This is a genomic window from Citrobacter sp. RHB20-C16, from assembly GCF_013890155.1.
In the GTDB taxonomy this organism is placed as follows: domain Bacteria; phylum Pseudomonadota; class Gammaproteobacteria; order Enterobacterales; family Enterobacteriaceae; genus Citrobacter_A; species Citrobacter_A amalonaticus.
In genome coordinates this window covers 688507-742855 of sequence record NZ_CP057630.1, presented here as the reverse complement: position 1 = coordinate 742855, position 54349 = coordinate 688507, and the positions used below count along the sequence as shown (strand labels likewise).

Annotated in this window: 68 protein-coding genes and 2 pseudogenes (2 of these 70 running past the window's edge); 12 read left to right on the top strand and 58 right to left on the bottom strand. The window is 48.7% G+C overall.

From position 1 onward, the window contains the following. Positions 1 to 457: the final stretch of an SAVED domain-containing protein gene (locus HVX64_RS03670; protein WP_181825279.1), read on the top strand. The gene continues 617 nt to the left of window position 1, outside the view; 457 of the gene's 1074 nt are visible here — the last part of the coding sequence; the start codon falls outside the window, past its left edge; the stop codon is at positions 455 to 457. A gap of 355 nt (positions 458 to 812) precedes the next feature. On the opposite strand, the gene HVX64_RS03665 is transcribed toward HVX64_RS03670, so the two are convergent. From HVX64_RS03665 to HVX64_RS03655, 3 genes are all read right to left on the bottom strand, one after another. Then, entirely contained in the window at positions 813 to 1439 is a 627-nt protein-coding gene (locus tag HVX64_RS03665; protein WP_015063058.1) for an inovirus-type Gp2 protein, read from the bottom strand. A gap of 125 nt (positions 1440 to 1564) precedes the next feature. Next, complete coding sequence (locus tag HVX64_RS03660; protein ID WP_181825278.1) at positions 1565 to 2986, bottom strand: YfjI family protein; 1422 nt, start codon at positions 2984 to 2986, stop codon at positions 1565 to 1567. 134 nt (positions 2987 to 3120) lie between these two features. Further along, positions 3121 to 3357: an AlpA family phage regulatory protein gene (locus HVX64_RS03655; RefSeq protein WP_015063060.1), complete on the bottom strand. Its 237-nt coding sequence runs from the start codon at positions 3355 to 3357 to the stop codon at positions 3121 to 3123. A gap of 132 nt (positions 3358 to 3489) precedes the next feature. Here HVX64_RS03655 and HVX64_RS24050 point away from each other — a divergent pair. Continuing rightward, a pseudogene (locus HVX64_RS24050) lies at positions 3490 to 3813 on the top strand (IS5/IS1182 family transposase); the annotation flags it as partial. 93 nt (positions 3814 to 3906) lie between these two features. On the opposite strand, the gene HVX64_RS03650 reads toward HVX64_RS24050, so the two are convergent. After that, entirely contained in the window at positions 3907 to 4779 is an 873-nt protein-coding gene (locus HVX64_RS03650) for a hypothetical protein (protein ID WP_249418892.1), read from the bottom strand. 129 nt (positions 4780 to 4908) lie between these two features. Between HVX64_RS03650 and HVX64_RS03645 the strand changes: the two genes are divergently transcribed. Then, on the top strand, positions 4909 to 5067 hold the full coding sequence (locus tag HVX64_RS03645; protein WP_105608933.1) for a hypothetical protein: 159 nt from the start codon (positions 4909 to 4911) through the stop codon (positions 5065 to 5067). Here the strand turns inward: HVX64_RS03645 and HVX64_RS03640 are convergent. From HVX64_RS03640 to HVX64_RS03505, 28 genes are all read right to left on the bottom strand, one after another. Next, the gene (locus HVX64_RS03640; protein WP_181825277.1) at positions 5064 to 5678 is read right to left on the bottom strand and encodes a Fic family protein; all 615 of its coding nucleotides are present in this window, start codon (positions 5676 to 5678) and stop codon (positions 5064 to 5066) included. The two genes, HVX64_RS03645 and HVX64_RS03640, sit on opposite strands and share 4 nt — an antisense overlap. Before the next feature lie 4 nt (positions 5679 to 5682). Beyond that, positions 5683 to 6999, bottom strand: coding sequence for a site-specific integrase (locus HVX64_RS03635; RefSeq protein WP_112035150.1), 1317 nt, complete (start codon positions 6997 to 6999; stop codon positions 5683 to 5685). Positions 7000 to 7387: 388 nt separating this feature from the next. Further along, entirely contained in the window at positions 7388 to 8107 is a 720-nt protein-coding gene (locus HVX64_RS03630) for a hypothetical protein (RefSeq protein ID WP_181825451.1), read from the bottom strand. Between the two features lie 63 nt (positions 8108 to 8170). After that, positions 8171 to 8653: an ImmA/IrrE family metallo-endopeptidase gene (locus tag HVX64_RS03625; protein ID WP_181825276.1), complete on the bottom strand. Its 483-nt coding sequence runs from the start codon at positions 8651 to 8653 to the stop codon at positions 8171 to 8173. Between the two features lie 556 nt (positions 8654 to 9209). Beyond that, on the bottom strand, positions 9210 to 9467 hold the full coding sequence (locus tag HVX64_RS03620) for a hypothetical protein (RefSeq protein WP_181825275.1): 258 nt from the start codon (positions 9465 to 9467) through the stop codon (positions 9210 to 9212). A gap of 148 nt (positions 9468 to 9615) precedes the next feature. After that, on the bottom strand, positions 9616 to 9948 hold the full coding sequence (locus HVX64_RS03615; protein ID WP_181825274.1) for a hypothetical protein: 333 nt from the start codon (positions 9946 to 9948) through the stop codon (positions 9616 to 9618). A 105-nt stretch (positions 9949 to 10053) separates the two neighbouring features. Beyond that, positions 10054 to 11757 carry a hypothetical protein gene (locus HVX64_RS03610; RefSeq protein ID WP_181825273.1) on the bottom strand — a complete coding sequence of 568 codons (1704 nt, stop codon included), beginning with the start codon at positions 11755 to 11757 and terminating at the stop codon, positions 10054 to 10056. After that, complete coding sequence (locus HVX64_RS03605) at positions 11757 to 12302, bottom strand: hypothetical protein (protein ID WP_181825272.1); 546 nt, start codon at positions 12300 to 12302, stop codon at positions 11757 to 11759. The genes HVX64_RS03610 and HVX64_RS03605 overlap by 1 nt, the downstream gene beginning before the upstream one ends. Then, positions 12274 to 12999, bottom strand: coding sequence for a hypothetical protein (locus HVX64_RS03600; protein WP_181825271.1), 726 nt, complete (start codon positions 12997 to 12999; stop codon positions 12274 to 12276). The genes HVX64_RS03605 and HVX64_RS03600 overlap by 29 nt, the downstream gene beginning before the upstream one ends. Further along, positions 12989 to 13576, bottom strand: coding sequence for a tail fiber assembly protein (locus tag HVX64_RS03595; RefSeq protein ID WP_181825270.1), 588 nt, complete (start codon positions 13574 to 13576; stop codon positions 12989 to 12991). The genes HVX64_RS03600 and HVX64_RS03595 overlap by 11 nt, the downstream gene beginning before the upstream one ends. Further along, on the bottom strand, positions 13576 to 15150 hold the full coding sequence (locus tag HVX64_RS03590; protein WP_181825269.1) for a phage tail protein: 1575 nt from the start codon (positions 15148 to 15150) through the stop codon (positions 13576 to 13578). The genes HVX64_RS03595 and HVX64_RS03590 overlap by 1 nt, the downstream gene beginning before the upstream one ends. A 10-nt stretch (positions 15151 to 15160) precedes the next feature. Beyond that, entirely contained in the window at positions 15161 to 15748 is a 588-nt protein-coding gene (locus tag HVX64_RS03585) for a hypothetical protein (RefSeq protein WP_181825268.1), read from the bottom strand. Next, the gene (locus HVX64_RS03580; protein ID WP_181825267.1) at positions 15741 to 16925 is read right to left on the bottom strand and encodes a baseplate J/gp47 family protein; all 1185 of its coding nucleotides are present in this window, start codon (positions 16923 to 16925) and stop codon (positions 15741 to 15743) included. The genes HVX64_RS03585 and HVX64_RS03580 overlap by 8 nt, the downstream gene beginning before the upstream one ends. Continuing rightward, positions 16922 to 17251, bottom strand: coding sequence for a DUF2590 family protein (locus tag HVX64_RS03575; RefSeq protein ID WP_181825266.1), 330 nt, complete (start codon positions 17249 to 17251; stop codon positions 16922 to 16924). The genes HVX64_RS03580 and HVX64_RS03575 overlap by 4 nt, the downstream gene beginning before the upstream one ends. Beyond that, entirely contained in the window at positions 17248 to 19215 is a 1968-nt protein-coding gene (locus HVX64_RS03570) for a phage tail tape measure protein (protein ID WP_181825265.1), read from the bottom strand. Before HVX64_RS03570 ends, HVX64_RS03575 begins: the two co-directional genes overlap by 4 nt. A gap of 187 nt (positions 19216 to 19402) precedes the next feature. Beyond that, positions 19403 to 19660 (bottom strand): putative phage tail assembly chaperone, encoded by a 258-nt coding sequence (locus HVX64_RS03565; RefSeq protein WP_000435058.1) that lies wholly within the window; start codon positions 19658 to 19660, stop codon positions 19403 to 19405. Next, positions 19647 to 19835, bottom strand: a complete 189-nt coding sequence (locus tag HVX64_RS03560) for a hypothetical protein (protein WP_181825264.1) — start codon at positions 19833 to 19835, stop codon at positions 19647 to 19649. Before HVX64_RS03560 ends, HVX64_RS03565 begins: the two co-directional genes overlap by 14 nt. Further along, positions 19807 to 20145, bottom strand: a complete 339-nt coding sequence (locus tag HVX64_RS03555) for a hypothetical protein (protein ID WP_181825263.1) — start codon at positions 20143 to 20145, stop codon at positions 19807 to 19809. Before HVX64_RS03555 ends, HVX64_RS03560 begins: the two co-directional genes overlap by 29 nt. Further along, positions 20145 to 20486 carry a M15 family metallopeptidase gene (locus HVX64_RS03550; RefSeq protein WP_181825262.1) on the bottom strand — a complete coding sequence of 114 codons (342 nt, stop codon included), beginning with the start codon at positions 20484 to 20486 and terminating at the stop codon, positions 20145 to 20147. The genes HVX64_RS03555 and HVX64_RS03550 overlap by 1 nt, the downstream gene beginning before the upstream one ends. After that, positions 20473 to 20775: a phage holin family protein gene (locus tag HVX64_RS03545; RefSeq protein ID WP_181825261.1), complete on the bottom strand. Its 303-nt coding sequence runs from the start codon at positions 20773 to 20775 to the stop codon at positions 20473 to 20475. Before HVX64_RS03545 ends, HVX64_RS03550 begins: the two co-directional genes overlap by 14 nt. 9 nt (positions 20776 to 20784) lie before the next feature. Beyond that, positions 20785 to 21240: a phage protein gene (locus HVX64_RS03540; RefSeq protein WP_000166744.1), complete on the bottom strand. Its 456-nt coding sequence runs from the start codon at positions 21238 to 21240 to the stop codon at positions 20785 to 20787. Beyond that, positions 21237 to 22364, bottom strand: coding sequence for a DUF2586 domain-containing protein (locus HVX64_RS03535; protein WP_044267909.1), 1128 nt, complete (start codon positions 22362 to 22364; stop codon positions 21237 to 21239). Before HVX64_RS03535 ends, HVX64_RS03540 begins: the two co-directional genes overlap by 4 nt. After that, positions 22361 to 23068 carry a hypothetical protein gene (locus HVX64_RS03530; RefSeq protein WP_181825260.1) on the bottom strand — a complete coding sequence of 236 codons (708 nt, stop codon included), beginning with the start codon at positions 23066 to 23068 and terminating at the stop codon, positions 22361 to 22363. The genes HVX64_RS03535 and HVX64_RS03530 overlap by 4 nt, the downstream gene beginning before the upstream one ends. After that, positions 23065 to 23571, bottom strand: coding sequence for a phage tail protein (locus HVX64_RS03525; protein ID WP_047657760.1), 507 nt, complete (start codon positions 23569 to 23571; stop codon positions 23065 to 23067). Before HVX64_RS03525 ends, HVX64_RS03530 begins: the two co-directional genes overlap by 4 nt. Beyond that, complete coding sequence (locus tag HVX64_RS03520) at positions 23568 to 24020, bottom strand: head completion/stabilization protein (RefSeq protein WP_181825259.1); 453 nt, start codon at positions 24018 to 24020, stop codon at positions 23568 to 23570. The genes HVX64_RS03525 and HVX64_RS03520 overlap by 4 nt, the downstream gene beginning before the upstream one ends. Before the next feature lie 96 nt (positions 24021 to 24116). Next, positions 24117 to 24818 (bottom strand): phage terminase small subunit, encoded by a 702-nt coding sequence (gpM, locus tag HVX64_RS03515; RefSeq protein ID WP_163426108.1) that lies wholly within the window; start codon positions 24816 to 24818, stop codon positions 24117 to 24119. A gap of 3 nt (positions 24819 to 24821) precedes the next feature. Continuing rightward, positions 24822 to 25844 carry a phage major capsid protein, P2 family gene (locus tag HVX64_RS03510; RefSeq protein ID WP_032084293.1) on the bottom strand — a complete coding sequence of 341 codons (1023 nt, stop codon included), beginning with the start codon at positions 25842 to 25844 and terminating at the stop codon, positions 24822 to 24824. A 62-nt stretch (positions 25845 to 25906) separates the two neighbouring features. Beyond that, positions 25907 to 26710, bottom strand: a complete 804-nt coding sequence (locus HVX64_RS03505; RefSeq protein WP_181825258.1) for a GPO family capsid scaffolding protein — start codon at positions 26708 to 26710, stop codon at positions 25907 to 25909. 161 nt (positions 26711 to 26871) lie between these two features. On the opposite strand from HVX64_RS03505, the gene HVX64_RS03500 reads away from it, so the two are divergent. The 3 genes from HVX64_RS03500 to HVX64_RS03490 are packed head-to-tail and all read left to right on the top strand — an operon-like array spanning position 26872 to position 30025. Further along, on the top strand, positions 26872 to 28647 hold the full coding sequence (locus tag HVX64_RS03500; RefSeq protein WP_181825257.1) for a terminase family protein: 1776 nt from the start codon (positions 26872 to 26874) through the stop codon (positions 28645 to 28647). After that, positions 28644 to 29705, top strand: a complete 1062-nt coding sequence (locus tag HVX64_RS03495; protein ID WP_000038357.1) for a phage portal protein — start codon at positions 28644 to 28646, stop codon at positions 29703 to 29705. Before HVX64_RS03500 ends, HVX64_RS03495 begins: the two co-directional genes overlap by 4 nt. Further along, entirely contained in the window at positions 29702 to 30025 is a 324-nt protein-coding gene (locus HVX64_RS03490) for an ogr/Delta-like zinc finger family protein (RefSeq protein WP_044267931.1), read from the top strand. The genes HVX64_RS03495 and HVX64_RS03490 overlap by 4 nt, the downstream gene beginning before the upstream one ends. Here the strand turns inward: HVX64_RS03490 and HVX64_RS03485 are convergent. From HVX64_RS03485 to HVX64_RS03445, 9 genes are all read right to left on the bottom strand, one after another. Beyond that, positions 29999 to 30205, bottom strand: coding sequence for a hypothetical protein (locus HVX64_RS03485; protein WP_000364824.1), 207 nt, complete (start codon positions 30203 to 30205; stop codon positions 29999 to 30001). The genes HVX64_RS03490 and HVX64_RS03485 overlap by 27 nt on opposite strands. A 119-nt stretch (positions 30206 to 30324) precedes the next feature. Beyond that, a complete protein-coding gene (locus HVX64_RS03480) occupies positions 30325 to 32346 on the bottom strand; it encodes a replication endonuclease (protein ID WP_181825256.1) in 2022 nt (673 codons plus the stop codon). Next, a complete protein-coding gene (locus HVX64_RS03475) occupies positions 32343 to 33203 on the bottom strand; it encodes a Dam family site-specific DNA-(adenine-N6)-methyltransferase (RefSeq protein WP_181825255.1) in 861 nt (286 codons plus the stop codon). Before HVX64_RS03475 ends, HVX64_RS03480 begins: the two co-directional genes overlap by 4 nt. Next, positions 33194 to 33427 carry a DUF2732 family protein gene (locus HVX64_RS03470; protein ID WP_181825254.1) on the bottom strand — a complete coding sequence of 78 codons (234 nt, stop codon included), beginning with the start codon at positions 33425 to 33427 and terminating at the stop codon, positions 33194 to 33196. The genes HVX64_RS03475 and HVX64_RS03470 overlap by 10 nt, the downstream gene beginning before the upstream one ends. A gap of 67 nt (positions 33428 to 33494) precedes the next feature. Then, on the bottom strand, positions 33495 to 33896 hold the full coding sequence (locus HVX64_RS03465; RefSeq protein ID WP_181825253.1) for a hypothetical protein: 402 nt from the start codon (positions 33894 to 33896) through the stop codon (positions 33495 to 33497). Further along, the gene (locus tag HVX64_RS03460; RefSeq protein ID WP_181825252.1) at positions 33896 to 34324 is read right to left on the bottom strand and encodes a hypothetical protein; all 429 of its coding nucleotides are present in this window, start codon (positions 34322 to 34324) and stop codon (positions 33896 to 33898) included. The genes HVX64_RS03465 and HVX64_RS03460 overlap by 1 nt, the downstream gene beginning before the upstream one ends. Next, positions 34314 to 34541 carry a phage filamentation protein Fil family protein gene (locus HVX64_RS03455; RefSeq protein ID WP_044328540.1) on the bottom strand — a complete coding sequence of 76 codons (228 nt, stop codon included), beginning with the start codon at positions 34539 to 34541 and terminating at the stop codon, positions 34314 to 34316. Before HVX64_RS03455 ends, HVX64_RS03460 begins: the two co-directional genes overlap by 11 nt. 9 nt (positions 34542 to 34550) lie before the next feature. Continuing rightward, entirely contained in the window at positions 34551 to 35054 is a 504-nt protein-coding gene (locus tag HVX64_RS03450) for a phage regulatory CII family protein (RefSeq protein WP_181825251.1), read from the bottom strand. A 30-nt stretch (positions 35055 to 35084) separates the two neighbouring features. After that, on the bottom strand, positions 35085 to 35306 hold the full coding sequence (locus HVX64_RS03445) for a regulator (protein ID WP_181825250.1): 222 nt from the start codon (positions 35304 to 35306) through the stop codon (positions 35085 to 35087). Between the two features lie 107 nt (positions 35307 to 35413). Here HVX64_RS03445 and HVX64_RS03440 point away from each other — a divergent pair, with 107 nt between their 5' ends. The 3 genes from HVX64_RS03440 to HVX64_RS03430 are packed head-to-tail and all read left to right on the top strand — an operon-like array spanning position 35414 to position 38266. Continuing rightward, positions 35414 to 36007 (top strand): phage repressor protein CI, encoded by a 594-nt coding sequence (locus tag HVX64_RS03440; RefSeq protein WP_181825249.1) that lies wholly within the window; start codon positions 35414 to 35416, stop codon positions 36005 to 36007. Further along, a complete protein-coding gene (locus tag HVX64_RS03435; RefSeq protein ID WP_181825248.1) occupies positions 36007 to 37038 on the top strand; it encodes a tyrosine-type recombinase/integrase in 1032 nt (343 codons plus the stop codon). The genes HVX64_RS03440 and HVX64_RS03435 overlap by 1 nt, the downstream gene beginning before the upstream one ends. Position 37039: 1 nt before the next feature. Further along, complete coding sequence (locus HVX64_RS03430; protein ID WP_181825247.1) at positions 37040 to 38266, top strand: hypothetical protein; 1227 nt, start codon at positions 37040 to 37042, stop codon at positions 38264 to 38266. 333 nt (positions 38267 to 38599) lie between these two features. On the opposite strand, the gene HVX64_RS03425 is transcribed toward HVX64_RS03430, so the two are convergent. The 12 genes from HVX64_RS03425 to HVX64_RS03370 all read right to left on the bottom strand — a co-directional run bounded on the left by HVX64_RS03425 (position 38600) and on the right by HVX64_RS03370 (position 44997). Continuing rightward, on the bottom strand, positions 38600 to 38941 hold the full coding sequence (locus tag HVX64_RS03425) for a TA system toxin CbtA family protein (RefSeq protein WP_181825246.1): 342 nt from the start codon (positions 38939 to 38941) through the stop codon (positions 38600 to 38602). A gap of 20 nt (positions 38942 to 38961) precedes the next feature. Beyond that, entirely contained in the window at positions 38962 to 39279 is a 318-nt protein-coding gene (locus HVX64_RS03420; protein ID WP_181825245.1) for a type IV toxin-antitoxin system YeeU family antitoxin, read from the bottom strand. 17 nt (positions 39280 to 39296) lie between these two features. After that, positions 39297 to 39518, bottom strand: a complete 222-nt coding sequence (locus tag HVX64_RS03415) for a DUF987 domain-containing protein (protein ID WP_181825244.1) — start codon at positions 39516 to 39518, stop codon at positions 39297 to 39299. Positions 39519 to 39526: 8 nt separating this feature from the next. Beyond that, a complete protein-coding gene (locus HVX64_RS03410) occupies positions 39527 to 40009 on the bottom strand; it encodes a RadC family protein (RefSeq protein WP_181825243.1) in 483 nt (160 codons plus the stop codon). An 8-nt stretch (positions 40010 to 40017) separates the two neighbouring features. Beyond that, positions 40018 to 40461: an antirestriction protein gene (locus HVX64_RS03405; protein ID WP_181825242.1), complete on the bottom strand. Its 444-nt coding sequence runs from the start codon at positions 40459 to 40461 to the stop codon at positions 40018 to 40020. 30 nt (positions 40462 to 40491) lie between these two features. Then, on the bottom strand, positions 40492 to 41313 hold the full coding sequence (locus tag HVX64_RS03400) for a DUF932 domain-containing protein (protein ID WP_181825241.1): 822 nt from the start codon (positions 41311 to 41313) through the stop codon (positions 40492 to 40494). Between the two features lie 97 nt (positions 41314 to 41410). Further along, complete coding sequence (locus tag HVX64_RS03395; RefSeq protein ID WP_181825240.1) at positions 41411 to 41641, bottom strand: DUF905 domain-containing protein; 231 nt, start codon at positions 41639 to 41641, stop codon at positions 41411 to 41413. 71 nt (positions 41642 to 41712) lie between these two features. After that, positions 41713 to 42162 (bottom strand): IrmA family protein, encoded by a 450-nt coding sequence (locus HVX64_RS03390; protein ID WP_181825239.1) that lies wholly within the window; start codon positions 42160 to 42162, stop codon positions 41713 to 41715. Next, positions 42159 to 42611 (bottom strand): YfjS/YafY family lipoprotein, encoded by a 453-nt coding sequence (locus HVX64_RS03385; protein ID WP_181825238.1) that lies wholly within the window; start codon positions 42609 to 42611, stop codon positions 42159 to 42161. Before HVX64_RS03385 ends, HVX64_RS03390 begins: the two co-directional genes overlap by 4 nt. Before the next feature lie 36 nt (positions 42612 to 42647). Continuing rightward, positions 42648 to 43217 (bottom strand): hypothetical protein, encoded by a 570-nt coding sequence (locus tag HVX64_RS03380; RefSeq protein WP_181825418.1) that lies wholly within the window; start codon positions 43215 to 43217, stop codon positions 42648 to 42650. Continuing rightward, the gene (locus tag HVX64_RS03375) at positions 43217 to 43921 is read right to left on the bottom strand and encodes a WYL domain-containing protein (protein ID WP_047666967.1); all 705 of its coding nucleotides are present in this window, start codon (positions 43919 to 43921) and stop codon (positions 43217 to 43219) included. The genes HVX64_RS03380 and HVX64_RS03375 overlap by 1 nt, the downstream gene beginning before the upstream one ends. 200 nt (positions 43922 to 44121) lie before the next feature. Beyond that, positions 44122 to 44997: a GTPase family protein gene (locus tag HVX64_RS03370; protein WP_181825237.1), complete on the bottom strand. Its 876-nt coding sequence runs from the start codon at positions 44995 to 44997 to the stop codon at positions 44122 to 44124. Positions 44998 to 45491: 494 nt separating this feature from the next. Between HVX64_RS03370 and HVX64_RS03365 the strand changes: the two genes are divergently transcribed. Then, positions 45492 to 48806 (top strand): NERD domain-containing protein, encoded by a 3315-nt coding sequence (locus HVX64_RS03365; protein ID WP_181825236.1) that lies wholly within the window; start codon positions 45492 to 45494, stop codon positions 48804 to 48806. Positions 48807 to 49011: 205 nt separating this feature from the next. Here the strand turns inward: HVX64_RS03365 and HVX64_RS03360 are convergent, their stop codons facing one another. From HVX64_RS03360 to HVX64_RS03345, 4 genes are all read right to left on the bottom strand, one after another. Further along, positions 49012 to 49638: an inovirus Gp2 family protein gene (locus HVX64_RS03360; protein WP_057950970.1), complete on the bottom strand. Its 627-nt coding sequence runs from the start codon at positions 49636 to 49638 to the stop codon at positions 49012 to 49014. A gap of 303 nt (positions 49639 to 49941) precedes the next feature. Then, complete coding sequence (locus HVX64_RS03355) at positions 49942 to 51357, bottom strand: YfjI family protein (protein ID WP_181825235.1); 1416 nt, start codon at positions 51355 to 51357, stop codon at positions 49942 to 49944. 120 nt (positions 51358 to 51477) lie between these two features. Next, positions 51478 to 51714, bottom strand: a complete 237-nt coding sequence (locus HVX64_RS03350) for an AlpA family phage regulatory protein (RefSeq protein ID WP_065696798.1) — start codon at positions 51712 to 51714, stop codon at positions 51478 to 51480. Between the two features lie 126 nt (positions 51715 to 51840). Then, complete coding sequence (locus tag HVX64_RS03345) at positions 51841 to 52839, bottom strand: hypothetical protein (RefSeq protein ID WP_181825234.1); 999 nt, start codon at positions 52837 to 52839, stop codon at positions 51841 to 51843. A gap of 255 nt (positions 52840 to 53094) precedes the next feature. Between HVX64_RS03345 and HVX64_RS03340 the strand changes: the two genes are divergently transcribed. Further along, positions 53095 to 53253 carry a hypothetical protein gene (locus tag HVX64_RS03340; protein WP_100154784.1) on the top strand — a complete coding sequence of 53 codons (159 nt, stop codon included), beginning with the start codon at positions 53095 to 53097 and terminating at the stop codon, positions 53251 to 53253. Here HVX64_RS03340 and HVX64_RS24045 read toward each other — a convergent pair. After that, positions 53250 to 53451, bottom strand: a pseudogene (locus HVX64_RS24045) (cell filamentation protein Fic); the annotation flags it as partial. The gene HVX64_RS03340 and the pseudogene HVX64_RS24045 overlap by 4 nt on opposite strands. 495 nt (positions 53452 to 53946) lie before the next feature. Between HVX64_RS24045 and HVX64_RS03335 the strand changes: the two are divergent. Then, positions 53947 to 54349 carry the beginning of a retron St85 family RNA-directed DNA polymerase gene (locus tag HVX64_RS03335; RefSeq protein ID WP_057950972.1) on the top strand. Its footprint extends 530 nt past the window's final position, so only the first 403 of its 933 coding nucleotides appear in the window; its start codon is at positions 53947 to 53949; its stop codon lies beyond the right edge, outside the window.

Below are 54349 nucleotides of genomic sequence, written 5' to 3'. Positions count from 1 at the left end.
TTGCTTTCATCTTCTAGATGCCCCTCCAACCGGTGCTAAGTTACTTAGGAAATTTAGAGGGGAGATAACAGAGAATAGTTCCGTTGTTGGTCCGAATGCTAGCAACAAGATAGGGCTCGCTATTTCATTTACAATGAATATACAACCATCGGACCTTCCAGTAGACCTTATCGATCATACGCTACATATCCAGCTTGATACAGGATTCAAATTTGATAATCTTCCTTCTGAGGAAGAGCAGGAAAGTATTACTAAAGAAGTAAGTTTCATAATATCAGAATTGAATAAAAAAGCTGATGAAGTACATATATTTATTTCAGCTCAGGCATCTTTTGTTGTTCGTCTTGGCTCTCTTTACCAAGAGGGGTTACACGGTATGATCTATGTCTGGCATTGGAACTCAATCAAAAATGAATATGAATGGAACTTGAGAATTTCAGGTAAAGAGTTGAGCTGAAATATGGTAAAAGCCACCGAGCCTATGAAGGTAATACAGTTGAAATGCTTGGCGTGTTGGAGCTATTAGCTGACAGATTGCTAAAAAATAACTTCGACAACATTAGATTAAAAATTTCATGATTATATTAACCGGCCGCATATCCCGCAGAAGGCCGGTTATTTTATCAATTTAAAAGTGTTTCTAGGGAATTAAGCTTGCATGAGTATTAGCGAGTTTGTTATCAATCATGATTGTTTACCCTGCCTGTAATAACAGTAAATCACAATGTGGAGGTGCAAACTTTCCGAGCATATGATTACCTACCCGGCTATAATGCTCAATATAATCCATAAGAAAGGATGCTGTTTAAATATTATCCTCGGCTACATCCGAAGTTACGGTCTCCATCACCCAATATTTTAGTTCTTACTTTTGTCATGTAATCCACTCTATTCATCAAGTCGTTATAATTTTGCTCGAAGCTGTCCCTTTTACGATTGAGGAGATATTTCCCATTTGATGGGTAGTTAACTAACTTCCCTGAACCATCTATCGGGATACCAAGCGCACTGTACCAGGCTGTTGTTATCATTGTGCGTAGCGTATTTCGGTTCAAGTCGTAATCCCCTAGATGATAATATGCATCCTGATTGAAGCACAGTATCAAATGGTAGTGCCGCTTCCCATTTTTTGTATATTCTCTGACCCATGCGTAACGCAAGTTAGAATGTCGGGTATCAGGCCAGTCTTTCCGTTGAGTTTTAATATGCTTATCGTGTTCAAGCTTTGCTTTTAACGCACTGGTAAAGCGAGATATAGCACCAGAGTCAATTCTGGGTTGAAAGAATGGGTTGTCCAGATTTTCTGTATCTATTGGGTCATGTAGATCAACACGTAGAATCATTGAGTTAGGATGTTCGTTGAGGGAGTTATCAATAACCTGTTTGATTCTATCCCGATATAGGGATATGTGTGAACCGAATTCACTATCGTATGTCATATAGTATCCTATTTATCGATATTGGAGTAAGTGATGGATTTAATATATATTACCTATCATGACAACAAACCATTAACTGAACTGGGTTCATTATTCATTTTTACTCTTGAATTAAATACAATTAATCAGAATGAACTTGAGGCGTTCAAACCAGCGATAGCTATTAATGTGGTTTTCCCCTTTTTTCCCACAAGGATTTTATTTTGAGAGAATAATGTACTGAGTAATTCATTTGCTTTACTACGATTCCTGAATTTATTAGGGCCATATTGGAGGATGGTATTTTTAGTGATATAAGGTACAACAAGGCGATTACAATGGTTTTTTATCCACCAATAAAGCTCATCCGCCTCCGAGATTGCCAGCGTGAATTCTTGAGGTTTAGAAAATATGTGGATGTACTCATTCACATACCAGGTAGTTATCTTCACAGCATCTTCGACTGCAGAAAGAGGTATATCGCCATCATTACCATTAAAAAAATGCAGAAGAGCGGCTACTCTTGCCGTATTTTCTGCGACCTTAGATGCATAGTCTTTAAAGTCTGTTAAGGTGCCAAGTAAGCCCATATCTGACTCCACCTTGTTATAAAATTCTAACCAGCGACTTTCCGCTTCTACAGAGAAACGCAGACAAAGACGATTATTTTGATTATCTCTTGAAATATTTTCGTTAACTATCTCCATCAGTCGTTGATGGAATACCGGCAAATGTTCGCTTGAAATAACGGGACTGGAGATAATTCTGGAACCTTGCTTTGAATCAGGCTGACATATCAAGCACCGGGCGAAGAATCCGATACCTTTAGCTGCATCACCTTTACGTTGCAGATAACCTTTAAACACCTCAGGCTGAACCATCAATCCTAATGTTAGTCTGGCATTTTTGATTAATTTTTCCGGTTCGCTTTTCCTTTCCACGGAAAATGTTGCACCATCCCACATTTTGTTGATAAAGGGGAGTTCGTTCAGCGTATAACCATTAAAAATAGTACCAGCTTCATCAGACATAATACCGATAGAGCGCCAGTAACCACAGAGGTAATCCTTAATAGCCGCAGGTGTGGCGTCATTAAATATCTGCTTGAACCTCACAGGTGCTTTACGTTGCAACTCCAGAAACTCTTTCAGACGTTCATTCGTTGCCGAGTGATCTTTATTTTTGCGAATATCTGACTTCAGTTTTGACATCAAGGCTTTCTTTTCAATGTTAAAAACCGTTTCTTCATTCCTCCAGACAACCAAGTCATGGGTATATTTTTCAAACCATTCTTCTTCCAGTTGATACAATGGCTTCATCAGTATTTTGTCCACAGTACTTTTACGTTCACCAGATTCCGCCAGCGTCAGTATGAAAAGCGATACCGGACCGCGCAGATTATTCAGTCGACACACATCAATACGGTTCTGGCATGCAAGCGAAATAATCCCCAGTACCGATGCGGAAATCAAAGCCTGAGGAGCCTGCGTGTGCTGTTCCACTTCATAAACCGCATTTCTGATAATCTGAGGAAACGAATCAATAGGAAAAGGACGAGCGTTAAACATGCAATACCTCTAATAAAATTCACGTTAAAAAGTTTCGCTCAAGTTGCCATTCCGCTATTAATTGCAGAAATAGCAGGATGAACACGGAGCATTCAGAAAAAAACAAAAAAATAAATGCACAAAACCTCTGGATCCTAACGTTCGTTAATCCAGCAAAGCAGATCGCTTAACAACCAGCCACAGGACTTCAACCCAATAGACTTACGCAACGGAAACTGACCGACTTGCTCCAGTTTCCAAGCCGTTGAACGAGATATCGATGTGATGCACTGACGTTCTTTTTCACGTACGAGGCGATCATGGGGTTCGCCATAGTTACGCAGGACCTGTAAACGTTCTTGTGGTGTTGGATAGTTGAATGTTGATTTCATGTTGCCTCCTTCGTTTCAGTGAAAGCAGCATGTCTCAGTTTACGAGGATGTGAAAGGAACGGCCTCGTTATTAAGGCCTTAATAAGGGGCCGAGCATTGGAGATAAGTGACCGCAACTTGCTTGACACATACCGAGCATTACCACGTCTGATGAGCCAGAAAAAGCGAAAGATAAAGTCAGCAGCGGCAGACGGTGCTTACGATGTGAACTACTGTCACGACTGTCTAAAGAGGAAGAAAATCAGGCCGGTGATACCGCTGCTTAGCGGGGCGGTGTACTGGTCTCTGGAGAGGGTTCAAGTGGTGGCGTACCAGCGATTAACGGGGAACAATAAGGAATGAAAATAGAAAGTAGGCTAACACCTGCGTTCGTTGGCGGAAACTGCAATGGCGCGGGTGAAGGGGTTGAATAAAATGACGATACTGTCTATGCCGGTCAATGTAGGAATTGCCTGAGATATAGGAACAAGGACTTTGCCGCTCTCAAAAATGATTTATTCAACAAAGCCCCTCCAAATCATAACGATCATATCCACTTAAAATCCCCGGTCATATAGAAACATTTTTTAGCCATCGACGAACGGTCTCAGAATTAAATTTATATTTCCCACCATACTTATTTTTATTGAGACTGGTTAAGATATCAGCCATCGTTGTAAAGTTAATATTCCCTTCATTATCCAAACAATATTCATTCAGCAATATGTACAAAGCCAAATGTTCTATTTTTGAATAACGACTTCCACTTTCTACCTTTTCAAGGCTCGGTGAAACAGTCAATATACATGCTAATTTTTCGATATCATCAACATTCATGTATAAGTTATTAATGCTAACTTCAATCACTTCTTTAAATGTCAAAAAATCGTTTTCATCATGTCCAATGACTTTCAAAAAAGATGAGTTATCGTCATCTGAGAAAAAAGGATTTGCATTGAATACTTTATAATCACTTTTTACAAACTTTGTGGATGCACCTGGTTTAACCTGCCAATACCCGTACGCGTAACCATCGTAATAAAGCTGATCATCACCGATGGGAATATAGCAAATCTCGGCACCCTTTTTCCTGCGAAACAGTCTTACATTAGTCAAATTAGATTTGTTTTTTTGATAAGAATCAAGTTCATTAATTATTTCATTTTTTCTATCTTCAATAAACCCTCCGTATTGCTCAATGTTATCCATTAAGCTATTAGGTGTACTAATACCTGTATAAATATAGTTGTCATTCGTCTTTGATGTGGAATCATCCACATTACGAATAGTACATGATAACTGACATAAACATCCTTCAAAATGTATATAAAGAGGGAGCTTATCATCACACCAAAGATCTATGACTTTATCCAATTCAGTGCCATACTGAACTACAATATTTTCTACAGTAATAAACTTATTTCCAGTTTCCACAATGATCATTTACCCTCAGAATAAAAAATTCACTGCCTCTATGGTTTTGATAGTGTTTTAATACATTACACAGTGAGACCTATTGCCCAATTCAGCCAGTACTACTATAATCAAATTGGATCCATTAAGGAACAGCCCATGCACAAACAACCAATGTCATCCTTCGTTACTAAAGAACAAATCTACCGCGCCGTTGCCAGCTCGACCGCGATAGAAACCGGTGCTCCTGTGCAAAAAATTGAGCAGCAGCTTAAACGCAATCAGGCACTGGCGAAAGCCGTTGGCCTCGCCCGCTAGTCTGGCAAGATATCGCTCACCAGCTGCATCATAGGGCTGTAGTTCCCTGATACGCCTGCCTGTATTGCCTTGAAGTAAAACGCCTTGTGCTCATCCCACAGGCTGTAGTCCAGTAAGCCCTTTCCCGCCAGAACCGACAACACATCGCAAAGCAATCTCGACAGACGCCCGTTACCTTCTCTGAATGGGTGGATCAAAATAAATTCCACATGGCATTTAGCTAGATAACGAACCAGCTCCGGACGAGCCAAGGATTTCAGTTCACCAGACCGGGAAAGAAACTGCTTCTCGAAACCATCAAGCAGCAGCGGAATCCTGTCGGCAGCGGCAAACTGAAAGCCGTCCTTAGTCAGGTTAGCGTTACGCAGCCTCCCTGCCCAGTCATATACATTCCCCAACCATTGGCGATGCCACGTTCTGATGTGATCAAAAGCTAGCACCTCAGGCGGCTGGCCCTCGATAAATAGCTGCTCATACAGCATCAGCAGCAAGCCAGACTCCAGCGCCTCCATTTCCTGCTCATCAATGATCCCCAGCTTATTGGCAAGCACTAGGTCGTTTGAGCCTGGCTGATATCGCTCTTCTGCTGAATTAAGCTCATATCTTGACAAGTCCTTACCTCCGTCCAAACAAGTTCACAACGTTGTTTTCCTGCTGCCGTTGATAGTTGTTGACCCGATCCTCCCAAATCTCAAGCGCCCTGCGTTTTTCAGTCAAGTAATCATAACGGTCATAGTGTTTCGAGCTGACATCGTTCAAAGCGTGATTCTGAATACGGTCGCGGATCTCTTTGCTGATCCCCGCCTCCCCCATCAGCGTTTTACAGGTACGGCGTAAATCTCGCGCCGTGAAAACTTTAAACTCAGGATTAAAGGCCCGAAAATACATGATGGAACGCGCCAGACTATCCGTGCGCACTGGGCGCTCACCGTTCGTTGATAACGGAAAAATATAGGGACTGTTACTTTCCTTAGTCAGCTCTTTAACTGAGGCTAATTCCTGTAGTGCCGATTCAGTCAGCGGGATCAGATGCTCACGCTTGTTTTTCGATACATCGGCTATGACCAGCAACGTCTTTTGTTGCCAATCAATAGCACTCCACTGGCTGGCAATCATTTCAAACGGACGCTGCCCACCAGCATAAACACAGAAGCGAATCAGATGCTGCATCAGCGGCCCAACGTTGGTGGCCTCGACGAACTGTTCCATGACAACACGCAACTCTTCCAGCGTTAACCATGTATCACCCACTTTTTCCGCCGAAGACTGTTTCGGTATGGCCGAGACCGGGTTAACTTCAAGACCAAACGTGATACCCACGCTGGTATTCATCGGATCGTTATCGGCTTTAAGCCCATAGTTGAATGCCGCCATCAGATAGGAACGAATTCGGTTTGCATGGACCACCGCATCACGCTGGATAATGCCTGACAAGATCGTTTTGATCTGTAAGGGCGTGACATCTTTCGCTTTGGTCTCGCGAGGAATGACTGAATAGCACTCTTTTTCAAGACGCTTCAGTACATCGGCCCAGGTCCGCTTATTGTCGAGCTTCATCTTATTAACGTAACCATGCACCAGTTCTTCAAACGATCCTTGAGAACGATGGATCTGCATGATGTGCTGTTCGGCCAGGCGCTGTTGCTCAAGCTCTTGCTGGGGCTCTTTTCCTTCAACAAGCCAGGCACCATACTTTTTCGCCAGCTCATTGGCCGTCACCAGTTTCATCTCAGGCCAGATGCCCAACTGGATGAACTTTTCTTTCTTCCCTTTCTCAACGTAGTAACGGAAATAAAAAACTTTGCTGCCTGAAGGCTGAACCTTAACGCCAAGCCTGCCAGTACCACGTTGAGCGCTGTTGCTCCACACGTAGTACGCCGTGCTTTTTGTCTTCAATCCACGTATAGCAGTCTCGGTAAGATTAGCGGCCATAAGTTTACCTTTCTAAGAATATGCGTTACCTGACCCGATACCCATTTCGGGTCAGGTAACGGGTCAGGTAAGGATAGTACAATGGGAAAATGAGAGAACCAATCAGAAACAAAAATAACTTCATAACTGATTGATTATAGACAATTAAAAATACAAATAGAGACAATGACGAACAATCAAAAACATGCCAATTTTATGACTCATAATCGCTTGGTCGCTGGTTCAAGTCCAGCAGGGGCCACCAAATTTTAGCTGTAAAATCATGATGATAAGCCATCTCATTGAGATGGCTTATTTATATCGATTTACTCAATGCCCCCTTTTCGTCCCCCCGAGCTAATCAGAAGGTACTGATACAGGTACACTTTGACGTGTCACCGATAAACTATTATTTTAATTTTGCGAAGAAATCCTTAATCTTGAGTGCTAACTCTTCCAGAACTTTACTGACTGGCGTTGCCAGAACCCCTCTTAAATCATCTTCAACTTCTTTCTCTTTTTCCTTTGCTTCTGCTTCTGACCTGAAGACAACCTTGATTAACCCAAGCATGAGGGTTAATCCCACCCCAAGAACAAATGCAACTAACGTAATCAAAGGGCTTGCTGACAGCCAGTTAGTTGAATCAAGGAATCCTTTAATTACGCTTATGTCTGTGTCTTTGGCAGTTTTAGCTAATTCCTTGGCATGGTTTATGCTTTCAGGAGGGACTATAAAACCAGCCAATTCTTGCGCTGTAGTTACTCCTGTCCTGGCATTGATAGCTGCTGATACCGCGTCCGTGACAGTTTTCTTATATGAAAGCAGTCCAGATACAATATCTTGCGTAATGCTTAGCCCTAAACATAGGAAATACCCTGCAAGTCCTAAGCAGATTACAAACAGAATAGATCGCATCCATCTTCTGTCCCGTGAATCTTTGTACCTATGATCCAGAACTGTTTTGGCATAACTGGCTTTATTACCTGGAATAGGCCCACCGCCCCCGGAAAGATAAGCATCATCATCATGGGGTTCAATGGTTTCTGGTTCCGAAGGGGTTGCAGTAGTAATGGCAGGCTCCTGGGAATCGGAGTTACCTGCTTGAGGGTTATGAGGTTGATTGTCCATAAAAAAAAGCCACTAGTTATTAAGTGGCTTTTAGTATTAATCCGATTGAAAAAGAAAACAAGGTCAGACCGGATAACCTAAATTATTGAGTCTCCAGTACATCGCGCTCTCGGAAACATCAAAAATATGAGCCAGTTCTCCAATTTCTGTTATACCGCGTCGTTCAATTAAGACCTTGAGAGCCTCTCCAGGCATCAGCAGTTCCGCTGCAAACCGGTTAGCTTCAGTTTCCATCCACCGATTTTCATATTGGTGGGAAGCATCACTGTAATCACGGAAGCAACGATCATACTGTGCGGTATGCCCTAAGAGATGATGTGCTAACTCATGAGCAATCGTAAAACGAGTGCGATACTGACGCTCGTTCGGATTATAAGCGATTATTTTACGCCCATCGGGTCTGATCTCAGCTAACCCGCTCATTTCACTGCTCTGACTCAGAGGATGTACCTCAATGCCAAGGCGGTGAGCAATTGCGTCGGGCTTAACGGGCAGCAGACCATCCCAATAGGAACCAAGTACAGCCTGGGCTGTCCTCATATCCATGGTAGTCTCCTTTTTGTGACTCGACTGTAGATAAAAATGCTTCGTAACACATGTTAGTTCTGGAAGCATTACATAATTCTGTTACGTTAAATTTACTACAAATACCCGTACTAAAATACATAGCCTAGGTTACAAATTGTACAAAAAACAGCCATTCCCAACTTTTAATCTTCAAAAACTCAATTTTTAGTTGCAGAGCACTTAAAAAACGCCATTTTAAGTCATTAACTCCATCAAACAAACAAAAACAGAATAAAAAACCATCCAAATGAGCTATTTAGCATCCTACTTCCCAAATATCCTATCTGGAGAGTAAACAAGATACTGTCACAAAGAAGCAAGAGCAACATAACCATATGAAGAATGGGTAATTTCCATTCGTCAAATTTATTATAGCACATACTGTATATAATCACAGTAAATGCATTACCCCAGTCATTACGATTTTTTCATTCTGATAATCAATTAATACATTGATTAAAAAGACATTTACAAAATACATCTCAACTATGAGTGGGTTTTGCATGACACACAAAAGCGAATAAATCTTTTAGTTTCAATTTGTTATGATCATGCACTTCCGATTTACAAAAATAAATTGCTGAAATCTGCTGAAATTCTTTTCAATCATTTCAGTTTCTGTTCTCCGTAAAGCCACCAGTAATGGTGCGGTCTGGCGCTCAGGTTTGTAGAAAAATAAAACTGAAAAATTTTCCAGTTCCAGAAACCGCAGGCGGGTGCGGTGTAGCGCCGTTTTTGTCTGTGAAGCATTTCTTTTGTCAGCATGTAGTGCCGTCAGTGCTTCGCTGTGCATTTGATCTTATTGAAGTGTCTCGGTTGGTGTCTGAGCATTGCAATGCGTACAGTGTGCATTTTGTGTCGTCTGTTAACAGGAACAAAAAAACCCGCATTATGCGGGTTAGCGGGATACTCTTTTTATATCAACCAATTTGAGGCTATGGTTATCGGCAGGCTTTCCGACCAACATAGTATGCAATTGAACGATCAATTATAGGTGCCATACTTGGATCTGGTGCTGATCCATTCATTTGCTCGATAGTGTCACCGCTTCCAAGATACTTGACCGTCGAGGCCGTACAGTCGTATAAGCGCTTAGAATATGACACTCCAGATGGTCCCTCTCTCTTGGTTGTTATCGTAGCCATATCACCGGTACGAGTCTTCTCTAAGACCGTATAGCTAGCCTTCGTATCTGTTGGCACAGTGAAAACTTCAGCGGCTAACACATTGAATGAAACTGCTGCACCTACAGCTAAAATAATCAAATTCTTCATATCCCTTTTCCTATCCTTTGAGTCAGCAATAATCCTATCGCAACAATCCTAACAAGGAACTGAGGAAACGACAAAGCCCGCATCATGAGTGGGCTGATGGGGTGGTCAGGCAATTATATTCTGGTACTTGCTCCGGGTCTGCCCGGCTTTCGTCGCCGTCTGTGTGAACGCGTCGGCATTGGTTGGAATCCCAACGGTGGGGTGCGAATGGTTCGCGCATTGCTGCGCCAGCTCTGCCAGTAAATCAATGGTGTCCAGCATCATGGTCAGGGCGTTGATACTCTCGCTGCCAATATGGACAGTTGCCCCCATGACCTGCTGACCGCCAGCGGCCACTGATTTACGCAGTGCGGCAATCTTCTCTGTCAGGCTTTCGCCAACCTCCACGGCTACAGCACCGCCCACTTTAGTGGACTGTTGTCCTGCTATGTCCGTTTCTTCGTTTCCTTCAATACTGGCCAGCCTGTTACCTTTCACCGCCTGGCTATAATCACCGGCGCTTACCTGCTGGATGGCTCCGGCCAGCAATGTGGCGGTTCCCAGTACCGTAGTTTTATCCGTGGCTTTCACCGTGGTTTCACGGCTTACCAGTTCGCGCTGTTCCGTATCAGCTTTCACGGTTCGCGCCATTGATGTTTCGCTGATGGTCTGATCGGTCTGTCTTACCCAGTCCCCTGCCTGAGTCACCCGCTGGGAAACTTCTTCCCGCTGCTGCTGCAATTGCTCACCGGGTTTAACGTCCGGCAGGCTGGTACCATCCGGCAGCGTCTGCCTGATAAAGGGTTTATCCGGTCTGCCCCCCGTGAATGCAACCTCAACCAGCGTCCCTTCTGGCGGAAACTGAAACATACCCGAATCATTCCCGGCCATCGGTACTGGCAACGGCACCGCTGAATAAACAGGCGTCTGATTGTCCGGGTTTCCGTCTGCGTCAAGCAGCTGCACGTCCACGGCGTAACGTGGCCGGAAGGGATCGGCAAAGTTACCGCTTTTTACCGGCTCTGAATGCGCCACGACTCTGGCCATCTTTGGCAAATGAAGCCCGGATGCCAGTTCCGGGTAATGGCTTTCAATCTGCCGTTGCGCCGGTGTTTTCTGCAAAGGTTTACCCGTTGCGCGGTTTCTCGGCGTCCATGTGATCGCCATCGTGTCATTAGTCAGGTGAACTTTAGTCACGCGTTCACCGTTCATCTCCACCCCTGGCCGCATAGTCTGGATCACTGGTAATGTCACAGAGTTACCGCCAGCAGCCCCCTGGCTGAACTCTGACGGGATTTCTATGGGACGACCGGCAAACAATGATTTTTCTGCGCCTCCGACGTAAAGCGAACCATCAGGCAACTGGTACCAGATGTAATCCTGGATACTGAACGCCCTGCCCAGATTGTTCAGCAACTGATAGCCGGTACCGTTATGGGTAAAATGTGGGATAGGGGTATCGCTGTACTGTGCATCAGGCACACTGACCGTGATCCCGCTGTTTTCTTCCATCCAGCTGGCAACCTCGCGTAAAGTTGGATGTTGAAACGAACATGGCCACATCCTTTCAAACACACCTACCAGCTCACGAATGAACAGACGCTGAAAACCGTTTTCAGCGGGCTGCGATCGCTCCACATACCCCGTAAACCAGCGCAAAAGCAGATCGGTATACCCCACATCCAGCCGCACCAGTTTTCCGGTGTAATCGGTTGTTGTCTCTGCGGTGATGAAGCCCCGGCCGCAGCTGTTCAGCTCCAGAACCAGGCTGGCATCCACCAGGTGAACTTCATCCGTTGAAAGGTAAAGGCGTTTTACTGGTTTCATCATTAACCCAAAGCATCATTGACGGGCTTCAGCACCTTGCGTTCAAACCACGTCAGTTTTTCTTCATCCTCTCCGGCAGACTGGCCACCGGACTGTCCCGCACTACCGGCAGTCTGTTTTTTTGCGGTCGTCTTACCTGTTGCCCTGGCCTCTCGCTTTTCCTGCACGCTGATATGTTCCGCCAGTGTGAATGTCACCAGCCAGGACATTTTCCCGTCCTGCTGGGGTGCATCCAGCATTCCGCTGAACGTTGCTTCACGAAAATTAACAGCACGGGCAACTTCATGCGCCACGCGGTACTTCTGACGATTACCACTGGCATCTGTAGCACTGGCCAGCTCAAAAATACGCTTCAGTATTTCAGACTGTTTAAAAGGTATTTCACCGCTGATCCGCAGTTCCTTTCCCTTTGCTCCCTGCTCTGATTTTGTTGTGGCACTGGTCTGGCCGGACTGATCTTTATCCTGAAACTGCTGTGAAACAGTCACCCGCATGTTTTTCAGCTGGATGGCCTCGCCATTAAGCGCCAGTGTCGGGATCGAAGTCATGAATCATTCCCTTTATTCCATCAAGATTATCGCCAACCAGCATCATGGCAGCGGTGTAAACGGCAGACTGCTGCGGAATGTCCTTCATCAGTTCCAGTAACGTGGTGCCGGCGTCTCCGCTGGCAGTAAAAACCCACGCTCTGGCACTTTTTCCCTGTAAATCATTCAGGCCGCTGGCCACATCACTGATAAGCTGGTCACGCAGCTGCGTGAACTCGCCCAGCTGTTTTTTCAGCCCTTCGATATCAAACCCGGCACCCGCCGCCTTTTGTGCCTGGCTGATTGCCGCAGCAGTTAAAGCTGCCCTGCTGGTTGGTACAGACAGTTGAATGGACGCAGGTAACGCTGCGGCGGTTTTGGCAGGGATCTGCATCTTGTCAATAGCCAGCGCTGCGGCGGATTGCGCCAGCCGTTTTACCTGCGTGAATGCCGGGGCGGGGAAAATCCCGACCAGGTTATTCAGGCTGGCCATAAAGTTTTCCTGCGTCTGTCCGGTGACCATCATAATCACCACGTCCGCATTCCCCCCAGTTCCGGCCAGGCGTTCAGCAAGATAGCGAACGGCATTAACCGGGCTGAGATATGCCCCATTCGCAGTCTGCTGTCCCAGCCCATAAATCCACGGATGTGCAGGGACGATCGAACAGTTCAGCGCAGCAACAGAATCCGTGAAGGCCAGACGTGCTTCACGCCACATTTCCAGGCACCTCCGGCCACACAATTTCCGGCGCATCTTCCGGTTGAATACGATTCAGTAAAACGCGGTATTTTTTCCATGCGGTAAGCAGCAGTGCTTCTTCTTCGGTCGCCATGTCTAAATCAACGGCATCCTGCAATGTGGCAATGGCGTCATTGGCCTGTTTAAGCAGTCTTTTCTTTTCGGCGTCTGCCTCGCTGACTAATGCAATTCGCATGGCCTCCGCATCATCCACCCACGCCTTACCATTCCATTTTTGCCAGGCATTAGCCGGTGCTGACGTGGTTGTCCCTTCCGGGTAAGCGCCTGGCTCGGTTATCTCCAGCTCATGACCGTTTTCTGTATCAAACACCACCTCACCACGATGATCCTCACGGGAAATCCATCTTTGCTTCTCTGAATCAAAAATTGCCACAAACTCCGCTTTGATCACCGGTGGCTTTATTGTGGTGCAGTTAGCTGGCAGTCCGGTATGCGCAGGTATAAAAGCGTCACCGGAACCAATAAATTCATTCGTATCGGAACGCAGGTTATAAACAGTAACTGTTTGATCGGTTTCACTCATTTTAAAAGTCATTATGCGAGTCTCACTATGTAGTTAAATGCAATATTCTTAACGGTCGTTTCTGCGTTGCCCGACGCGGCGACGGTAATGGTGTGACTGTGTACGCCAATTGCTACGGTATGAGAGTGAACGCCAATACCTACAGTGTGATTGTGTGCGCCAATGCCTACTGTATGTGCGTGGTTTCCTGCTGAACTGGTATTTACGGTATATGCAGTACCACTTCCGCCTGCTGATCTGGCTATTCCTGTACCATCAGTGCCTCGCGTGGTAAAACCGTGTGCGTGCGCCCCTGTCGTATTTGTCGTTTTCGTGCCATAGTCAAACGTAGTCGCCGTTTTAGTGCCGTAATCAAAGGATGATGTTGGTTTTGTCCCCAAATCCGTACTGGATGCACTGGCGGTGTGGGCATGGGATTTATTGCCATCATCTTCATAGGAGAGAACTGCGCGACCGTCTGGTTTCCCTTTGATAGTCTGCCCGCGCGCATCAGGAATTACGCCCGATGGATACGCGATTGCCAGTAAAGGATATGCAGCCTTATCAAAAGATTGTCCCTGCATAATTGCCCACCCTGCCGGTGGGATATCCGTTGACCACGGAAGCGGCACACCAACCGGCAGAACATCACTACGACTTAAAACGGCCAGTTCACCCAGATCCAGGCTTTTTCTTGCTTTTACCTTGTCGTTAACATCAGCAAGGTTTGCATCCTTACGCAAAAAATCGCTGCTGGCCTGCTGTTCTCCCAGGCTACCTTTTGGCCGTAAATCCGTGATGTTGCCATCCACATCAATGCTGGCCACAGCAAACACATAATGCTGAACCCCGTTCTGAACATAATCAGCAAGATTTGCTGCCACCGTGATTTTGCTCTGCACATTCCAGACACTGGTCAGCATCCCTGTCCAGCACACATCCAGCCAGACTTTTACCGGCTTTGCCGTCACCGTAATATTCTGATTCGCAGCCAGTGACGCACGAAGTCCAGCCACATACCCCGTGCCTTTCGTGACAAAAAACTGATTTCCGGTTTTGGCTACCAGATACCCGTTACCAAAAAACGCCGCCGCGCCATAAATATCCATATTTTCCAGGCGCTGGCGCTCATCCATTCCGGCCATACGCGCAGTAAAATCAATCTGCCAGGTTTCAGCGGGTGTATTAATCCCGGTTTCCGTTTGTGCGCCGTTGTACTCCATCAGAAACGAGCGGGTCAGCACGTTCCCCTGTTGCCCTTCTTTTGTTTTCAGTTTCTGCTGTGATGGTGCATGGACAATCATTGCCAGCGTACCGCTGGCCTTATTGAGCAGACCGATCCAGTTAAAACTGAAATCACCCACATCTGCGCCCAGCACTACGGAATAAACCACCCCGTTTTCATTCACCACACCGGTGCGGGTAACAGATTGCCGGTGAACAATCTGTGCTGTCGGGGGCAACGCTTCATCGCGGTCAACAGGTGTATCCGGGTTTAAATCCGGCACACTGGCAAAAACAAATTCATCCAGTAGTACCGGTTCACCCGTTGCCCCTTGCTGCGCTTTCCAGTTTTCAAACGCCAGTGTGATGGCCGTCTGTGACATAAGTACCTCCTTACAAACTCGCGCTGAATATTGCGCTGCGGGCTTCCGTCCCTGCTAACGTCGCCGGATAAACCACATATTCCCCCTGATCCCACCCAGCCCTGATAACCAGGCTTTCAGACGTGATCACCTCAAACTGATAACGGCGGCATGTTCGCCCGTACTGGCGAATTATCTGGATCAGCAGCTGCGTGTTGTCTGCAATCTGGCTGTCTGTAACCCGAACCAGAATTACATCCCAGTCGATATCCGGTTGCCGTTCTAACAGCTCCACATAACCAATCCCCAGCCGTTCAAAGATATTGATAAACCCCTCTACTGAGCCGGCATCCCGCGCATTCACAAAGGCAAAAGCCACGCGTTTGCGGAACAGGGTCAACGGTTCACCATCAAAGCGGGTGATATCCCGGTCATAAGCCAGCAGGTTCAGTAATGCCGGTGTACACGTCAGCGGATCAAACTGATTCATTGGCCAGGTAACCCAGCCGTAAACCTCAGCCCAGAACCGCCGCGCCGTGTTCAGCAATTTCCCCGGTTCGCCTTTATTCATCCAGGAAGGCAAGACCATCCCGGCCAGCTTTTTCATGAACTCATTCATTCTCAATATTCACCGTCAGTGATTTCAGACGCGGCACGCTCAGTTCGCTGGTAATATCTCCCAGCGAAAATGTCAGTGATTCCGTCTGCGCAAAGGTTTTATGAATTTCCCGCCCCAGTTGCGAAAATGAAAACCGTGAATATGGCCACGTCTTTCTGACGTCATAATCAGCATTTTCACGAAAGGCACAGCGGATCATGTTCTCAATGCCGCCCTTCAGCGTTTTCACTTCTTCGTCACTGAAGTTGTTCAGATTTTTGACATAAACCGTGACGGCCAGATCGTGAAGCGTTTCCGGCATGGGATAGCACTGCATATCATCACCATGCCCGTGGTGTCCCTGCGTGTTGATATAGTCATTCACCGCATCCACGAAAGGCGCTGATGCCACCCCACTGTCCAGTAATAAAAAGGCGTTGGCTGTTCCTGGCCCCCTCGGTGCTTCATGCTCAAAGAAAATCCGATCGATGCTCAACCCGGCAACACTGGCGATCATTGAGCGATAAACCGCATCAGTGTGGTAATTCCCCACCAGATTGAACTGATTGCGGCAACGCTCGCGCAGTTCATCATCACTTTCCTCGTCAGCCCCCGGCACGGTCAGCCAGTTTTCTTCACTGGCCACATGGCTGATACCACTGACCGCCACCGGCAGAATGCGGTAATATCCGGGCGCAAGGTTATACGCGCCCCCGGTGCCGGTGGCTTTCACCGGTAGTAATGCGCTGGCCGCACCAGAAGCGATCACCACATCCTCAGTAGTGGCCAGCTCATACACTCGCCCGTTAATGCGTTCTGTCTGGATAAGTGTCCCGGCTTTGACCGTCACAACGGCCTTTGCATCTTCTTTGAAGAAACGGATCACCCCCTGTGCAGCGCTCGCTGGTTTTGCCGTGACGTTCACCGCCCAGGCCAGCAAACGCAACATGCTCCCGCTGGCTGTGGCCACAAACATATTGGCCAGCACGGTTAACACCAGAACGTCTTTAAGCCACATCACCGGGGCGGTCACAATGGCGGTGATTAATCGCCAGAACGGTGACATTCGGGATGTATTGGTGATAATCCCCTCATCCGCTGCAATCGCATTGAAGCGTTCCCGCACTTCGGCTTCCGTTACCGGCATACCGCTGTCCTTCACCACTTCTTCAAAATCAACCTGCGGTTTTTCCGTCATAAATCCACCTGCGCAGAGATCCCGCCAAAATCGTATGTACTCGCGGTTACCCACAGCCGCTTCTGACTTTCTTCACTGATTTCCACCGTACCCGGCACAATGCGTTCATCATCTTCAATCAGTAATTCCATGCGGGTGAAAATATCCGTTCTCATTGTCGGGCTACGTTCGGCAATTAATTCCGTCGCTAACCCACTTTCAATAATGGAATGAGTAATGTCCTGCCCGATACTTTTTCGGTTATTACATAATTCAGGTTCATTACCGGTATTCAGAACAAAGTCACCGCCCTGAATCAGCAAATCGATATAAAGAACATCACTCATGCGCCAAGCTCCTGCCATTCCATAAGCTGGGATGGAGAAAGTGCTTCTTTGGTATGGAAATGCACTTCACCAATTTTCCGGCTGTTATCGGTTACGGATTTACTGTTGCTGCTGATTGTTTTGCTGATACCACCTTTATCCACACCTTTTAAATCACCACCCGTTGACAGTGTATTTCCGGTTAATGGCTGCGTGGTTTCACTGGCCAGTGAAATATCCACGCCGGGAATTTTATTCAGTTTTTGAACAATCCAGTTCCACGACTTAAGAAATCCCCCTTTGATGGACTTCCAGACATTATCAAACAGCGACATAATGCCGGTGGCCATTCCCTTTAATGCTTCAGATGGTGAAAATCCTGTCAGCAAAGAAATAAAGCTGTTCCATCCTTCACTGATGTATTGCCAGGCTGAAGTAAAGATCCCCGCCAGCCACTTCACCACGGCGGCACATGTCTGGAAGGCTTCAGTATTCATCACCGCTGCTTTTATTGTGTCCCAGTGCTTAACCAGCAGATAACAACCGGCAACCAGCAGCGCAATGGCACCTATCACAAGCAGGATCGGCCAGCTCATCAGGTTGATACCAATTCCGGCCATTATTGCGGCCATGCGTACCGCCAGTAACGCACCGCGCAAAAACTTCAGCGTGGTATTCCAGGCGATTACCGCCATTTGCGCCAGCCAGACAGTGGCCGTGTAGATTTTCGTAACCGCCGTTAACGCCACCCAGATCCCGCGCAATCCCATCATGATGAATCTGGATACCCCCATCACGATATTGGCCACCGCACCCACGGCGGCAAAGCTAAGTAGTGCCATCGACACATAACCAATCACACGGGCAATGTTAGGAAATAACTGCATCCAGCGGGCAAAGGTCTGCCCCATATCAGCCAGGCGATTCAGAACCGGATACAGCACCGGGATCAGCGTCAGCCCGATCACGGTCTGAATGGCTTTCAGGATTTGCACAAAGCGATCCCACGGCTTAACCATTTTTTGTGCCATTTCCTGGGTACGCTTCAGACCGTCCGCACCGCCCAGTTCGGTGATGTTCCGCTGAAGTAATGCGACATTGCCGTAAAGCTGTTTAACCACTGCCGAACTGTCACCAAAGGCTGCATCCAGTTCCGCCTGGGCTTTCAGGTTCCCTTCAAGGCTTTTGCCATATTTGCCCTGCAACTTGATCAGCATTTCAGGCATGGACAGCATTTTGCCGGTGGAGTCAGTAAAGGACAGCCCCAGCTTTTTAGCGCCATCAATCGCACCGGTCATAAACCCTTCATAGGCGCTGCTGGCTTCCGTTCCCAGCGTCCGCTGAAGTTGCCCCAGCACGGCCAGCTGTTCATCCAGTCCCACGCCGTAGTTAGTCCCGACGCCGCGCGCACCTTCCATCAAATCCTTGATAATGGCCATTTCTGTGCCAAAGGTTTTGCGCATATAAACCATCTTGCCCGCCAGCTGCTCGGCAAATTCAACCTTGCCCAGTCTGGCGGCATCGGCGGAAAAGTTACCGAACATCTGCCCCATAAATTCCGCTGTATCCGCCGCTGTGGACTTGAGCGCAAAAGCCAAGGTATTGGCGACTTTCGTCACCTTCGGCAGTTCATTACCCGTCAGTCCGGCAATGGAAGTGTTAATATTTTCCGTGGATTTAACGAACTCCACCGCGCTGGCACCATAAGTTGTACTGAATCGCAGGGCATCACGCTGAACCGACTTAAGCGCAGAATCATCAATCCCTTTTGCGGCGGCATCATTCAGCGCGTCATACATTTCAATTGCCGGTGATAACGCGCCCTTGATCGCCATCCCGGTACCAGCCAGCGCCAGAACACCACCACCGATCTGCATAAAGGCTGCTTTTGATTTTTCCGCAAAGCCAGTGACGTTACCCTGCGCCTGTTTTAACGGGCGGGATAATTTATCAATCAGGCTTAATGTAAAATCTAATTGTTTCATTCAGTGCCTTTAAATGCTTTTGCCACACCATTGGCCACGGCGATCCCCGTATATTCCCAGTGCCGATTATCCAGCCATATAGCGGCTGCAATATCGTCAACAGAGTCCTGACCATGCGGTAAATAATGACGGCGTAGAATTAAATATTGTTCGAGTCCATTCCTTTCGATTTCATGGACTCGTTTTGTCAGTTTTTTACTTCAATTTCCAGTTCTGGCGCATAAATATCATTTACTTTGCCAACCAGTTGAAGTGCAGCACCCGGACGCTTTAATACTTCTGCCAGTGCTTCTTTACTTTCCGTTGCCACAATTCGCGTCAGATAGTTATGTGCCGGGGCAACTTTATTATCCATCGCCATTTCATTAATAAATTTGTTGTAGGCGGTCTGATTTGGCTCAAAAACAATATCAACACCACAAACACACAGTTTAATTTGTTCCATCACTCATACTCTCTCTTAAATTAATTTCGTCCACTAACTGATTATGACGCGCAGCACACTGGCCATAAATTTCAAGATAAATCGTCAGTAATTCTGCTGCGTCTTTACCCGTGGCACCATTCAGGCGCGGCAGCTGCGTGGCACATTTAGTTTTCAGGTTTTCCTGATAACGCACGTTCGGTACCGGCTGCGGCGCTGTTGTACATGCTGGCAAACTCATCAGACAGGCAACGATTAGTAAAAACGGGCTTAAGTATTTCCGTGCGTATCTCACGCGGTGCCACATTTTTTAACGCCTCCAGTTTATCTTCCAGCTCTCTGGCCGAATCACTGGCAATGCCCTGCATGACTTTTCGCGATTCATTACCGGCCACCTGCGCCGCTGTATTGATTGCCAGCTCTAAGCTGTCACGCCGCCAGTCAGCGGTCAGCCAGCCCCAGACAAACGCCAGCGCCACCACAACCAACCACTGCCCGCTGCTCATCAGCGCACCCCGTTATGTTCCAGACTGAAATGATTGCCATCCGGCCTGGATTTGAAGCGCCCACCCCAACTGCCACCCAGTGATTCCCAGTATTCCCCCAGTGGCAGATAATCTTCTGTGCGGGTTTTGTACTGACCGTTCACAAAGAGATTAAAATCCACCGCCAGCCGCTGAGTGTGCAGACTGTTAGAAATTCCACTGCCTTTTTTCGCATTCAGCGCAGCCTGTTCCGGTGTTCGGTTAGCCTCACCAAATGTCAGCCGGTAGCCACGCTCATCTGCCCAGTGAATCAGATTGGCAACCATAACAGTGAACAATTGTTGTTTTTCAATCAGGGCCATTTGTCTTGCTCCCGTTCTGCTTTCCCGCTGCGCGTCTGCGCAGCCACACTTCCACCGCCTGATAACCGGCAATCCCCAGCGCCGCCCCCAGCCCCTGAATGGCCAGCGGGCTGGCATCCGGGATCTGAATCAGCACCGCCCCTGCCACCACTGAAACCAGACTGCCCAGGATCACGCGACCGGCAAACAGGCGCGGCGTGATGGGGTCATTACTGGTCAGCACATTGCCGATGGCAATCAGTGCGCCAATGATCAGCAGTGAATAAAGGCTCTTTTCATGCTCCTGCATCCCTGCCCCTTATCCGATCAGGTTTTCTGTGGCTTCCGCTTCCAGATACGGCACACCGTTGATGTTGACGAATTTCGGACTGGTCACGAAATATTTGATTTTGTGCGTGGTCACGCCGCCCCCTTTCGGATCAATATCCAGCAGGTTGCTGACCTGCAATTTATTGCCGAACGTCTCCACCTTCATTTCTTCGCTACTGGCTTTGGCATAAAAAAGAAAATCAAGTGGTGGAAGTCCGCGCCATGAACCCGCTGCGCGGGCTTTGGCTGTCAGCACCTGAAGTGTTTTTGAACTGACTTCAATTTCCCCTTCGGCGGCAACATCGCCGTCCACATACCCGTCAGGGACGCCACGCGTCTGGGCGGCAGCGCTGTTATCCGTAATATCGAGCGTGATTTTCTCGATATGGATCAGATCGCCGTCCATATAGGTGTCAAACGACATACCCGAAATACGTTTGGTCATGCTGTGGCCTCCAGACTGGCATCCAGTAACAGACTGATGGTGATTTGCAGCGGCACTTCCCAGGTGCGCACCACAATGTAAATATCCACCGCCTTTTTGTTCTTCCAGACAATGGTCACATCACCATCCTGCGGCGGCTTCACCTCTCCCGGAAATGACACACCGTTAATGCTGGCCGCAGTGGACATTTCACGCAGTGGACGGGCGAACAGTGTCTGATGTGCGGCGATACTTCCCGGCGTGCTGTTCAGCGAGCGATCTGCGATTTTACTGATAGCCAGCAGACGAACACGGCGGGCAGCTTTATCCGCAACGCGCAGGGTTTCAATCGACTGGTAATCGCCGCCCTCAACATCCAGCGTGCGGCCATCTGCCCAGTAAAAACCGTCATAATCCGGGTACCACATCGGCACACTGAAACGCTGTGCTTCAAGCGCCTGAAGTGTGGCCAGTTCCAGCACCTCTCCGGTACCATCAACCGGCATTTCATCACTGCCAAGATTCATCAGAGCACCAGTTTTAACCCGCGCCGGACTGTCAGCAATGGTTACCGCACGGCTACACAGGCGACCAGCCAGCACACCCGGTTCATTTCCCCACAGACGGGGAACCAGCTGCACCGCCTTTTCTGCAATGCCATCCTGAAGGGTGGCCATGCGTACCAGATAATCCGCCTGGGCTTCTTCGTCCTGCATTCCCTGTGCGGCCAGAATGAACCACACCCAGCGGCCATACTTTGAAATCAGGGTGGATCGTAACGTCACGGCCTGATTTACCTGCGCTTTAGCGGTCACATCGTCAGACAACACCACGCCTTCCACAGAGCACACCACCTGCGCGGCCAGAACCGCTTTCACCCAGGCATCTGCCTCCGCGTCAGCTGGCAGGACGTGAATGAATCCCCACCAGTTCTGGCCAGCGTTCGCCAGAGCAGCCAGAACATCATTTTTCAGCGGACTGGCTTCCTCGCCCAGCAGCGAATCAAAATCACTCTGGGCATTCACCGCCAGCGTTTTCCCCACATTTTTGGTACCCGAACCGATAAACAGCAGTGTGCGTTCCACTTCATTGGTTTCACCCAACAGCTGATTTACCTGGTTTACGGTCACAATTGGCCAGGTCATGCTTTCCCCTTAATATCCTGCGCTTTAACGTCCCAGCCAAAGCCGATGGCCTGAAGCTGACGCGCCAGCGCCTTGTCAAATTCATCATCATTCATGCCCAGAAACACACGGGCAGGAAGATCCACTGTCCAGCTGGTTTTCACGGCTTTACCACTGAGTTTTCGAATCAGAAACCCCACCTGGCTGTACGGCATCGTTTTGGTGATCTCGCCCAGTGTGGGCTTTTTCCATCGCTTACCGGTTTTCACCCGGTACCCCAGCGCCCGTAATTTTTTGGCCTGGGCAGGTGTCGCCATTTTCCCGGCCTCCGCCTTCCGTGGCTGATTACTGCGGCTGACTTTCACGCGCATTCCGTTTTGTTGCGCGTAACCCACCGTTCCGGCTGGTACCGGCATTTCCCCGTTCCGGTATCCGCCGCCCTGCAAATAGATCCGCACAGCCTGAATTTCTGGCATTTCACGGATATGCAGCAGCTTTGGCAGGTTGCGCAGCATCTTCCCTTTGCGTTTTGTCTTACGTCCCGGCCACTTCTGGCCATCCGGGGATTCCTGATTGCGCACATGCCGTTTTGCCGCAGCAATCACGCCATATTTGGCCAGACGCCAGATCAGACGCTGCCGTTTTCTCGGCGGCAGCTCCATGCTGGCCAGTGCCTTGCGCAATTCGGCCAGCTGTTTTTTATTCAGCTCGCCACCGGCAATCATTCGCTATCCCCCACCGGCGCACCGGCCTCATCCACGCTGTAAATACTGGCGGTCAGTGCCGTCCAGATTTCAGGCTCAACCAGTGACCAGCGCTCACCCCGCCACGGAATAGCCCCGTTTTCGTCCTGCCTGATCACCAGTTCTTCCACCATCGGAACAGTCAGCACCACAGTGGCCACTTCCTCATCCTCCACCGACACATCCCAGTCCGGTTCGGCTTCACTCAGCCCCACTTCATCCAGTAGTTCCCTGTCAGCATCATCCAGCCACGCCGCCAGTAAGGACATAAGCAGCTGCGGCGGACACAGGCGATACGGGAAACGCTCCCAGCTCAGAACCGCGTCATATCGGATAACCGCCTGGCGATATTGTCCCAGCCCGTAATCCTTCGCCGCAGGAATGAACTTCATCTCATCCAGCACACTGTCAAATGACTTCATCGCGCGAGGCGGGACGTTCTCTTTAAAAAATGCGGTCAGGCTCTGGATCTGTGTCTGGCTCATACTTTTTTCACCGTTGCCCGTTTCAGCCCTTTCATACGGCGGATCACCACCGATGCTTCAGCCAGTAACCCCGCACGGGTTTCCATGCTTTCCTGCCCTGGATGGGTATCACGCCGCCCGATCGTGGCAAACTCCCCCAGCAGATCCGCTTTTGCCCTGGCAAAAACGGCCTTCATATACTGGGCGCACAGGCTGTTCAGTCCGCCTATTTTTACGCCTGGTACTTCTGTCGCCAGCGTGTGGCCTTTCGCTTTCCAGCTGGCTTCCACGTTTTCCAGTTCTGCATTCACCTCCGCCACTGCCGCAAGTAGCGCCTGGCTGATGGTGTCAGCGTCAATATCTGGCGGTAGTGACCGCTGCGCCTGAAAATCCTTCAGATTCAGGTCTGGCCAGAATCCGTTATTGGTCAGCGGTTCATCCTGGTAATCCAGCGGCTTTCCGCTAAACATAAATCCCCCGAAAAAGGCGGACTGGCCGGTTTCCACGGCGCAGTTACACACAAAGCGTTCTGCCCTCCACCGCGTCCGCCTGGCTTGCGGTAGTCGTTAACCCTGCGTCAATTTGCGCAGACGTGCGGCAATGGTCTGCCGGGCGGTTTTCACGCTAATTTTTAAATAATGCTTTTCGGCAATAGCCAGCAGTTGATCGGCTTTTTCCAGCGTTTCCACATCATCCACCCCAGCAGCCGTTTTTCGCCCATCTTCCCCGCGCAGCAGCTCCAGCCCGGCGAATTTGAACCATTTAGCGGTGATCTGCTCATGCAGCCGCCAGGTGTTTGCCACGCGGTCAAAGGTACGCGAGAAATACGGCTCTATACTTTCACCGCGCCCGGCAGACTCCTCCGCCCATGCCAGCATCGTATCCGCCACGAAAGTGGGAAAATTGCTGCGTAACCGATCCGGGGTTGCCTGCTGCTGGCTGATAGCAATGTCAGCCCAGTCCAGCGCCTTATCCAGATCGCCCACGTCAAACAGCCAGATAACACACCAGGCAAAAACCGGATTTGCATACACCTGGCCACTCTCCAGATAGGCTTCCACAGTGGGAACCCAGCGCGGCAACAGCACATCGCGTTTATACTCGACGCGATCGGCGATGGTAGGCAGACTTCGAACATGTTCTACATCCGTTTCCAGCGCCCTGATCAGCAGGTGCATACTTTCCGTGGTTTCCAGTGCCTGGCTGCGCTTCAGCTTTTGTTCCATTGCAATACGCTGGCTGTGACGCTGCGCGGGGGAAAGAGCCATTTATCAGCCCTCCACCGGTTCGGAGACTTTGCCGATTGTCACAGCGGATTCATCAATGGCCGCATACAGCTCCGGCACTTCCACCGCGTAACCTTCATTGCGCAGGTATTTGTTTTCGAACTGCTTACGATCTTCAACAAACTCCGCCTTACGCATACGGGTATTGCGCTGGGTGTAGATGTGCAGGTTAGAAAGCGGCGTAACCACCATGCGTTTACCCGGCATAAACGGCGGGATAATGGCCTGACGGCCAGCAATGGTACTTCCCAGCATCTGCGCCGCGATTTTTTCAGTCGGACGGTCTGCCGCCTGATACAGTCGGTACTGTTCAGCAGCGACCAGATCGGCACCGACCAGGACAACCAGACGCGGGTCATTGCGGAACTGCGCCGGAATTTTGGCGTTAATCAGATCGGACGCCATTGCATCCAGTGACTTGTAATCCCCGGCTTCATCAAGCACCACGGCATCCGTCATAATCTGATTGCCGCCCAGCAGCGTTTTCATACGCTCATGCCAGCCGATGTTCACATCTTCACCGTTCGGGTTTGCTACCGGATCAGTGGTTTTCGCCCGGCTCTTACCATTGAAACCAATGCGCAACATGTCCAGCGCAAAAGCCTGCGTGGTGAATGCCTGTACCAGATTGTAAAACTCGTTTTCGTCCTTACCGGCGTTTGCCCAGACAGAAAGCAGATCCCAGCGCAGTGCGGCGCAGCTGTCTGTTTCAACCAGGGAATAGTCATTACCGTCAACGCCTACCTGACGAATAAAACGGCCATTTTCGCTGCGGCCGGTATGCAGCACGGAAGAACCGACAGAGATCACCTGGCCACTCAGTTGGTCAACATCCAGACAGGTGATCATGTTCAGGAACTCGACGGACTCCAGCAGCGCAAGACGCAGCGCATTTTCCTGCGGGTCATTCAGGGAAAAATATCGACTGGTATCACGCGCACCAAACTGTTGCGCCATCCCCGCCGAATATTTATCCAGTAAATCCCGCGCACGATTATTAAGGTGCATAAAACTCCCTCGCAATTAAGCGATTTAAAAATATGTTCTGGGCTAATCAGCAATAAAGCGAATTACAGGAAATTAAATTTTCCAGCTTTATCTTTAATAGTACGCCCCGGTGTACGGGTGTTTTTATTACCCAGATCGTTAAAACGGGTTACGATTTCTTTTGCATTATCGCGAATTTCCGCAAATTCCTGCGTATCCACCACTTCAGCGATTGTGTCAACATCACCCTGAACGTTATTCAGTTGAGTTTCAATTTTCGCCACACGCGCTTCCAGATCGTTAACCACATTGGCAAGCGCCTGTAATTTATCTTCATCCGGGGCAGGATTATCCTGCGGCGTTTCATCTTCAAACTTTGGCTTAAGACCAAACAGTTTCTGCCAGTTCTTCATTCTTGCTTCCTGTTTAATTTTTCCGTCACGGGAAATTACACAGCTGTAATATCCCTGCTTTGTTAATTTATTGCGCCGACTACTAAAGCGCAGCCGTGTGGTGCCAACGCTGGCAGGTGTATCTGTTACCGCCAGCCCTTTCAGGTAAGTACGCCCGCTACCGCGCCAGTTTTCTTCCGGCTCAATGGAGAAGAACAAAAGCTGATCTTCATGATTTGCGAAAATCAGACGCATATTCGGGCAAAGGCTGACATATAACCGTGCCAGTCCATCTTCACCATCATTCCAGGTGGCTTCCAGCACTTCACCAAAATTTCCGCAATCATCCTCATGTTCTGGCCAGATTAAAGCGACATAGTGGCTATAGTCATAGGTTTCTCCCATATCAATGATCCACTGCCGTTTAATTACCCTGCCGTCAACGGTATCCCCTTCAGTAGCAACACACAGCCAGTCAGTTTTTAAATGTGACATATCCCCCCTGTTCCACTCCCTGACGCTGCAAATCAATTATTGCCAAATAAAACCGCCACTGCATTACGCTTTATTCTGAACAGTTCGGTTATAACGCTTTACCGAACGGACACGAATTAACACCACCGTTTTTTCATCACAGCCACGGCATAATTATCCGCATGGCTAAATACTCTGAAGAATTAAAAGGCGTTGTTCGCGCACTTTATCTGCGCCGCTATACGCCAAAGGAAATCGCATCTGAATTAAATCTGCCGAATGCGCGGATCGTTTACTACTGGGCGGAGAAATACAGCTGGGCGGATTTGCTCAGTTTTGAAAGCACAGAGGAAGCAATTGAACGCCGTTACCAGCTGCTGGCCAGCCGCGATAACAAAACCGATCTCGACCTGAAAGAAATGGACATGCTCATTGCTCATGCCACGAAACTGCGTGCGCAGAGTAATAAACACAAAGAGAAAATGGCCAGCGGTCAGAGTTCCGGGCAAGCAGCTGCGCGGGACAACAATGACGGCGAACCGCGCAGCAAACGGAAGTACAAGAAAAACGATATTACCTCGCTGACACAGGAGGACTTTGACGCATGGGCTGAAGAACATCTTTTTGAATATCAGAAACACCTGCGCAATAACATTGGCCAGCTTGTCAGGAACATCCTGAAAAGCCGCCAGATCGGTGCAACCTGGTATTTTGCGTTTGAAGCGTTTGAAAACGCGGTGATGACCGGCGATCCGCAAATCTTTCTGTCAGCGTCAAAGGCTCAGGCTGAAGTATTCCGGTCTTACATCGTGAATATTGCAGAGCAGTATTTCGGTATTACGCTGACCGGCAACCCGATCCGCTTAAGCAACGGCGCAGAACTGCGTTTTCTCTCCACCAACAAAAACACCGCCCAGTCCTACAGTGGCCACCTGTACTGTGATGAATATTTCTGGGTGCCAAACTTTGCAAAACTTAACGAAGTGGCCAGCGCAATGGCCACACATGACAAGTGGCGTACCACCTATTTTTCAACGCCATCAGCAAAAACGCACCAGGCTTACCCGTTCTGGACTGGCGATGAGTGGAAACAGGGCAGTAAAAAACGTGCGGCCATTAAATTTCCGTCCTTTAACGAAATGCGTGACGGTGGGCGACTCTGCCCGGATGGGCAATGGCGCTACGTCATTACGATGGAAGATGCCATTGCGGGCGGTTTCAACCTGGCGAACATCGAGAAACTTCGCAACCGCTACAACGACGCCACTTTTAACATGCTCTATATGTGCGTGTTCGTTGACAGCAAAGATTCCGTTTTCAGCTTTTCCGACCTGGAAGCCTGCGGTGTTGAAATCGACACCTGGCAGGATCACAACCCTGATGCAGCGCGGCCATTCGGTGACAGGCCTGTTTGGGGCGGCTTTGACCCGGCTCGCAGTGGTGACTTGTCCTGTTTTGTCATCATCGCCCCGCCGATGCTCGCCGTGGAGAAGTTCCGCGTTCTGAAGGTGATTTACTGGAAAGGCATGAACTTCCGGTACCAGGCAAAACAGATTGAGCAGTTGTTCAAAAAATACAACTTCGCTTATCTGGGGGTGGACGTTACCGGCATTGGCCAGGGTGTTTTTGACAACATTCAGCATTTTGCCATGCGCGTGGCCGTCCCTATTCGTTACGACCTGAACACCAAAAATAAGCTGGTACTGAAAGCGGTGGACGTGGTGGAAAGCCAGCGTATTGAGTGGGATAAAAACCTGAAAGAGATCGCGGCCAGCTTTATGTCTGTGCGCCGAACCACCACACAAAGCGGCAACGCCATGACGTTTGTCGCTGACCGCAGCCAGGATACTGGCCACGCGGAGGCGTTCTGGGCGATTACCCACGGTCTGCATAACGAACCCCTTAACTATGAAAACAAACCGAAATCCCGCTGGGGTGTAAGGAAAGAGGCAGCATGAGTAAAAAGAAACGCTTTGTTAAGCGCGACCAGCGCGGCGACAAATCAAAAAAGATGAGCATTATCACATTCGGCAAACCTGAACCGGTTCTGACTACCGGCACAGATTACCGTGATATCTGGTACGACAATGCCGCCGATCACTTCACCCAGCCGATTGACCGGCTGGCACTCGCACAACTGATTAATCTTAACGGTCAGCACGGCGGCATCATTCACGCCCGTAAAAACATGATTGTTTCAGACTATCAGGGGGGCGGGCTTATTCACGACCAGCTGGAAGCGGCAGCGTTTGACTATATAACCTTTGGGGATATTGCGATTGCCAAAATTCGTAACGGCTGGGGCGACGTGATCGCACTTGAACCCTTGCCCGGCCTGTATATTCGCCGCCGTAAAGTCAGAGATAACGCGCTGGATAAGCCCGGAGACTACGTGGTGTTACAGGAAGGGGAACCACAGGTATGGCCAGAAGAAGATATTATCTTCATCAAAATGTATGACCCGCAACAGCATATCTACGGACTGCCGGACTACATCGGCGGCGTGCATTCCGCGTTACTTAACAGTGAAGCGGTCATTTTCCGACGCCGCTATTACCACAACGGTGCGCACACTGGCGGTATTCTTTATACCCGCGATCCCAGCATGACGGACGAAATGGAAGAAGAAATTGAACAGCAGCTGCGTGACAGTAAAGGGATCGGTAACTTCTCCACCATCCTGGTAAACATTCCTGGTGGAGACGGTGACGCCATCAAATTCATTGAAATGGGGGATATTTCCGCGAAGGATGAATTTGCCAACATCAAAAACATCAGCGCCCAGGACATTCTGAACGCGCACCGTTTCCCTGCTGGCCTCGCCGGTATTGTCCCGCAGAACACTGCCGGACTGGGGGATGTTGAAAAGGCTGAACGCATTTACAAGAAAAGCGAAATAGCCCCCATCCAGCGCCGTTTCATGCTGGCCGTTAACAACGATCCCGAAATACCGGAAAGGCTACACCTTAACTTTGATTTAAGTTACACAGAATCAACGGATAAGGGTGCGGCATGAGGCGAAACAGGCTAAAATCCAGGCATCATTTAACAGCTGGAGCATGGAATATGCGAGTTCTTAAAATCGAATGCCCGGAATGCGGCTCAAAGGCTGTTATTCGTAAAACAAACAGGAAGCACCGACAGATTGCCGATATTTACTGTGCCTGTTCAGATGTTGAGTGTGGCCACACGTTTGTTATGAATCTGACGTTCTCCCACACTCTCAGCCCCAGCGCTAAAACGGGTGATGCGATGGTGCAAAAAATACTGAATGCACTTTCACCCGATCAGCGCCAGATGGCATTAGACCTACTGAAAGCGGCTCCCGCCGCCTGAAATGCCCCCATTCTGGGGGCGTTGACCTTCCTTTTTAACCATTTCGCGAACCTCTCCCGCAAGCTCTCCAATCCAGGCCAAAGCAATTGTTTTTTCTCTCTGGTTACTTTCGTAAACATGGGCAATTTTGGCCAATAATTCAATGCGCTCCAGCTGTGCCGACGCCTCCAAAAGATCCATTTAGCCCCCACAAACAATAAATAACTGGATATACATACAGTACACCTTAAAGCACGAATTGTGAAATTTAATTTCCTGCCATCTACTGACAAATGAATGTGTTACACGCACATGCACACCTATAACCATCCCGGCCACAGCTCCTGTAATGGCTCGTTTTGAGTCTCTTTAAGCCGCCCGTTGCGGTAAGTCAGTGCGCCCTGACCAAATCTCAAACCACTACCCCGCAGGAGAATGGCTATTTCTTCATCAGAACCATCAAAACCCCGACTGCGTAATTCCAGTTTTAACCGTCTGCGGGTTCCCCCCTCCGTACAGTTATGGACAGAACTCCAAGGGGCGGCGTTGCCGCCAGAAAAACCCGCCTCCGCTGGCGCTTCGGCCAACTTCGCAACCTTTTGCCACTTAACAAGACGTGTGCAAACTTCTGAATCAGGAACCAAAGGAGAATAAACACCCTGTACGCGCTGCACGTCCTCCGCGTATTCGTTGCCTTGTTCCGTAATTTCATAGGCCAGACGAACAACCAGATCACGGCGGGCAACCAGTGCACCGCCCTGCGCCTGGGTATATGCAGCCCAGTCCCCGACATCAGCAGCGGCCAGAACCGCATCCATTCTGCGATCTGTCAGTACCTGATCCCGCAAACGACGCAGCTCACGCCAGACGGTTACCGGCGCACCACCAATCTGCTGAAACTGGCGAATACGCCAGCGTGAAGCCCACGCGGAAACGGACTTAGCCATATCTCGCAGGTTTTCTCCGGTTTCTTCGTCCTGCTCACCATCCAGCGCAAAACCATCAATATTTTTTGAAATGTATTTCGCGATATAGCCCGTGGCCGAACCTTTGGCGGGATCGATAGCTTCAACATGAAAACGCGCCTTCAGCGCCTTTTCAGATTGCAGTTCTTCAGAATCGGTAATTCTGGCGTGATAGCAAAGAATATCGCGTACCGTGTCCACGTCCTGCGGATGCATAAAAAGCAACATATGCCAGTGCGGTGTCCCGTCATGGTGAGGCTCAACAACCCGAAACCCAAATACATGAATACCCGCACGCGAGATCGCTGCGCGTGCTTTTGCCCATACGCCGCATAAATAGCGCTGGGTATCCTGCGGCGTACTTCCATCCCATTGCGATACAAAGCCCCCTTTGCTGTGAACCGCATGGAAACGTGATGGCGCGGTGATAGTGTAAAACTCACCGGCCAGCCCTTCTTCATTGGCCATATCTTCAAATCCCCGCATTCTTACCATTAGTTCACATCGACGGATCGCCGGATTTGCAACGCTGCGGTGCACCATGCTGTCCAGTGCAATGCGCAGCCCCTCATCATTCAGCAGATCAAACTTTTTAAAGAACTCCAGATTCCGCTTTTTCTGGTCTATCCATTCGCCCAGTGTTTTGCGGGATACATAAGCGCTGGCCGCTTTTTGTACCTGCCCCACCGCAATGGCCATATGTTCTCGCTGCGTATCACGCGCACGTTTAAGACGCAGGTACCACCATTCCGGCGCCATCATGCGCAGTATCCCTGATTCCGCCTTACGCATTTCCAGTTGGCCATCATTGGCCTCATGTTCAGCCCAGTACGGCGGCTGGTTATTCAGCATCAGGCAACATGCGCAAAGATGGCGGTATGATTCCAGGGTGCGGCGATGCAGCTCTCTGGCGTCGTCAGTGCCGGAATCAAACTGTTCGGTGAAGTCATAAAGTGACTGGGAAATCCAGCCAGATACCTGGCCAGCCAGTTTTTTAAGATCAGGACGGTCTAGTGACGGCAAGCGCGCCAGCGACTTACCAAAAGGAAGATCAGCAGCATCAGCGGCCAGCGAGTAACGCGCAGCCACTTTGCGCAGACGTGGCAATACACTCCCGCCGATGGTCTGGCGCAGGAATGTATTGGCACGGCGACGCCCGTCACGACCAGCAAAAAGCTTTTCATAGCGACGGCCAAAATACCCGGCTAACCAGTCGGGTATCTCATGCAGGTACCGGGATCGCCATTCATAATCCTGCGGGTTTACAGCCCACAGGCGGCGTTCTGTGATAGTCGCGTCTGCCGGTGTGCCTGGCGCGAAGGTTTCCCGCCTCCAGGCATCAACGGCATAGCATTGTTCGTTTATTGCCAGCGTCATGCGCTGGCCTCATGAGTCGCCGGTAAAGGCCATTTAAGAATCAGCTCCGCCGCCATTTTCGGGCTTGCAGCTGCCGCACCAACACTACGCGGCGCATTTACCTTTACGGCTTCAAATCCGGCGTACAGGTAATGAACCATTTCCAGATCGCTGTTTGACGCGACAACCGGAATCCCACGTTCAGCCAGACGGCGCAGCTTACGCGCCAGCCGCCCCTGATCCATGTGCGAAAAGCCACGTTCATGGTAAGCGGTGAAATTGGCGGTATCAGTCAGATAAGGCGGATCACAGTAAACAACGTCATTCCCGTCCCGAACCAAATCGAGTGTTTCTGAATAGTGGGCAGTAATGAACGTTGCGCGTTTCGCTTTTTCAGCAAAGGCGCGGATTTCATCAGCGGGGAAATAAGGCTTTTTGTACTTACCGAACGGGACGTTGAACTGGCCTCGGCGGTTATACCGGCACAGGCCATTGAAGCAGTGGCGATTCAGGTACAGGAAACGCGCAGCATTTTCAACAGATTCAGAACCGGCCTTACCACCAGAAAGATTGAAAGCATCACGCACGGCGTAATAGAAAACGGCACGGCTTTCTTCATCACCTAACGAACTGGCAGTAAACAGGATCTCCAGCTCATTCAGCAGCGCATCAGTGTGATACGCCATCGCCTTATAAAGATTAACCAGATCAGGATTCACATCTGCGATCAGATACTCGTCATAATCCGTATTCATCATGACGGCGCAGGAACCTGCGAACGGTTCAACCAGGCGTTTACCGTCTGGAAGATGCTGGCGCAGCTTAGACATAAGGCGGGCTTTGCTGCCCACCCATTTAAGCGGTGTTTTTATTGCCATGCCACACCGCCTTTGCTGCAAATCGCCGCGGCTTCTTCGCGGATTAACTCAACGATTTCCGTTGCGCTTAAACCTTCATGGGCTGCATAAGCGGCCAGCTTATCCAGACGGGTGGAACACAGATCGGCAGCTGCGGCTTTACCTTCCTGCGTGGCTTTGGTGAGCATGGCCAGCAGGTCAGTGCCTGATTTTGTTGCGAGTAAATCCTGACGTGTCATGTGCATTTTGGTTTCCTTAAAGCAAAAGAATCCCCGGCCACTTGAACCGTGGCCAAAAAATTCAGGTAGTTAATTAATGAAAAGTGGGTTGTACTGTGGCGGCTGAGTAGTTCGGTGCCGGAATCAGGTGCAGATCATAGGTTGTCCGCCACCACTCCTGGATCAGCGCTTTTATCTCGCCAACTCCCAGTGCCCCGGCTGTATAGAAAATTGCACGAATCCCCGCCAGCGCTTCTATCTGTGCTTCTTTGCTTTCCGCTTCGCGATACACGCAGCACCAGAAAGCGGCATTGATCGCCAGCCAGTGACGCGGATTTGTCATGTGTTCAGTGTCATTGAAGAAGAACGGATGCAAAGCAATACGCCCATTTTTACTGGTACTTTTCTCTGCAAACGCTAAAGCGTAGTTATGCGGGACACCCCACACAGCCAGCTCTGCCCCCAATGATTTGCCCTCAACGGATATAATGGTCATTAGTGATTCCCCTGCTGCTGCAACTTATGGACGATATGAGGCGCGATCACCATCTGCACCCCGCTACTGCTATAAATTGGATGTACTTTTTTGATCGGGCGGTTCGCGGTGCGCTTCGAAAAATCGCTGTCACGTAAACTGCCGAAACCTTCAAACGTTAACCGTGCCCGTGAAATGCCCTGGCGCAGTCGAATCATGTCCCGATAGCCCAGGCGTTCATAAAGCTCCCGCCAGCAGCATTTGCTTAAATGGGCTTTAAACGCCCCGGTACCAGAAGTAACCGCAGCAGCATGAAGCACCACGCCGCGCCACTCCGGTGTTAAGTTGTCCCACCATTCAGCGGCCTCGCTGCTTTCGCTGAAGTATTTGCGGCGGATCTGTTTTAAATGCTCCAGCCCGCGCTTTTGCTGTTCCTGGCTAATCGCCATAGCGCCCCCCTATACATCCAACCAGACGACGGGCTTTTGTAGACAAGAAACGCAAAACCGCCCCGCTTTTCATTCGAACAGGCTCATGCGCATTGAATTTATACGTGTGGCCAGGGTTCCAGCGCTGGCCGTTCGGCAGTTCTATCCAGCCCGTTGAACCACTCGGCAACTGCATGGCTGGTGATTCTTTTTTCAGGTAAGTCACAAACGCTTTCATGGTGTTCCCTCACATCAGGCCAGTGGCGTTGGTTGTGACCAGATCCACCGCAGCGGCCAGAACCGGCGCAGAGTGAATACGGCTTTCAACGGTATAAGCCAGCACGGATAAGCTACGGATTGCATCGCGGGCGCGATCCAGAATTTGAGTACGGCGGGCGGCGGTCATATGACCAGTTGATACGGCTTCCCCAGCAATCGCGCCTACACACGCAGTAGCGCTAAGCGCACACAGTTGCATGTTGGCTTCAGTGGCATTGTTCACAGGCACGGATGGAAGGCAGTTAATTTGGCCTAACATTCCATCAAGTAAACGCGCATCTTCGGTGTAATCCGTGATAGCCAAAAGCTCATCACAAGTTAAGCGGTGCGGTTGCGATGGATTCAGTTTGTTGCGAAGGATCTGCGACCTCATACCAACGGCTGCGGCCACATCTTCAAGATTGTGCTCAGTTGCAAATGCTCGGCAAGCCGCATCAAAGTGCGCATGTTTAGAGGTCTGGTAATCAAACATTGTTTGCCTCTCCCTAATCCGTAGGATGGATTACGCGTTAAGCGAAATATTGCATTCGCTTAACGCCTGAACGGTCAGAGCGGCCATATTGATCTCAACGCGTGCACGTGGCTTATCACCTTTGCCACGAATCGGCAGACGGCCGTCGCGCACCATGTCACGGGCTGTCCCCATAGGCGTACCGGTGATGCGGCAGTATTCATCAATAGGGAGATAAGGTGTTGGAATGGCGATTGTAATGTTAGGACGCATAAGGCAAACTCCATTGTTCAGTTGAGCGCGGCAACGCTCATTGATATTCGATAAAAGCGAGACAACAAACCGGAGGTTAACTCGATAAAGTCGAGTTTGCAAGCATCATGAACATACATAGTCGAAAGGTGTTGTTACCAACGAATAGTGCGGAAGTGCTCGATCGAGTGTGTGAAGCATACGGTTTCACAACTTCACTGCAGCTTGCTGAATACCTAGATATGGCTTCAAGCAGCATGTCAGCCCGCAGAACTCGCGGCGTTTTCCCTGCGGATATAGTTGTGAAGTGCTCCCTGGAAACAGGCTTTAATCTCGAATGGCTTACCACAGGAGAAGGGAAAAAATACGAAGCCGAAGCACTAGATATAATGAAGTTCGCTAGAAAAAAACTAGTTGACGGGCAGCTCTATGATTCTGGCTATGTGATGTTTGATAAGGTTCTTTTCAGAGCTGGCACCCCTTTACCCGAAAACCCGGTGTGTATTCAGGATGACAAAACACAGTACATCCTCGATCAAACGTTCGCAGAGGTGTTCGATGGTGAATGGCTTGTGAACATTGAAGGCAAAACAAGCATAAGAACCTTGACCCGCATTCCTGTGAAAAAAGTACGGGTTAGCGGCGTGGGTATGGCTTTTGACTGCGGTCTGGAAGATATCGAAATTATCGGCCGCGTCGTGATGACTATCGTTAATTCATAATGGGCATACGCAAGCAGACAGACGGTAAATGGCTGCTGGACTTTTACCCAGAAGGAAAGCCCCAGGGAAAAGCCAGCAAACGCATCCGTAAAACCTTTTCCACCAAAGGTGAGGCACTAGCCTACCAAAGCCACATCATGGAAAACGTCCATGTAAAACCATGGCTGGACGGAAAAGAAGATCGCCGCAAACTGGTAGACCTAGTTAACCAGTGGTTTGATGAACATGGTGTAACTCTGGATGATGGAGAAAAACGCAAAGGAGCTATGGCTTTTGCATGTGAGAGCATGGGCAACCCTTCCGCACATGAATTTAACTCCACCATGTTTTCCCTTTACCGGAAAAAACGCCTATCAGGGGAGATATCCCGCACTTCTCGTGTGAAGCAGGTATCCCCTAGGACCATGAATCTGGAGCTGGCGTATTTCCGTGCAGTATTCAACGAACTTAAGCGACTTGGCCACTGGAAACTAGATAACCCGCTAACCAATGTTCGACCGTTCAAATCAGAGGAAGCCGAACTGGCATATCTGGAGCATGAAGAGATCACTCGCCTTCTAGAAGAATGCTTGAATAGCCGGAACGATAGCACTTATTGGGTGGCTAGCTTATGCCTTTTAACTGGCGCCCGCTGGGATGAAGCCGAATCAGTAACAACCAAACAAATTAAAAATTTGAAAGTTAGTTTTTTCAAAACGAAAGGCAACAGGAACAGAACTGTACCGATAAGCCTAGAATTTTTTGAAGCACTCCCTAAACCTGAAAAGCCGGGGCGTTATTTCAAATCATGCTATTCGGCATTTCGGAAAGCTGTCGAACGTGCCGAATTGAATTTACCAGATGGGCAACTCTCACACGTACTGCGCCACACATTCGCCAGTCACTTTATGATGAATGGAGGGAATATTTTGGTACTAAAAGATATATTGGGACATACCGACATAAAAATGACAATGCGGTATGCTCACTTTTCCCGAGACCATCTAGAAGATGCAATCAAATTAAATCCAATAAATCAAGCGTGGAGGTAATATGGCAATTTTCAATAACGAAAATGAAATGCAATTATGGCTTGAACAACATATGGAGGAGAATGAGGAGGGTCTAGGTTCATTAATATATGATTTTGAGTCAATAGAAGATTTCAAACCTAAAAATCAAATTGAAAAAAAATTAAAAGATAGCTATCTAAACTGTTACCCGTCCTTATTACTAACTGAGATAATAACGAAAAACGAAAATATCTCATCATCTAAAGGCGATATTCTCAAACCTGATATCCTCGCGTACGGGATAGAAAGAGAATCAATCATCCTTATAGAACTTAAAAATCTTTCAGGAACAACTCGTGAAGCAGGTACGGAACTAGCAGCATACGCCGGAGAGTTGAAAGGTTATTTAGCACATCTTTCAGATGGAGATATAATAAATGTAATAATATCTCCTCATTGGCCAACACTCCTGAAACATTACATCTTCAATAATATTGTATGGCAAAATAAAAATATGATTTGCTTAGAGCCCTGCATTATTGATGGAGATATAAAGTTAAAACCCCTCGATTTGAAAATTCTTCTCCAAACGGAAGTCCCTCAGAAGTTTGGAGCAGACCACCTTCGCGGGTATCATATATGTTTATATGACTACACGCAGTATTCTGAAAACAGGACTACGACAAAACTTCATTCTCAGCTCGATGTGATTAAATCAAGCCTATCACGAATGGCAGCGGAAGGAGAGAAAGGGAACAGTCATGGATTTTTAATCCTATCTAAAGAAATCGCAGGTTTTGGATTAGCGCCGTATATGATTACGCTAGTTAATGTAGCTCCGCTGTCATCAATTGAGAGATACTTTCATTCTGACGATATCAACAGCCATGAAGACCTGCCATTTATAGGACAAAAACTCTATGATGTATATACGTATCATGAACCACTTGGTTTAGGGGTTAATACTTCAAGAATTTTCCATTCGGGCAAAGATTATCTAAAAAAAATATGCAAACCGGAAATAGAATCTTTGAATCCTTGGTCAATATTAAGAGACGAAATAAACAACATTTTTACGGAAGCTATTTATTTTGAATCATGGGGGATATTTAAGGATAAATCTATGGATGTTTTATTCAAAAAGTATGAAATGGGTGAATACAGCAAAACCTTAAATTCAATATCTATTGGTCTAGAAGTCATTGACGAACTTATTGATGAAGATTATGAGTTCAAATATTTCCCTGCGTTAAGAACTTTAGACTAAAGGAACAATGAGTATGTCCCCTTTTTGCCCCCTCAGAACTCAAACACCCAATAAATACCGACAACATTCAATCCTTAACTTCATGATTTACATGTAACTTATTGTTTTATAAAGGTGGAGCAGCGTTCTCATAATCGCTTGGTCGCTGGTTCAAGTCCAGCAGGGGCCACCAAATAAAACAAGGAGTTAGATGAGAAATCGTCTGACTCCTTTTTCGTTTTATACGAATCGGGTCAGGTAATGGGTCAGGTAAGGAATTACCGCCCTGCCCTCTTCATCTCGCTGCCAGCATCCCCGGATAGTGATGAAAGCCAGTAATACTGCCCGTAATATTCACGATATAGCGTTATTACGGCTCCGCCGCAACAAGCCAGTTGCCTGCCGCGCTCGCAGGATATCTACCGCCCGAAGATAAGGGGATTGCTCCTGCCAGTTAAACCCTCTGCGATCGATACGAACCAGTTCATATTTTTCCACCAGAAAATTCACGGCATCAGTCAGCGTGATACCGGCATCAATGTGTTCCTGAATCACAGTTTCATCACTGAACGGCGTGTCGTTTAGCGTCAGGCCATAGTGCTGTTCCAGCAGGCGTGTCAGTAACATTTGCCAGACTGCCACGGGCGACAGACAGGGCTTTACCGCCCGCGAAGTTGTTGCAGGTTGAGGTTTCATGTTTTCTCTCGTGAAGGTAATTAACGCTGAGTGGGGTAAATGGCGATGTATACGTAGCCGCAACTGCCAAGAGTATCGGCTTCGCAGGTAAAACCGTTGTGGTACAGGGTGACACAGTGGGCATGGCGAGGGTTCATTTCACCAGCGGTAAGCATCGACTCCAACTGGCTGATAAAATGTGGAAATGCTACATTCAGCTTGAGACACTCGGGGTCACTGAATTTACCGGTAATACTGGCCCGGTCAGCCAGATAGTGCAGCCGGTTGCCCTCCTGCACCAGACGTGCTCCCAGGCGCGGCGTGATATATCGCTGCAGGCCCCATGTGGTGTTGCTCATTTATAACCTCTTTATTGTCAGTTCAGGGTAATACTCATCAGGCAGGCATACGGTCCGCTGCGGTCCTGGCGGCGTTCGGCGTATACCGTCAGCACGCCGGGAATGTCAGGAACGACCTTACCGGTGTAATGACAGACACTGCCGTGCCACTGGTATCTGCCGGTACAGTATAGAAAAATGCGGGAGGCCGGACGCTGACGGTAAATCGTCATCGCCCGGCGTTTACTGATAATTTTCATGTCATACCTCAAAGCAGACCGTGTTCAGCGAACGACAATATCTGCGTGCCACCGACGATGAAATGGTCAGGCACACGGATATCAACGAGCTGAAGCGCCTGCACCAGACGCTGCGTTATGGTCTTATCTGCCTGGCTGGGCGTGGTGTCGCCGGAGGGGTGGTTATGCGCCAGTATCACTGCTGCTGCATTGAAATACAGGGCGCGTTTGACCACCTCACGGGGATGTACCTCGGTGCTGCTAATGGAACCGGCAAACAGGGTTTCATGGGCAATCAATTGGTTCTGCTGATTCAGGTACAGCACCATAAACTCTTCGCGCTCCAGCCCCGCCATTTTCAGTTTCAGCCAGTCACGGGCAGCCCGAGTGGAGGTGAATGCTACACCTGTTTCTCGCAGGTGTCGGTCAAGCAGCGTTAAAGCGCGTTTTACCGTGCGTTGTACGGTCAATGGAAGTGCCGGAGCCTGTGGGATAAGTGACTGTTCCATCATGAGTATCCTTAATCAATAATGCGCAAAATGGCGTGGGATTCAGGGTGCTGCAGAGCGTAATCCCGCAGGCGGTAATAGTGATCCGTCATGCCATCGCATTCAGTGCGACAGGCATGGTGGCTATATGCCATCAGGCAGAGCGCAATACCGGCAGCCTCTCCGCTTATTTCCGCACCATTGCCGTTCATGCCGTTGAACAGATGCCATTTATCGTCACCGTCAGCATCAGGGGCCATAAACGCACCGCCATTACTGAGCGTGTAAAAGGACCAGATTCCACCGCAGTACTCGTCACAGAAGCGATCCATCCAGGCGAAAATGCGAGGTTCAAGGGTTATCCATTGCGGGATGGAGCCAAAGTGCTGCGGCCAGAAGCCGATACGTAACTCGTCTGGGACCACTGAGGCAGTAATTGCTTCCTGCTCAGCAAACTCAAGGTTTTGTGTATTCATTTAACTATCTCCTTATGCCGGAACGGTTGCTTAACGCCCGAAAAACTCGAGCATGTTTTCTGCCATAACCCACAGGGCACGATTGAGCTTCACATCGCCATCAATACCGGTAACAGCACGCGTGCGGCTGTTTTTCCCCTGTGCGGTTCGCCCTGACAGACCACCTTTCATCAGGTTCTCCTGCACGCGCTGGTATACGGTCCACAGGTCATCGCTGTAGTCCTCCCGACGACGCGGAGTCAGCAACTGCGATACCGTGACCGGCTGGTGGTCCTCACCAAATCGATACTTCAGTGCAGCATTCGCCAGTGCGTGACGGGCGGGTACAGGTAGCGCCAGAGACTGCATTGCATCTCGTTTCTCATCCACTTGGTCAAAGACCCCAAGCACTTCGTAAGCCCCTTCAATCACCTTCTCGATGACATTACCTTTATGCGGTACCCGCACTTCTCCGAATGACTGGCCGCAGACCAGGCCGTTGGTACAGACGCCGCGAAATAGTCCCGGCAGCATCTGGTAGCTCGAGGAGCCGTCATGGCTGTTGAGCAGGATGATTTCCGGTACCTGATGCCCGGTAAGTTGCCCGGCTCGACGCAGACGCAGCATATGCTTGGTATGCTCCCGCTTGCTCTGGTCACGGACCTTCGTCTGGCAGGCAAAGAACGGCTCAAAGCCTTCACGCTGCAGGCTTTCGAGGATGGTAATAGTAGGGATGTAGGTGTAACGGTCTGAACGAGACTCATGCTTGTCACTCCCGAATACGCTGGGCACATGACTCATTAGTTCTTCATGGGTTAAAGGCCGATCACGGCGTATCTGATTAATACGGCCAAAGCGGCTGGCTAATCGCATGGGTAACTCCTTATACAGTCGACAAAATACAAAAGGCCACACTTCCCGAGGGAGGTGTGGCCTGACTTTGTTTATAACAGTGATGCGCTGGTGGCAGTTATGCAGGGAATTTGCGGAGGCCATAACGATCGATATACCGGTTCAGCCAGTAACCGTCATCCGGCTCAAAGTTCCAGGCTCGCCAGATCATGCAACGCTCATGACGGATAACCAGACGGAAATGCGTACCCTGGTCGTCCTCTATCGCAACGTTGGAATATTGAGCCGCAACCACCTCTGCCTGCTGGCGCGTAAACGATCCATCAGGCAGTTCAGTGAGTTCAGGCATGCAGGCACCTTAAAACAAAAAGCCCCTGTGGCATAAGCGACAGGGGCTGAATCAAACGGGTAACGAATCGGTTAAGATGCTTTACCACCGACAACCGTGACTTGCAGCGGTTGGTAATACTGCGGGTCGAAAACGGACAATGGCAAGTCAATCTGGTAACCATTACGCTCTTCCGTTGCCTTCATGATTTCGACGGAGTTGACGCTTTCCACGCATTCGTTCTCCAGCGAGGCTTCCTGAGAGCGAGTGGCATCGCTGTCGCCAAATGCAGCCACCGCCATATTCCCCATCGCCAGTGTGTTCCCCCCTTTATCTTTCAGGCGCAGGGAGAGTGTCAGAGGCCCGAACCCCTCACCACTTCCGCCGTTATCCAGACGAAACTGCCACACGCAGACATTGCCCGGCACCCAGACCATGTCTGTGTTGCGGATACTGATGTAACGCTGTTCTTCGGCCTGAGCCGGTGAAAGCAGACAAAGGCTTAGAGCGAAAACTGAGATAACGCCTTTCAGCTTCTTCATGGATTTTTCTCCTGATTCTCCGGCAGATAGAGTTTCCCCATTTCCTTGCCATCGTGTGAATACACCACCGATTTTTCACCCGTGTAGCTGTCGGTTTCAATCCTGAAGCTCAGGGTGATATTGTCCGCAAGACACAGGGCAGCAATCAGAGGCTGCACCGTTTTCTGCTGCATATCCGCAATGTAGTAATAATTGCCTGACTCACAGCCTTCCGGCGACTGGTTGGTTTTCATCACCGTATATTGCGGTGTGCCGAAAGCATCCTTCTTTACCCATTCCTGGACAATATCGGATTTATGCGAGACCACCTTGCTGAACGGTGGCGGAGTCAGGTCCTTAAAACTGGCTATCGTTTTCACACCCGCATCTTCCTTGCGGTCGCAGCCAGAAACCCCCATAGCACCGATAACCAACAAAGCGGTGAGAACAGGTCGATACAATTTCTTCATGGTGCAGATTCCTTATTATTCGTCCGTTCCGTTGCTTCAGCAGTTGCCAGTTCGTCGGCACAACTCAGCCAGACTCTGTTGGGCTACCCACTGCTGCAGTTTCTGCTCTGAGGCAGAACGCTTCGCCGCCAGGGCAGCCTGCTGCTGTTTGTTGACACAGTTTTCCGGGAATGCAGCAAGTACCTGATTGCTGTGAGGTTCGTCAGCCAGCTCCAGCTGATACTGGGTGTCGATGATAGTGAAGTAACACCCTTTCCCCTGGTCTTCACCCTGATAGACCGATGTCAGGTCGGAATAATAACCGCTGGCAGGTTTCAGATTCAGCTTGCGCACGGTATGTGTTTTCTTGTCGGCGAGAAAATAAGCACCACCACCACGCTGACGCAGCAGGAATTGCCTGGTCCAGGGATAATTGCCAATCACACTGGCCTGATAGAGCGTATTGTTTAGCGTGTCGTTATCCATGCCATCGGCCGATTTCCAGCCATCCGCCTGCATGTACTGCCAGAATTTGACGGTACCCACGACAGTTTCGGCAAAAGTCGGAAAGGCAGCGCCAGCGCAGAGACTGACGGCCAGTGCCGTTGTGGTCAGTAATTTCTTCATCATGATTCCTTATGAGGTAAAAGACCGTCGCCAGTTCTGGCGAGCAGTGAATGAAAAACGTGAAAATGGGGAAGGGCTCTGAGTAATTCCGGTTCGGCGAGAACATTACGAATCTGAAGGTCGGGTACGAACAGTTCCGGGTGCAAGGTAACCGCATGGATATCGTTCAGAGGAAACACTGCCACGCGATGATGATGCTCTCCAGTCAGATACCAATGCCCGCCGCAGAGTACGAGGCGGTATGGTGCAAGCCCTGAGCAACGACAACCTTCAGCCAGCAGCGTCACGCGACGATGATCTGATATAGCCCTGACAAGGCGTGTAAATATGCCTGGCCTGGGCGGCGACAATGACTCCGATTCTGCCCATATGAGGCACGGAGACTCACCGGGCCCACTCAGCAATGAGCTGACCATGTGGTTATCCATGTCAGGAAACAAGGCCTCCACACCTGACTGACGAGCAAAAGTCAGCACCGCCAGTTCGCGCTGATGGCTACCTGAAAGCAGACGACAGGTGCCGTCGCGATATTCCAGGTCCAAGTACATCAGTCGCTCACGAAAATCCCGGCGGAGGGTACGGAGCGATACACCAAACTCTGCGGCAAGAAGGCCCATATCCAGTGTTTCGCCAGCAACAAGGCGGCTGATAATGAGGGACAGCCGAACCGCCAGTCGCTCATGGCGACGCTCAGTCTGGGACATTAGATTTTCTCCATCCTGTTAACAGGCTGAAAATTAAGTGATTAGTGTAACGAAGGGGTCGGACAGGGTATGGACATGGGAAGGCGTATTTTTTCAGTGCGAGGATTACAGCTGTAATGCGCCTTTACGCGTTGAAGGTGCATTGATCGCTCATTAATTGAGCACGAAAAGGACAGGAAGTGTCCGCTATACGCGGTTTTTCAGAAGAAAATCCAGTCCCAGACGGAACGGGCAACGGTCACCACGGCTTCCCGCACGGTTCGAATCACAGCCCTTACAGGCGCTGGCAGAAAAGATGATGACTCTACATTGCCAATCACTTCATCTACGGCATGACCAAAGCGCTCACGTGCCAGCTTTTTTACCGGCTCGGTGCAGAGCCTTCCATGCAGTTGTGTTGTCAATGGGCTGGCGGCCCGATCAGGCAGACTACGCATCATCGCCTCTACCATCGCATCCAGCCCCCATCCAGTTCGGGCCGATACAACACAGACTGGATGGTGCGGCAGGAAGAGCCGCTGTACAGCGCTCCGCTTGGCCTCAATTGTCGACTGTTGGCTATGAGATGGTGTATTGCTGGTGGTATTCCACTGATGGCAGGGCTCGGCCTTGTCAACCTGATTTACCACAAACAGAACTCTCTGCTGATACGCCAGCATGATCTCTCGATAAAAATGCTCATCCACCGACAGAGCGCGATCATCGACTTTGATAACCCACAGTACCAAATCCAGTTCCGGCAGGATGCGACGATACAGTGCGGCGTATTCGTCATCACGTTGTTCGCTTTCACCCACACCAGGTAAATCAACAATCATCAGGCTGTGATCGCCATTGCGGAGCCGGAAGCGCAGCACGTCGCGAGTGCAGGCTTCAACATTGCTCACAGGTGTTACCTCTCCCTGGAACAGGGCATTACAGAGCGACGACTTACCCGATCCGGTTTTTCCCATGATGCCGATTACCGGCTCGTACTGAGTGAGACTGCGAAGACGTACAAGGATAAGTTTGCGAAGCGGGTCTGGCAATGAAGCCAGGGGTTGCTCAAAGGCCTGAAGACCATCAGATTTTTGCATATGGAGATCTCAGCGTGAAAAATAACGAGCCCCGCAATCCGGTAAGGATGCGGGAGGATTCACAGTGATGATATCTATCTAAAATTATTTGGAGTAATTATCAAAATTAAGCGTTACGTGAGCACCGTAATGGCAATCATTTATCGATGAGAACCACGTTCCATGGCAGCAGTTTGGCCACTTTGTTGCCCGGGCACCAGGATTCTGTACCGAACAGCGCCTCGCGAAAATCAGGCCGAGGCACAAGCTGTCTAGAACTTGGTAGTTCTGTGAAAAGGATGATTATCAGTTAACTTAATGGCGGCCAGATTCAGCAACTGAGAAATTTGAGAGGGAATATGGTAGCTTGGAACGCTAAGGTATGCGCCCCTCTCCAACTTCGGCAGGCATCTAATGGAAAGAATGCCACCTGAATTTAAAGAAGCGGAATTAATGGTCGGGGTGAGTGGGGTGCTGTGTTGATATTTGGCGCGTCGTAAGGATAATTCAACCTGATGAGCACAGCACGTCGCAATGTGAACAGAGTTCGGCTATTTATCGGAGAGCGTATAGAACACGCCTCGGATCGCGATGTTTTGGTCACCGTTTGCGATGCTTTAGAAAAGGGCTCCGAGTGGGCCTACATATTCGCCAATTTCAACGTTAACGGTCGTCAGGTTGATGTTGCGGTCTTTTCCGCCACAACTACGCTTGTTATTGAAGCCAAGGGATATACACAACCCATCAAAGGCAGTGTCAACGGCCGTTGGACCCAGGCCGGAGCGTATGGCAGTCGACAGCTACGCAACGGGTACACTCAAGCCCTAGGCGCCAAGAATGCGTTGCGTGACGCGATGGCCGCGCTATTCAGCGATCTTACCGGCTATCCCAATGCTTTGCTGGCCATTACACCTGTGATTCCTTCAGGCTCCTCATTGCCACCGAGTGATTTCAAGGTAGTCACTGGCGGACTGGATGCGATCAAGATTTCTCTCAGTTCAAGGTCAGGAGCCTTACTAAATGAAGTGCAATGCCAAGCGCTCGCAGCCCATTTGAGCCTTGAACGCATATCGGAAAGAGATGCAGCAATTCATGAAACTGTGCTCATATCGGAGCAAACAGTGTCGAGTTATAAATCCGCTTTCTTGGAGTATCATGGGCCAACTGGTGCACGACTGGTAGAGGACCAATACCTCCTTGATGACAAACTGATCTCGGCATCTAAGATTCTTGAGATGGCTCTGTCGTCGCAATCTGCACTTCTGATCAGGGGACCGTCAGGATGTGGAAAGTCCTTGCTAAGTGCGCGTATCGCCACAGAATGTATGCAGGCTGGTGTGCTGCCTATCCACATCCAAGGCAAAGACTTCGAGGGCAAGCTTCAGAAAATAATTGATGCCGAGCTTAGACTACTCGGTGCTTCCGTGCGCGATATATTAAGAGCAAGTCGTCTCCTTTTAAAGCATATTGTACTGTTTCTCGACGGCTATAACGAATGCCCAGAGCATTTGCGAATTACTTTAACGCGAAGCCTTCAAGTATTTTCACTACGCTATGGTGCAGGCCTTGTGATTACCTCACAAGGCATCATGGCCAGGCAAGAGCTTCTGTCAGTAAAAGAGGCTCTTGTCAGCCCGCCGCAATCCGCATTGAAGTCACAGCTCGCAAAACTTAGCAAAGAAGATGAAAACTTCACAAACTGCCAGTCTCTCCTTGAAATAGCACTCTCTGGGCTTGAAGCTGAACTCATTGGGCAGGCAGCAGCTTCACTGCCCGCTGGGGCAAGTACGTTCGTTCTATTCGACACGGTTACTCGCATGCGCCTCGGCAACTTCGCAACGGCGGGAATTCGCGCTCTTTCCGGGTTTGCAGAAGAACTGATCTCTCAAACTGCATTTAGTGTGTCCATTCGAGAGTTTGACAGATTTTGCGATGCGGCAAGTGTGACTGACGCGGCACGGTACGCGATCCTTGAGTCGCGGCTTGTGTCACAGCGTGGTGACAGACTTAGCTTCTCTCATGAAATGTTTTTCTATTTCTTCATGGCGGAATCTGTAATCCGGGTAGCGCGTAAAGATTCTGAGCGAATACAAGCTATTCTGCGATCTCCACGGTTTCATGGCTCTAAGGCTCTTATTCTCGGTGCGGTGGAGGACGATTCGACACTAAAGGATATTTTGGAAAAAACCACTGATAAGGGCATCCTGGAGTCTTGCGTCCGAGGAGAGTGTGGAGAAGCCGCAAGACGTACCGTCAAAGCAAAGTTTGACGTGCTACTCGCCGAAATGGTCGCAGAGACTTCTGAACTGCGCTTCCTGATCAATGGCGAGGGATGGCATAGCTGTTCGATTGAAACTGCCTATCATCGGCCAACCCTCTCGAAGTTTGAAGTTTTTCTTCCTGCTATTGGCTGGCTTCTAATGCAGGGGGTCCATTTAGAACAAATCATGACGGCATGTCGCGTCATGGAAGGAAAAATTGCCGAAGCCAATCGGGAGCTTTATAAGGAAGCAAGGGCCAAAAAGGTACCACTTCTGCACGAGACATTTAGCCAAGCCTATGTGTTCAATCGTAAGATCGCGCTTTCGCAGCTTGTGTCCTTCGTCCATAGTGGTGGCCTAAGTTTTCGCCATAGTCCAGGGAGCGAATTTGGTGAAGCTCTGAAAAAATCATGGAAGGAAGCGAGCACACATAGCGAATTCTACGTCCTTCTCGGAATCACCAAGTTCACGAAGTACGCTCCGTGGGCAGCGCCATGTGTGCTGAATCTTCTTGAGAGACTGCAGAGCTTGCCCTACCACCTTCAGCTAGACACGCTGGACTTTTGTGTACACTTGAGAAATGTGGATGATGCCGTAAAAGCAAAGATGATCGCGGCGCTTGAGGACTCCATGGACAAATTGGGCGTGTTTATGAATTCCATGATTTTTGATGCACTGAAGGGTTTAGGTGGATTAGAAACCGAAGAAGAAAACTACAGAACGGTGGTCTTAGAGGAGATCGAAAGTGTGTGCTCCGAGACGGGACCGCAGGCCGATACCGAAGCATGGAATATCTTCTCTCGACAATTTGATCATCCGTATGACGGCATTTATTGGGAAGAGATAAATAATCTCGCCAGCGCTCAGAAGCGGCAGTTCCTTTTCAAGGCACTCAAAGGGGCAAGCACCGAGTATGTTTCGTTTGTCGATATTCTGATTCGTCAGCTCGCAGATTTCGGTGACTCATCAGTTTCTGAGGCTATTGAACCTTGGCTTAGGCTGCCAGCCAAAAAGTCGGTTGTGCCACAAGATACAATCGAGGTGTTTTTCGCAGCACACGAAGCGATGGGGATTTTAGACCTCCCACTTCCTGCCACTGTGACATCGACTATCGATGTTGATGAAACTATGCGGGCCTGCGGGGAATTAGCTTACTGGGCTTGCCGGTTAAACATTTGCGAACTCGAGTCTTCACCTCAGACTCTCGGTGCACGGACTACATTACTGGATTACTCCTCTTCGGCAAGTGCCGGAGCACTGTGGTCTTCAACATCTCGAATGTTGTCTACGGATGGTACAAGAATTAACGTTGCAGCGCGCTATCCGAAAACAGCCCTAGCTATCTGCCGCGATGCATTGACCAACCATGGGTCGCAGAAGACGTACCACGAACACGGGTTAATGAATGATCAGGCGCGCATAGCTTCCTTTTCCATTCAAGTGATTGGGCAGTTTGGTGACGCCGATGACCTAGGACGTTTACGCAGTCTTTGCGACGAAGAGGAACTAGGTCATGAAGCACTTAACGCGATCCATAAGATTGAAGACCGTATTCGTTATCGAAAATAAATGTGTCAGCAGGGATATTCAGACACTGGCAGAGCGTTAGACGATATGAGTGAATTACCTGAGTAGGCACGTAAATATACTACTTCGCTTATTTTTCGGTAGGTGTAGGCGGAAAACAGCTATCGGATTGATTTGTGCGATTTAGTGACATACCACTTATCTCAAATGTAAAAAAGCCTTCCCACGCAGAGAAGGCCACAAGTAGTTACAGATCGATTTGGCTGCAACCGAAGTTACGATCCCCTTCACCAAACACTTTCGATTCGACTTTGGTTAGGTAGTCCAATCGAGTTAGCAGCGCCTGGTAATGATCCTCGAAGCCAGTGTCTTCGTTATCTAGTACGTAGCGACAGTTATCAGGGAATGTCACCAGGTCAGGGCAATCATCCCGTTGCAACGCTAGGGCGCTATACCATGCACCTGTAATCATCCCTCTCAGGTTGTCTTCCCGTTCGTAGTCCCCGAGGTGGTAGTAAGCGTCTTTGTTGAACAATAGGCAAATGTGGTAGTGGCATTTACCCGATTCGGAATACTCTTTAGCCCACATAATAAATAAAGGGCAACGGTAAATACGCTTACCTTCACGCTTCTTACGAATACGGTCAGCTTCCAATTTAGCTTTAAGGGACTCACGCATTCGAGATATCACCCCTGGTTCAAGATTAGGGAAACAGCATATATTGTCTCCGTTATCGACTATCTTCGGATAATGCAGATCGACACGTACCGCCGTTAGTCTGGGGTAACGGTCAGTCAAGCGACAGAGTAATTGGTTAATCTTGACCCAATACTGCAGAACGTGATCCCCATGTGAGCCTTTATACGTTTTCATCTTAGTATTCCTATGTGTTTAGTCCTACGGTCTTTTCCAGACCGTATTGGTTATTGCCACACAGGCAAGGCTTTTCTCACTCAGAGTTAGGGGTATATACTGCCATCAGATATCAGTACAGACATACTGTTCTGATAGTTCCCTTACTAGTTAATACAGGTAGCAAGGATATTGAACCATTATAATACCTATCCAACACCTAAATTTAAAACGAAGGTAGCCCCAGCCTGTGATGGCTGTTAAAAGTCACTCTGCAATTATCTTCGAGAACTAAAGAATATTCCTATCAATAATCAGCAAGGATCAAACCAAATCAGTTGTCTCCACAGGTTGAATAAATATCGTCTTACCCCGTTTCTCAGCCAGTATCTTACGCTGAGAGTAAAGTGTGCTGAGCAACTCGTTCACTCTTGCCCTGTTTCTAAAGCGACCAGGGCCATACTGTAATATCGTATTTTTTCTGAGATAAGGGATCATGTTTCTAACGCAGTATTCTTTTATCCAGCTGTAAAGTTCATTTGCCTCTGAGCCTACAAGCGTTAATTCCTGGTGTTGTGAGAAAAGCCTTAAATACTCATCCACGTACCATGAAATTATCTGTATGGCTGCTTCTACGGCAATGAGTGAAATATCCCCCCCACGCCCCTCGAAATAGTGTAATAAGGCAGCCATTCTCGCCATATTCTCTGCGACCTTAGAAGCATAGTCTTTGAAGTCCGAAAGACAGCCAAGCATCCCCATCTCGGATTCTACTTTATTATAAAACTCAATCATTCGTTGTTCCGCTTCAGGACAAAAAATTAGACACTCCCGTTTATTTTCATCATGTCGGACCAGATTTTCGGTGATGACCTCCATCAATCGTTGATGGAATACTGGAAGATGTTCAGTTGAAGTAACTGGGCAGGTAATTTGCCTGTAACCTTGAGTTGAGTCCGGCTGACAGATCAGGCAGCGGGCAAAAAAACCTATTCCTTTAGCCATATCCCCCTTACGCTCCTGATACGCTTTAAAAACAACAGGTTGCAACATTAAAGACAGAGTAAGTCTGGCATCCTTAATGAATATTTCTGGGCTACATTTCCTTTCCACTGAAAATGTTGAGTCATCCCACATTTTGTTGGTGAAAGGTAACTCATTTAGAGTATGGCCATTAAATATAGTACCTGCTTCATCAGACATTATGCCAATAGCCCGCCATTGCCCACAGAGAAAATCTTTAATTGCAGCTGGAGTGGCATCATTAAACATCAGCTTGTACCTTACCGGCTCTTCCGGACGGTTTTCCATAAGGGCTTTTAGTTGTGCTTCAGTTACAGAGGAATCTTGATTACGATGGATCTCCGATTTCAACTTTGATGTTAACGCCTTTTTTTGGGTATTAAACACCTGCATGTCATTTTCCCAAACTGCATAATCCCTCATGTATTGTATAAATCTTTGCTCCTCCAGATCGTACAGCGGCTTCATCAGCGCTTTATCCACACTGCTTTTCCTTTCCCCAGAATCAGCCAGTGTCAGCAAAAACAAGGATACGGGACTACGCAAATGATTAAACCTGCAAACATCAATCCCGTTTTGGCAGGCAAGGGAAATAGCACCAAGGGCAGATGCAGCAACTAAAGCAGATGGTGCCTGTGTATTTTGAGTTACCTCATAAACCGCATTTCTGATAATCAATGGCAGTACTTGCACTGGAAATGGACGTCCAATCAGCATGGAAAACCTCAGTCTCATTTAGGGTTTAATTTCTTTCACCTTTGAAACTATTCCGCTATTAATAGCGAAAATAGCAAGATGAAATCATGGTTGTTAAAGAAAAAATAAAAACTCCTTTGACTATCGAATATTGATCCAACACAGCAGATCACTTAGCAACCAGGCGCAAGATTTTGGTCCAATCGACTTTCGCAAAGGGAACAGGCCTGCCCGTTCAAGCTTCCATGCTGTTGAACGCGACACTGATGTGATACGCTGGCGCTCCTGCTCACGAACTAGCCGATCTGAAGCTTCACCATAGTTCTGCAAAGCCTGCAAACGCTGTTCAGGTGTGGGTTGAGTAAAAGAATTGTGCATGATTGCCTCCTGTGGTTTCGATGGAGTCAGAGTGAGCCAAGGAAATGTATCTGGAAAGGAGCAATGCTCTAATTTAGAGTTGAGTGGTCTTATTAAGACCACTGTTTGAAATTAAACGCAGGAAATTCATGCTGGATAAATATCCAACCACTTCTCAATCTCCGACTCGCTAAATGAAAAACTCAAGGAATAGCGCTCTAATTGCGAGAGTGAATTTAATTCCTCACATAACGATCTTGGAGACCTATCAATTCCATTTTTCTTGCAAAGTTCAATCAAAAGATATGAAATAGCCATCCTTTGTTTTTCATTAACTCGATAAGATTTTTCCCTTTCTAACTCAGGTCTAATACCATATCCCTTTACTGTATCAATATCAAAATCAATACCAAATAATGACGACAAAGGTTTTGCTACAATAGACGGCCTCAGTACACCGGACTTATCCAAACTACATTCCTGCATCAATATATATAATGCAATAAGCTCCGACGGTACTTTGTAAAGCGTGCCTGGCTTCTCACTCCTTGCATGTTTTATTAATAAATCCTTGCTAACTTCTGGCACCTGAACAAAATTAACAATATCTCCATCATCAACAAATAATGACTTTCGATTTATATAAGTTGGTTCAGGAAAAATAAGGTAATCACGTTCTTGATGAGCATGAATGGTAACATCCCCTAGAGAATCTGGTTTTAGATCTTTTAATCCAACATCCGCAATCAAAAAATCACCACGACAGAATCTGGCTGAATTGGATGGCTTAACATGCCAATAACCATGTGCCTTTCCACGATATTTATACTCGTAAACCATGCCTCCATAACGAAATTCAGGAGTTACTTTAAGGTGCGAGTCTAAAGGTGTTTCAGGCACAAACAGCCTCCACTTGCCTTCGGGACTATCTGGATATTGATACAAATCGCGGCCATACATTATATCGCTGATAGCGTATTTATGTTCATCGATGGAGATGCAACGTCTAAAAGTACATACCGGATGTCTACCATCAAGGTGAACGTACAGAGGAAGCTTTCCATCTATCCATTGCTGAATAATCATATCGTCCTCATCCTCAGAAAAGGATGTCAGTTCCGATAAACGACGAAAATGCCTTGCCATGCAGTAACCCCTCAGTCAACATTTAATGCCTATTATACATCTCGTTATCTCATCTCAAACCAGTGCACAACAATGATTTTTTTCCTTAAAAAATAAATGTTCACGTGCATTTCACCGATCACAACTATCCTGTGATTTCGATTAATAGGTAGCCAGATAAATCAAAATTCCTTTGGTAAATGACCAACTGATAACAGCCTTTCTAGCTGTCCCTATCCCAACTAGAATCAGCAGTGATGCGATGAGGCTTTCCACATGACTAAAAAAACAGCACATAGCCAGATCACGAAAAATCAAATCTACCGCGCCGTTGCCAGCTCAACCGCGATAGAAACCGGTGTTTCTGTGCAAAAAATTGAGCAGCAACTCAAAAAAAATCAGGCACAGGCGAAAGCCGTTGGCCTCGCCCGCTAGTCTGGCAAGATGTCCCTCACCAGCTGCATCATAGAGCTGTAATAGCCTGAGACACCCACCTGAATTGCCTTGAAGTAAAACGCCCTGTGTTCATCCCATAAGCTGTAATCCAGTAAGCCCTTCCCCTGCTAGAACCGACAACACATCGCAGAGCAATCTAGACAGACGCCCGTTATCTTCTCTGAATGGATCGATTAACTGAGGCAAACCAGAAGCAGCCCCTTGTCAGGTTGATGTTACACAGTATCCCTGCCCAATAGTGCATATCCCAAAGCTATTTCCTACTTCAGGCAAACTCACCATAAGGCTCTCATGGCTAGCCTATCACGCACTGTCCAAAAGATATGGTGGAGGCAATGCTGTGGAATGTGGAAAAAATGGGGGGATTTAGCATTGTGATTGCATGTCTTGGGTTACTTATCTACTTGCTTTCACTAACTTGTTGAAAGTGTTGTCTTAAACAATGTTGTTAAGTAGGTCTCTGTGAGATAAGCTTGATCCACTCTTTAGCGTTGGACGTTTTACGTCTAGTCGGGTGATTAGCCAGACTCTAACTTATTGAACGTATTTAGGGTTGCGAAAGTGTCGCAACCCTCACTCGTTCCTCCCTCAGGTTGCGACACTTTCGCTTCCTCTAGTAAAGAGTTGAGCCCGGCAGAACATATCCTACCGGGCTTTTTTACAGGTAACATTATGTCGGTAATTAGCAGCATAGCTACTTCGTTAAACCAGAGCGAGTTAGAGGTGAGAGCGTATCTATCTGATGCATCAGGTAAGTACAAGGTCTACAGGATTCCCAAACGCACTACGGGATTCCGGATCATTGCGCAACCCGCTAAGGCGCTTAAAGAGTATCAACGCGCCTTCCTCCAGCTTTACCGTTTTCCAATTCATGAATGCGCAATGGCCTATCAAAAAGGTAAAAGCATCCGTGACAACGCACTAGCGCATGCGCATAACCGCTATTTACTCAAAACAGACCTAGAAGACTTTTTTAATTCAATCACCCCAGATATCTTCTGGCGATGTGTTGAGTTGTCTTCTGTTGATGTTCAACTGTTTCTACCCGAAGACAGACGCTATGTAGATCAAATTC

Excerpts from the sequence above, each read along its gene's own strand:
- HVX64_RS03450 (WP_181825251.1), bottom strand. The coding sequence starts at position 35,054 with ATGTTTGATTACCAGACCTCTAAACATGCGCACTTTGATGCGGCTTGC.
- HVX64_RS03360 (WP_057950970.1), bottom strand. The coding sequence starts at position 49,638 with ATGAAAACGTATAAAGGCTCACATGGGGATCACGTTCTGCAGTATTGG.
- HVX64_RS03620 (WP_181825275.1), bottom strand. The coding sequence starts at position 9,467 with ATGCACAGCGAAGCACTGACGGCACTACATGCTGACAAAAGAAATGCT.
- HVX64_RS03485 (WP_000364824.1), bottom strand. The coding sequence starts at position 30,205 with ATGGATCTTTTGGAGGCGTCGGCACAGCTGGAGCGCATTGAATTATTG.
- HVX64_RS03520 (WP_181825259.1), bottom strand. The coding sequence starts at position 24,020 with ATGTTTAGCGGAAAGCCGCTGGATTACCAGGATGAACCGCTGACCAAT.
- HVX64_RS03580 (WP_181825267.1), bottom strand. The coding sequence starts at position 16,925 with ATGACGGAAAAACCGCAGGTTGATTTTGAAGAAGTGGTGAAGGACAGC.
- HVX64_RS03650 (WP_249418892.1), bottom strand. The coding sequence starts at position 4,779 with ATGATCATTGTGGAAACTGGAAATAAGTTTATTACTGTAGAAAATATT.
- HVX64_RS03395 (WP_181825240.1), bottom strand. The coding sequence starts at position 41,641 with ATGCCTGAACTCACTGAACTGCCTGATGGATCGTTTACGCGCCAGCAG.
- HVX64_RS03435 (WP_181825248.1), top strand. The coding sequence starts at position 36,007 with ATGGGCATACGCAAGCAGACAGACGGTAAATGGCTGCTGGACTTTTAC.
- HVX64_RS03400 (WP_181825241.1), bottom strand. The coding sequence starts at position 41,313 with ATGCGATTAGCCAGCCGCTTTGGCCGTATTAATCAGATACGCCGTGAT.
- HVX64_RS03460 (WP_181825252.1), bottom strand. The coding sequence starts at position 34,324 with ATGGCGATTAGCCAGGAACAGCAAAAGCGCGGGCTGGAGCATTTAAAA.
- gpM (WP_163426108.1), bottom strand. The coding sequence starts at position 24,818 with ATGGCTCTTTCCCCCGCGCAGCGTCACAGCCAGCGTATTGCAATGGAA.
- HVX64_RS03465 (WP_181825253.1), bottom strand. The coding sequence starts at position 33,896 with ATGACCATTATATCCGTTGAGGGCAAATCATTGGGGGCAGAGCTGGCT.
- HVX64_RS03355 (WP_181825235.1), bottom strand. The coding sequence starts at position 51,357 with ATGCTGATTGGACGTCCATTTCCAGTGCAAGTACTGCCATTGATTATC.
- HVX64_RS03455 (WP_044328540.1), bottom strand. The coding sequence starts at position 34,541 with ATGAAAGCGTTTGTGACTTACCTGAAAAAAGAATCACCAGCCATGCAG.
- HVX64_RS03475 (WP_181825255.1), bottom strand. The coding sequence starts at position 33,203 with ATGGCAATAAAAACACCGCTTAAATGGGTGGGCAGCAAAGCCCGCCTT.
- HVX64_RS03555 (WP_181825263.1), bottom strand. The coding sequence starts at position 20,145 with ATGAGCAGCGGGCAGTGGTTGGTTGTGGTGGCGCTGGCGTTTGTCTGG.
- HVX64_RS03610 (WP_181825273.1), bottom strand. The coding sequence starts at position 11,757 with ATGATGAAACCAGTAAAACGCCTTTACCTTTCAACGGATGAAGTTCAC.
- HVX64_RS03495 (WP_000038357.1), top strand. The coding sequence starts at position 28,644 with ATGAGTAAAAAGAAACGCTTTGTTAAGCGCGACCAGCGCGGCGACAAA.
- HVX64_RS03625 (WP_181825276.1), bottom strand. The coding sequence starts at position 8,653 with ATGGATATGAGGACAGCCCAGGCTGTACTTGGTTCCTATTGGGATGGT.
- HVX64_RS03655 (WP_015063060.1), bottom strand. The coding sequence starts at position 3,357 with ATGAAATCAACATTCAACTATCCAACACCACAAGAACGTTTACAGGTC.
- HVX64_RS03430 (WP_181825247.1), top strand. The coding sequence starts at position 37,040 with ATGGCAATTTTCAATAACGAAAATGAAATGCAATTATGGCTTGAACAA.
- HVX64_RS03370 (WP_181825237.1), bottom strand. The coding sequence starts at position 44,997 with ATGCAAAAATCTGATGGTCTTCAGGCCTTTGAGCAACCCCTGGCTTCA.
- HVX64_RS03510 (WP_032084293.1), bottom strand. The coding sequence starts at position 25,844 with ATGCACCTTAATAATCGTGCGCGGGATTTACTGGATAAATATTCGGCG.
- HVX64_RS03480 (WP_181825256.1), bottom strand. The coding sequence starts at position 32,346 with ATGACGCTGGCAATAAACGAACAATGCTATGCCGTTGATGCCTGGAGG.
- HVX64_RS03425 (WP_181825246.1), bottom strand. The coding sequence starts at position 38,941 with ATGAAACCTCAACCTGCAACAACTTCGCGGGCGGTAAAGCCCTGTCTG.
- HVX64_RS03570 (WP_181825265.1), bottom strand. The coding sequence starts at position 19,215 with ATGAAACAATTAGATTTTACATTAAGCCTGATTGATAAATTATCCCGC.
- HVX64_RS03350 (WP_065696798.1), bottom strand. The coding sequence starts at position 51,714 with ATGCACAATTCTTTTACTCAACCCACACCTGAACAGCGTTTGCAGGCT.
- HVX64_RS03615 (WP_181825274.1), bottom strand. The coding sequence starts at position 9,948 with ATGAAGAATTTGATTATTTTAGCTGTAGGTGCAGCAGTTTCATTCAAT.
- HVX64_RS03440 (WP_181825249.1), top strand. The coding sequence starts at position 35,414 with ATGAACATACATAGTCGAAAGGTGTTGTTACCAACGAATAGTGCGGAA.
- HVX64_RS03550 (WP_181825262.1), bottom strand. The coding sequence starts at position 20,486 with ATGGCCCTGATTGAAAAACAACAATTGTTCACTGTTATGGTTGCCAAT.
- HVX64_RS03575 (WP_181825266.1), bottom strand. The coding sequence starts at position 17,251 with ATGAGTGATGTTCTTTATATCGATTTGCTGATTCAGGGCGGTGACTTT.
- HVX64_RS03525 (WP_047657760.1), bottom strand. The coding sequence starts at position 23,571 with ATGAGCCAGACACAGATCCAGAGCCTGACCGCATTTTTTAAAGAGAAC.
- HVX64_RS03660 (WP_181825278.1), bottom strand. The coding sequence starts at position 2,986 with ATGTTTAACGCTCGTCCTTTTCCTATTGATTCGTTTCCTCAGATTATC.
- HVX64_RS03420 (WP_181825245.1), bottom strand. The coding sequence starts at position 39,279 with ATGAGCAACACCACATGGGGCCTGCAGCGATATATCACGCCGCGCCTG.
- HVX64_RS03385 (WP_181825238.1), bottom strand. The coding sequence starts at position 42,611 with ATGAAGAAATTGTATCGACCTGTTCTCACCGCTTTGTTGGTTATCGGT.
- HVX64_RS03565 (WP_000435058.1), bottom strand. The coding sequence starts at position 19,660 with ATGGAACAAATTAAACTGTGTGTTTGTGGTGTTGATATTGTTTTTGAG.
- HVX64_RS03545 (WP_181825261.1), bottom strand. The coding sequence starts at position 20,775 with ATGCAGGAGCATGAAAAGAGCCTTTATTCACTGCTGATCATTGGCGCA.
- HVX64_RS03535 (WP_044267909.1), bottom strand. The coding sequence starts at position 22,364 with ATGACCTGGCCAATTGTGACCGTAAACCAGGTAAATCAGCTGTTGGGT.
- HVX64_RS03530 (WP_181825260.1), bottom strand. The coding sequence starts at position 23,068 with ATGATTGCCGGTGGCGAGCTGAATAAAAAACAGCTGGCCGAATTGCGC.
- HVX64_RS03595 (WP_181825270.1), bottom strand. The coding sequence starts at position 13,576 with ATGACTTTTAAAATGAGTGAAACCGATCAAACAGTTACTGTTTATAAC.
- HVX64_RS03630 (WP_181825451.1), bottom strand. The coding sequence starts at position 8,107 with ATGGACAATCAACCTCATAACCCTCAAGCAGGTAACTCCGATTCCCAG.
- HVX64_RS03445 (WP_181825250.1), bottom strand. The coding sequence starts at position 35,306 with ATGCGTCCTAACATTACAATCGCCATTCCAACACCTTATCTCCCTATT.
- HVX64_RS03665 (WP_015063058.1), bottom strand. The coding sequence starts at position 1,439 with ATGACATACGATAGTGAATTCGGTTCACACATATCCCTATATCGGGAT.
- HVX64_RS03365 (WP_181825236.1), top strand. The coding sequence starts at position 45,492 with ATGAGCACAGCACGTCGCAATGTGAACAGAGTTCGGCTATTTATCGGA.
- HVX64_RS03375 (WP_047666967.1), bottom strand. The coding sequence starts at position 43,921 with ATGTCCCAGACTGAGCGTCGCCATGAGCGACTGGCGGTTCGGCTGTCC.
- HVX64_RS03390 (WP_181825239.1), bottom strand. The coding sequence starts at position 42,162 with ATGAAGAAGCTGAAAGGCGTTATCTCAGTTTTCGCTCTAAGCCTTTGT.
- HVX64_RS03405 (WP_181825242.1), bottom strand. The coding sequence starts at position 40,461 with ATGAATACACAAAACCTTGAGTTTGCTGAGCAGGAAGCAATTACTGCC.
- HVX64_RS03340 (WP_100154784.1), top strand. The coding sequence starts at position 53,095 with ATGACTAAAAAAACAGCACATAGCCAGATCACGAAAAATCAAATCTAC.
- HVX64_RS03380 (WP_181825418.1), bottom strand. The coding sequence starts at position 43,217 with ATGAAGAAATTACTGACCACAACGGCACTGGCCGTCAGTCTCTGCGCT.
- HVX64_RS03410 (WP_181825243.1), bottom strand. The coding sequence starts at position 40,009 with ATGATGGAACAGTCACTTATCCCACAGGCTCCGGCACTTCCATTGACC.
- HVX64_RS03590 (WP_181825269.1), bottom strand. The coding sequence starts at position 15,150 with ATGTCACAGACGGCCATCACACTGGCGTTTGAAAACTGGAAAGCGCAG.
- HVX64_RS03500 (WP_181825257.1), top strand. The coding sequence starts at position 26,872 with ATGGCTAAATACTCTGAAGAATTAAAAGGCGTTGTTCGCGCACTTTAT.
- HVX64_RS03600 (WP_181825271.1), bottom strand. The coding sequence starts at position 12,999 with ATGTGGCGTGAAGCACGTCTGGCCTTCACGGATTCTGTTGCTGCGCTG.
- HVX64_RS03490 (WP_044267931.1), top strand. The coding sequence starts at position 29,702 with ATGAGGCGAAACAGGCTAAAATCCAGGCATCATTTAACAGCTGGAGCA.
- HVX64_RS03585 (WP_181825268.1), bottom strand. The coding sequence starts at position 15,748 with ATGAATGAGTTCATGAAAAAGCTGGCCGGGATGGTCTTGCCTTCCTGG.
- HVX64_RS03470 (WP_181825254.1), bottom strand. The coding sequence starts at position 33,427 with ATGCACATGACACGTCAGGATTTACTCGCAACAAAATCAGGCACTGAC.
- HVX64_RS03505 (WP_181825258.1), bottom strand. The coding sequence starts at position 26,710 with ATGTCACATTTAAAAACTGACTGGCTGTGTGTTGCTACTGAAGGGGAT.
- HVX64_RS03540 (WP_000166744.1), bottom strand. The coding sequence starts at position 21,240 with ATGACCAAACGTATTTCGGGTATGTCGTTTGACACCTATATGGACGGC.
- HVX64_RS03645 (WP_105608933.1), top strand. The coding sequence starts at position 4,909 with ATGCACAAACAACCAATGTCATCCTTCGTTACTAAAGAACAAATCTAC.
- HVX64_RS03415 (WP_181825244.1), bottom strand. The coding sequence starts at position 39,518 with ATGAAAATTATCAGTAAACGCCGGGCGATGACGATTTACCGTCAGCGT.
- HVX64_RS03635 (WP_112035150.1), bottom strand. The coding sequence starts at position 6,999 with ATGGCCGCTAATCTTACCGAGACTGCTATACGTGGATTGAAGACAAAA.
- HVX64_RS03345 (WP_181825234.1), bottom strand. The coding sequence starts at position 52,839 with ATGGCAAGGCATTTTCGTCGTTTATCGGAACTGACATCCTTTTCTGAG.
- HVX64_RS03605 (WP_181825272.1), bottom strand. The coding sequence starts at position 12,302 with ATGACTTCGATCCCGACACTGGCGCTTAATGGCGAGGCCATCCAGCTG.